Source organism: Flavobacterium riviphilum (genome assembly GCF_055231795.1).
The window spans coordinates 346,030-403,700 of the sequence record NZ_JBUYSY010000001.1; the positions used below are offsets into that span (position 1 = coordinate 346,030).

Here is a 57,671-nt window from a genome sequence, read left to right on the forward strand (position 1 = left end):
AGGTTTTGTAATGCCAAAATCTTGAATTAAGGTCTGTTTAATTGTTTCGATTTTCTTGGTGATTAATTCCTCCGAAAGATGTTTAGCTACTTCATTTAAAGGCACGTGATCGGTCAATAAACCTACTCTCAAATTTTCGCTAACCATCAACATTAAAGCATCACCTTCTAATTCTTTAGCTAAATAATCGGTATGCCCAGGAAACTGAAACTGTTCGGATTGAATATTGTATTTATTGATTGGAGCAGTAACTAATACATCTATTACACCTTCCTTCAAAGCATTTGTGGCAGCTACAAACGATTTTATAGCATATTCTCCAACCTTATCATCTAGTGTACCTAAATTCAAATCTACCCCTTCTTTCCAAACATTATAAACATTAATTTTTCCAGGCACTATTTGATCTAGCTTATCGATACCATGAATCGCTACGGCGGACTCTATTCCTCGTTTTAAATAGGAAACAATTTTAACATTAGCAAAAATAACAGGAGTACAAAATTCTAACATTCGAGTATCTTCAAATGTTTTTAACACTACTTCGCTTCCAATACCATTTAAATCTCCTATTGAAATCCCAACTAGTATATTTTCTGCCGTTTTATTCATGAGCTCCGTTTTTTATTGCTAATTTTGAGATGCAAATTTAGTAAAATAAAATCAGAATGTTTACAGGAATCATAGAAACCCTAGGCAGAGTACAAGAGATTAAAAAAGAACAGGACAATCTACATCTTACCCTCTCCTCTAGCATTACTCATGAATTAAAAATTGATCAAAGTGTAGCACATAATGGGGTTTGTCTCACGGTAGTAGCAATAAATGACCAATGTTATACGGTAACCGCTATTGCCGAAACCATCCAAAAAACCAATGTTTCGCATTGGAAAATAAACGATGAAATCAATTTGGAACGCGCCATGAAGCTAGGGGATCGTTTAGATGGCCATATCGTACAAGGACACGTTGATCAAACCGCTGTTTGCGTAGAAGCCTATGAAACAAATGGTAGCTGGCATTACTCTTTTGAATACGACCCTAGTTACAACAACATTACCATAGAAAAAGGCTCTATTACCGTTAACGGCGTGAGTTTAACGGTGGTAAACTCCGAAAAAAACAAGTTTAGCGTAGCCATTATCCCATACACCTTCGAACACACCAATTTCCACAACTTTGAAGTAGGCAGTGTTGTCAATCTTGAATTTGATGTTATTGGAAAGTATGTAGCCCGACTGTACAATTTTTCAAAATAAGCCCATTTTAAATTTAAAAATAAAAAAACGCCTACTTAGCTTGGCGTTTTTTTGGTTTTATACTGTATTGCGTAATATCCTAAACTAATAGACACTAAAAGCATTGGAAAAATGTAGTCATCTATTGGACCCCCGGGTGGATTTTCTGGGCCTAAACTATTACGTGTTTTTCCAGTAGGCGGCGGCGGATTCTTAGCCATAACTTCCACACTAAAAAGAAAACACAAACACCAAGATAAAAGTAGTTTCAAAAAAATTTTCATAAGGTATAGTAGGTTACACTTATACGGGCAAACAAATTAAATACTATTTTTTAGGATAAAAAAATAAAAAACAGATTTAACAAAATAAAAAAGCCTCTGCAGTTCTTGCAAAGGCTTGTTTTTGTGGTCCCACCTGGGCTCGAACCAGGGACCACCTGATTATGAGTCAGGTGCTCTAACCAACTGAGCTATAGGACCAGTTTAGAGACTGCAATATTACTACTATTTTTGATTCATACCAAATAAATTGGGCTTCGTTTTTGGTTTTTTAAGTTCCTCAACCTTTTTAAAATCGGAATCCACTGATTATTAAGTAGTAATATTACAAATAAAACTATCCAATTTCTTGACACAATTCTATTAAAACACCATTGGTTGTTTTGGGATGCAAAAAAACCACCAACTTGTTATCGGCTCCTTTCTTAGGAACAGAATTCAAGAGCACGAAACCTTCACTTTCTAATCTTTTCATTTCAGCCTCAATATCGGTTACATCAAAAGCAATATGATGTATTCCTTCTCCTTTTTTTTCTATAAATTTAGCTATAGGGCTGTCGGGGTTTGTCGCTTCTAGCAATTCAATTTTATTGGGCCCATTTTTAAAAAAGGAAGTTTTTACCCCTTCTGATTCCACTTCTTCTTCTTTATAAGATGGAGCACCAAATAGTTTTTCAAAAAGCAAATTAGAAGTTTGCAAATCTTTTACGGCTATACCTATATGTTCAATTTTATTCATACTACTTAATTTTAATAGCTAATTTAAGTATTTGCCGTTGATTTCTCAGAAGCAAAAGCGCAAAAAGATTTTAATCACTGTAAATATTATTGTTATTTTGTAGCTTCAAAAAATTCTTTTGCTATGAAACTTTCTTACGGTCGTAATTTATTATTTGTTCTTCTAATTTTTTGTATCGGATGTGCCAAAAAAGGCACCATTACAGGAGGTTTGAAAGACACCATTGCGCCTACTTTAAAATTGAGCTTTCCAGAGAATTTTACTACCAATTTCAAAGGGAATGAAATCAAATTGACATTTGATGAATATGTCAAAATGAAGGACGTTGAAAAACAACTTATCATCTCGCCTCCTATGAAAAACCCTCCATTGATTATCCCACAAACCGTTACAAAACAGGTAACGATAAAAATCAAGGACACCTTACAACCCAACACCACATATAGCTTTAATTTTGGTCAAAGTATCACAGACAACAACGAGGGTAATGCGCTGAACCAATTCAAATACATTTTTTCTACGGGTCCACATATAGATTCTTTGGCTTTAGGAGGCAGAATTAAAGATGCTTACCAAAAAGAAGTAGAAAATTTTGTCTCAGTAATGCTATACGAAGTAAATGAAAAGTTTACCGACTCTATCATTTATAAACAAACACCAAGATACATTACCAATACGCTGGATAGTTTAAAAACGTTTCGTTTAGAAAACCTAAAAGCGGGAAAATACCTTCTAATTGCATTAAAAGACAAAAACAATAACAACAAATTCAATCCAAAAACAGATAAAATTGGCTTTCAAAAACAATTTATTACCATACCCAACGACACGGTCTATGAATTAGAACTTTTCAAAGAAACTCTTTCTTTTAAAGCTGTGAAACCACAACAAATTTCTGGCAACCGCATTGTAGTGGGCTATGAAGGAAAACAAGATTTTTCAAAATCTAAACCTAAAATCATTTTGAAAAACAACAATCAAATTCTTCAAAGCATTGTTACACAATTCCCTAAAAAAGACTCACTTCAAGTATGGTACAAACCTCTAAAAGCCGACTCACTATCATTATATATTGAAAAAGAACAATTCAAAAAAGACTTTATTGTAAAAATTAAAAATCAAAAAAAGGACACATTAAACATAACTCCTATACAAACAGGTGTTTTGAATTTGAGAGATCAATTTACCTTAGAAACCAACACGCCTTTGGTAAAAATTGATACTACAAAAATCAAACTATTCAATAGCACAAATCAGGTCGTTACCTATAAAACAAAATATGACGAATTTCACCAAAAATTGGTTTTTGATTTCGCCAAAAAACCAGCGGAAAAATATGAATTTCAACTATTACCAGGCGCTTTAGTCGATTTCTACGAAAATGCAAACGATTCGTTGAGCTACAAGTTAAACACCAGAGAAGAAACGGAATATGGTAATTTAACAGTGGTATTGAGCAATGCCAAACGTTATCCAATCCTCATTGAACTTACCGACAGTAAAGGCGAAACACTTGCTTCTGAATACACAAAGGAAAACAACAAAATAGTATTCAACTACTTAGAACCCGCAAAATACACTCTTCGGGCGATATACGATGACAACAAAAACCAACGATACGATTCTGGAAATTATCTGGAAAAAAGACAATCAGAAGAGGTAATTTACTTTTCAAATGAAGTAGATGTTAGAGCCAATTGGGAATGGGAACAACTTTTTGATTTAAGCATTCCCTATTCGCCCGAAATTCCAGAAAAACCAAAACCTAAAAAATCAAATTCATTTTAACTCAAACACATCCTTGTCTTCAAGAAAGTTAAAATTTTTGCGTGCCAAAAGCAAGTCGGCTTTACTTAGCTCAGTAATAAAAACCCCTTTGGTTTCAACAGGTTCGAGGATATAATCGCCCAAAAAGTTGACGATTTGGGAATGACCATTATAAATGGCTTTGTTATCGTCTTCACCAAGTCTATTCACCCCTACTACATAACTGAGATTTTCTACAGCCCTTGCTTTTAATAGCATATCCCATGCTTTAATTCGTGGTATAGGCCAATTGGCCACGTAAATTAAAACATCGTAATTATCAACATTTCTTGAAAACACTGGAAAACGCAAATCATAACATATCAAAGGACAAATTTTCCAACCTTTATATTCAACTATCAATTTTCTTTTCCCTGCGGTATACACTTTGTCTTCTCCTGCCAAAGAAAACAAATGGCGTTTATCATAAAATTGCACCTCTCCTGAGGGAAAAACAAATAATAAACGGTTGTAAAAACTTTCTCCCTCTTGAATGACCACACTTCCCGTTATTGCTGCATTTTTAGTTGCTGCAATTTGGCGCATCCAAAATACTGTCTCCCCTTGCATTGTTTCAGCAACGAATTGAGGATTCATGGTAAAACCAGTAGTAAACATTTCCGGAAGAACAATCAAATCAATAGACTCATCAAGTGCATTGATTTTCTTTTCGAATCGCGCTCTATTCTTTGCTGGAATTTCCCATTCTAAGGAAGATTGTACGAGGGCTATTTTCATTTTTTTACTGTTGATTTTCACAAAGATAAATATTGTTTGAACGATATGGATAACGATTTACCCAAATAAAAAACGCATTCAAATCAATGAATGCGTTTTTAACAGTATGACAATAAGTGTAAACTATTTCAAACTTGCTGCTAGATATTCTCTATTCATACGAGCAATATTCTCTAACGAAATTCCTTTAGGACATTCGATTTCACATGCTCCAGTGTTGGTACAATTACCAAATCCTTCTTCATCCATTTGACGTACCATAGCTAAAACACGATTGGTAGCTTCTACTTTACCTTGTGGTAAAAGTGCGTACTGTGAAACTTTAGCCCCAACGAACAACATCGCTGAACCATTTTTACAAGTCGCTACACAAGCACCACATCCAATACAAGCAGCTGCTTCAAAAGCTTTATCTGCATCTGCTTTAGGAATTGGAATAGTGTTCGCATCGATTGTGTTCCCTGAGGTATTTACCGACACAAAACCACCTGCTTGTTGAATTCTATCAAACGAAGTTCTATCTACAATCAAATCCTTAATAACTGGAAAAGCAGCACTTCTCCATGGTTCAATGTAAATGGTATCACCATCATTGAACATACGCATGTGTAATTGACAAGTTGTAATTCCAGTATCCGGTCCGTGAGCACGGCCGTTGATGTACAAAGAACACATCCCACAAATACCTTCACGACAATCGTGGTCAAAAGCTACTGGCTCTTTTCTTTCGTTAACTAATTGCTCGTTCAATTGGTCTAACATTTCCAAAAACGAACTCGCTGTAGAAACATTATCCAATTTATATGTTTCCATACTTCCTTTTGATTTAGCATTTTTTTGACGCCAAATTTTAAGGGTAATATTTATATTTTTTGCTGCACTCATGATTTCTTTTAGTAATTGGTAATTAGTGATTAGTGATTAGTTCTTGATAATTGACTTATAAAAAGCGTTTATCATTTTACTTTCCTCATTAATTAAACTAATTACCTGATTAAACATTTTTATATCTTGTATAAATTCTAATTCTTTAGCGATTAGTAGTTGTGTTTCTAATTCATATAATGATCCCCTAGCAATATCTATAAAATGACTTAAAGATTTATCCGTATTTCTACCATAACCCTCTGCAATATTTGAAGGTATTGAAACAGATGCTCTTTTAATTTGATTTGTCAAAGCATACAATTCTTCTTGAGGAAAAGTTTTAGCTAGTTTATATGTTGAAATTACTATTTCAAAAGCTTTTTGCCAGATCAACAAATCTTTATACGATTAAATAGAACTCATTTTTACTAATTACCAATCACTAATCACTAATTACTATTATTTATAGTTACGAGCTGCTATCTTAATGAACTCGTATTTCAATTCTTCTTTGTGAAGGACTTCATTGTTAATGTCGGAACCTTTGTATTCCCAAGCTCCAACAAACTTAAAGTTTTCATCGTCACGAAGGGTTTCTCCCTCTGCATCTTGATATTCTTCACGGAAGTGACCTCCACAAGATTCTTTACGTTGTAACGCATCGATAGCCATCAGTTGTCCTAATTCGAAAAAGTCGGCTACACGTAGCGCTTTCTCTAATTCAGGATTCAATTCATCAGCATTTCCTGGAACATAAACTTCTTTGTGGAATTGTTCTTTTAAAGCAGCAATTTCTTCAATAGCCTCTTTTAACCCTTTTTCATTTCGACCCATTCCCACTTTGTTCCACATAATTAAACCTAATTTTTTGTGGAAATAATCAACAGATTTTGTTCCGTTATTGTTTAAGAATTTGTCGATAGCGTCTTTTACATTTTTCTCTGCAGCGGCAAACTCAGGTAAATCAGTTGAAATTTTACCGGTACGAATATCATCAGCTAAGTAATTTGAAACAGTATATGGCAATACGAAATAGCCATCAGCCAATCCTTGCATTAAGGCAGAAGCCCCTAAACGGTTGGCTCCGTGATCAGAGAAGTTTGCTTCACCCGCAACGAAACATCCTGGAATTGTAGACTCTAAGTTATAATCAACCCATACACCTCCCATAGTATAGTGTACCGCTGGGTAAATTTTCATCGGTGTTTCGTATGGATTTTCATCGGTAATTTTTTGGTACATAGTAAACAAGTTACCATATTTTTCTTCTAACCATTTCTTACCAAGTGTAGTAATTTCTTCTTGAGTTGGATTTTGGTTCCCTTTGGCAAAAGCTACTTGTTTTCCTTTAGATTGGATTTCAGAAGAGAAATCTAAGTAAACACCTTCGTTTGTATCATTAGCTTCGATCCCGTGTCCAGCATCACAAACTTCTTTCGCAGCTCTAGACGCCACGTCACGAGGTACTAAATTACCAAACGCAGGATATTTTCTTTCTAAGTAGTAATCTCTATCTTCTTCAGCAATTTGTGTTGGTTTTAATTTACCTGCACGGATTGCTTCAGCATCTTCTTTTTTCTTTGGCACCCAGATACGTCCAGAATTTCTCAATGATTCTGACATCAAAGTCAATTTCGATTGGTTCGTTCCATGAACTGGAATACATGTTGGGTGAATTTGCACAAAACATGGATTAGCAAACAAAGCACCTTGTTTGTGGATTTTCCAAGCAGCTGTTACGTTTGATCCCATAGCGTTGGTAGATAAGAAATAAACATTTCCATATCCTCCTGTAGCAATGATAACTGCGTGAGCAGAATGTCTTTCTAACTCACCTGTGATCAAATTACGAGCGATGATTCCACGAGCTTTTCCATCTACTTTTACAATGTCTAACATCTCATGACGGTTGTACATATCTACACGTCCTAAACCAATTTGTCTAGACAAGGCAGAATAAGCACCTAATAACAACTGTTGACCAGTTTGACCCGCTGCATAAAACGTACGTTGTACTTGAGTTCCACCAAATGAACGGTTATCCAACAATCCACCATAATCACGAGCAAAAGGAACCCCTTGTGCCACACATTGATCGATAATGTTTCCGGAAACTTCGGCTAAACGATGTACGTTGGCTTCACGTGCACGGTAATCTCCTCCTTTGATAGTATCGTAAAACAAACGGAAGGTACTATCTCCATCATTTTGATAGTTTTTAGCCGCGTTAATCCCTCCTTGTGCCGCAATAGAGTGCGCACGACGAGGAGAATCTTGATAACAAAACGCTTTTACATTGTAGCCCATTTCAGCAAATGATGCTGCAGCCGATGCACCTGCTAATCCCGTACCAACCACAATGATATCAATCTTTGGTCGATTGTTGGGAGCAACTAATTTTAAGTGATCTTTATAATCTGTCCATTTCTTAGAAATGTGACCTTCAGGTATTTTTGAATCTAATTTCATTGTGATTGATATTAATGATTAAAATGGTGAAATAATGCAATGAATATGAATCCAACTGGAACCACAATTGCAAAAGCATAGCCAATTTTTTGAATTGTTGCAGAAAACTTGTTATTGAATCCTACTGATTGAAAAGAAGAACTGAATCCGTGCCATAAATGAATTGCCAATAAAACAAAAGCAACTACATAAATTCCTGTACGAACCGGACTTTCAAATTTGTGTACTAACTCTTCAAAGTATCTCGTTTCGTTGATAGGACTTACCTCTATGTACTTGTAGGTCATTTCATGAATCCAAAAATCGTAAAAATGTAAGCCTAAAAATGCTAAAACCACTAAACCAGAAATGATCATGTTTCTAGAAGCCCAAGAAGCATTAGCCGCTCCATCGTACTTAGCATAAGGAACTGGTCTAGCTTTGCGGTTTTGATTTTCTAAAACTATCCCCATAACAAAGTGAAAAACCACACCTGCTATCAAAATAGGTTGCATTACAAATTGAATCAAAGGATTGTATCCCATAAAATGAGACATTGCATTAAAAGTGTTTTCACTAAAAACTGATATCAAGTTAATGAAAAAATGCAATGACAAGAAAGTAACTAAAAAAAGTCCTGATAACGCCATTGCAACTTTTTTCGCAATGGAAGACTTTAACAATGTTGATTGTGCCATAATTTTATATAGATTAGTAAAATTTTACACAAAAATACACGAATAAAGCAATTAACACAACCATTTTGTGGCTATTTATAATGGTTTTAAAAAACTTAATAAATGATTATTAATTAATTCCTATCACCATCGTCAAGCCATGAAAAACAAAATCAAAGTACTATTTTTCAACAATTTAAAACACAAAAAACTTACAAAAAGAACGATATAGTTGATCAACGTCAATAAAAAATAAAAGAAATAATTAACACAATTATTTTCGATTTTGTTAAATATTCAAAAAAAAGAACTCAAAAAAAATAATATTCAAAGCTATCCTTTGTAGTTACCACTTAGCCTTTTACCTTTGCATTTCTAAAAAAATTCAACATGAAAATAGGAATTGACGCCCTTTCCTTTGACGTAGCCAAAATACACTTACCCATACAAACCTTAGCAGAAGCCCGAAATATAGAACCCGCAAAATTGCAAAAAGGACTCGGATTGACCAATATGACTCTCGCCGATGCCCACCAAGATACAGTGGTTTTTGGAGCCAATGCTCTAACAAAACTCATCCAAGACCAAAATATAGCTTTAGACGATATTGCTAGAATTTACGTTGGAACTGAAAGCGCAATCGACAGCTCCAAGCCCATCGCTTCCTTTTTGGTAGCCTTGATGGAACAAAAATTTGGAGAAAACTGTTTAACGCATTGCGATGCCGTTGATTTTACTTTTGCTTGTATTGGAGGAGTGGATGCATTACAAAATTGCTTAGATTTCGTAAAATTAAATCCCACCAAAAAAGCCATTGTTGTGACTACCGATTTTGCTAAATACGACCTCAACTCCACCGGAGAATACACCCAGGGTGCAGGCGCTGTAGCCATGCTTATTACCGCCAACCCAAGAATTATTGCTTTTGAGAACCATTGGGGCGTAAGCACGAAAGGTGTTTTTGACTTTTTCAAACCTTACAGAACTATCTCAAAACAAGAAATCACAGGCAACAACAACAACGAAGCTTGGTTTGATAACTTGGAAGACGAAATCGAAATTCACAAAGACCAACCCGTGTTTGACGGACAGTATTCGAACCAATGTTATATGTATCGTACCAAAGACGCCTACTTTGCTTTCAAAAAAGAAAAAAATAGTTCTGAAACGATTTACAATAGCTGGAATAGCATTGTGATGCATTTACCGTATGCCTTTCAAGGACGACGTATGTTGACGGAAATTTATGCTTTAGACGCAACCGAAGCAATTATTACCGGAAACGAAACCCCAGAAGAATACCAAAACAAACTCAAAGAAATCAGCAAAACACCCGCTTATCAAGATTTTGTGAGTCAAAAATTGCAACCTGCAGAAATCGCTTCCTCTTTGATTGGAAACCTATATACGGGTTCCATTTTTATGGGATTACTATCGACTTTAACGCATTTTTCAGAGACCAACACTGAAATCACCAACGAAAAAATGGGCTTTTTAGCCTATGGAAGTGGCTCTAAATCTAAAGTTTTCGAGGGGACCATTCAAGCGGATTGGAAAAAAGCCTTGCAACCTGTAGCACTATTTAAAACGCTAGAAAAAAGCGTCGCTATTGATTTTGAAACCTACGAAAAACTCCACAAAAAGGAACAAAAACAACCTATTAACACCCCACAAAACGAATGGATTTTGGATCGTATCGAAAACGAAAATCCCAACTTACTAGGCGCTCGTTATTACAAATGGGTGGAGTAGAAAGTAAATTATAAAAAACAGATTTCATTGATTTCTAATATAATCAATGAAATCTGTCTTATAAAACACCCATTTACCTTACAACAAACAGATAAACTAAACTTTAACTAAACTTCGCCATATATTTCTGAACAATGGCTTCTGTGTTTTCGTTGCGTATTTTTTGATTGAGATGAATGGGTTCGGAGGCGCGCTCATGGCAATCTTTCACGGCACAAGTTTCGCAGGTTACACCCACCAATTGCCTTGGCACCACATCGCCTTCTAAAAATTTGAACTTTTTCTTTACCGATGGCGTGATTAAAATCCCCACCGAAATACTTCGCAAACAATCTTTCTTAAACGGATCAGGAGTAGCCGAAGAAAACACTAAATATTCATTGCTGCTGTTTTCATAACGCGATACTTGTGCATCAAAAAAATGCGTCTTGCCTTGTTGCAACAATTGCTCAATAGTTTTTATCGAAACCCATCTGCGGCAGTAGTGCTCGTTCATTTCGTTGGCGTGCGGCTCTTGCTGATTCGTAATATGTAGCTCCTTTTTGATTTGGTAGGTATCCGCGCCTATTTTGTGAGACAAACGCAAGAAAAATAAGTTTTTCAAATTAAAATCCTTCGGCAAAATATTCGTCAATCGCTGATAGAAGGATTCTGGCGAGACGTTGAATTGCGTCATCAATTGCACCATTTCTTGTGGTTTTGGATTTTCTTTGGCCAAAAACAAATTCAATTCATCAATCAACTTTTGTCTCGGCAACAGCAAAGCTCCCGCAAAATAAGAGGCATAAAAATTATTCAAAACTTGGTCAAAATTGTCGAATTTAATCCAACTGAACGTATACAAACGCTCTTTGATTTCCATAAAATTATAAGCGATTTCTTTGGCTAATACAAAAGCCTTTTGCCCTTCATCAATTTCGTCCGAAAGCAATAAGGTTTTGCTCGTAGGCACATAAATTGAGCGTAAATCTCCCATTTCTTCTTGCTCAGAAAACACCAATTCTTTGATGGTATAGCCGTATTCCTCTTTTAGAATCGCCTTTAACTCCTCGATAGAAATGTTTGTGGTTACATCTACGTGAAATGCTTTGCAAAACAACAATACCTTTTCTTCTAACTCTTCAAAATAATTGTTGTGTGCTTCTTGATACGAACGCAAAGACGCTAAAAAGAAACTTTCGCGTGTAAGATTATAATGTTGTGCGATTTCGATAATGGTACTAATGAAGGCCGTTACTTTTGCGGGCGCATTGGCGATAATGTCAATCAAATCGGCTTCTTGAATACCAAACAATTCCAGTGGAATTTCTTTCAAAATACCCGAAGTTAAAATTTCTCCAATTGGAGCTAAACTATTATCTAATTTAAGGGATACCAAATGATCATAAGTCACTTCCAGCTTATCTGCCAACAGAATAATTTTATCCGTTTTGGGATATTTTTTTCCTTTTTCGATTTCGTTCAAATACGATTTAGACAAGTCCGTAATCTTCGCCAAACCAAATAAAGACAAATCCTTATTCATTCGAGCCTGCTTGAGTTTAAGCCCAAAAATCAACTTAATATAATCTTTCTCTATGTTCATAAAATCAAAGATAAATTAAAAAACCAAAATACGCAAAAAACATTTTTTTCATTTTTTGCGAACGTTCGCTTGTTTTGTAAAAAACTTTTTGTAGTATTGCAATATCAAAATGAACTAGTTATGAAAACACTAACCGAAACCACCGAAAAAAAATGGCAATTTCTGAATGAAGAAATTGCACAACACGAAAACATTTTAACCGAAGAAGCCATCGATTTTTTGATTGCGCTGCACGAAAATTTCAACGCCAAAAGATTACAACTTTTGGAAGCACGCAAAACACAACAAGTCCAATTTGATAATGGTGTGTTACCCACTTTCCCATTGGAGACCAAAAGCATTAGAGAAAGCAACTGGCAAGCAGCTCCTATCCCAAAAGATTTAATCGACAGACGCGTGGAAATCACTGGACCAGTAGATAGAAAAATGGTGATTAACGCGTTGAACTCAGGTGCGAAAACTTTTATGGCTGATTTTGAAGACAGCACTTCGCCTACTTGGAACAACATCATGGAAGGACAACAAAACCTTAAAGATGCCGTAAACAAAACCATAACACTTGACGACCCGTTACGCAATAAAAAATATGCACTAAAAGAAAAAACTGCCGTTTTGATTGTACGTCCAAGAGGATTGCACTTGAACGAAAAACACATCTTGATAGAAGACGAAGAAGCTTCTGGCTCTTTGATTGACTTTGGGTTGTATGCTTTTCACAATCACGACCAATTGGCCAGAAACGGTTCGGCGCCATATTTTTACTTACCCAAACTAGAACACTATTTGGAAGCCAGATGGTGGAACGAAGTGTTTGAATTTGCACAAGAATACCTTGGAGAGCAACACGGTACGTTTAAAGCAACTGTTTTGATTGAAACGATAACCGCCAGTTTTCAGTTGGACGAAATCATCTACGAATTAAGAGACCATATAGTAGGCTTGAACTGCGGGCGTTGGGACTATATTTTTTCATACATCAAAAAATTCAGAAACAATCCTGACTTTATCGTTCCGAATCGAGACCAAGTAACGATGACAACACCTTTTATGGACGCGTATTCTAAATTGGTGATTCAGCGTTGTCACAAACGCAACATTCACGCAATGGGTGGAATGGCAGCACAAATTCCGATTAAAAATGACCCAGAAGCCAACGAAATCGCCTTCAAAAAAGTGATTGCAGATAAAGAAAGAGAAGCGAGAAACGGACACGACGGGACTTGGGTAGCGCATCCTGATTTGGTTCCGATAGCAATGAAAGTGTTTAATGAAAATATGATGACCAAAAATCATATTCACATCAAGAGAGCAGATTTGCAAATTACGGAAGCCGATTTATTGCAAATTCCAGTAGGCACCATAACTGAGGAGGGTATTCGCAAAAACGTAAATGTGGCCGTACTGTACATCACTTCTTGGCTAAACGGTCAAGGCGCTGCAGCCATTCACCACTTGATGGAGGATGCCGCCACGGCAGAAATCTCAAGGTCGCAATTGTGGCAATGGCTTCAAAATGAAGTGACGTTGGATTCGGGTGAAAAATTAACGACCAAATTGTACCACCGCATTGCTTTGGAAGAATATGAAAAAATCAGAAAGCAAGTGGGTGACCGAGCGCACGAGGAGGAAAACTACATCTTGGCAGAAAAATTACTAGACCAACTGGTAGTGAACAAAAAATTTGTAGAGTTCTTGACGATACCGGGGTATAAGTATTTGTAGTGTTACTAGTGAATAGTGAATAGTGATTAGTCCTAGTGGATAGTTCTTATTCGTTAGCTTTTTGTTTCTAGTGATTAGTCAATAGTACTTAGACCATCTTTCTTAGCCGTTGGGTGTACGTTTCTAGTACTTCGTGATTGGCTATTTCTAACAAGAATTCACTATGCTGGCTTTTAGCCCCGATAGCAGTGGCATCCTCTGGACTCGCGAACGAGCGAGGACAGAGATATAACGGAGAGCGGGAACCATACTTCCTGAAAAAGCCCTTTGATTACCGCTCCTGAAAATACCTTTTTCAATTATTGAAATCAAAACAAACCAAAATAAAAAACCAAAAAACTTAAATCAAAAATTATGAAAACCACCGAGACACGCATTCAAGAATTAGTAACCGATTGGTTAACGAACCCAAGATGGGAAGGCATCGAACGTCCTTATACCGCTGAAGAAGTGGTACAATTGCAAGGTTCCTACCAAATTGAACACAGTATCGCTAGAATGGGCGCTACGAAACTTTGGAACAGATTGAAATCGCAGGATTTTGTTGCCGGATTAGGCGCATTGACCGGTAATCAAGCCATTCAAGAAGTGGAAGCTGGACTAGAAGCGATTTACTTGAGCGGCTGGCAAGTGGCGGCTGATGCGAATGTGGCGGGCGAAATGTATCCTGACCAATCGTTGTATCCTGCCAACAGTGTTCCTTTGGTTGTAAAAAGAATCAACAACGCTTTGTTGCGCGCTGACCAAATTCAAGTGGTGAATAAAACCGCAGATAAAAAAGACTATTTGGTTCCGATTGTAGCCGATGCTGAAGCAGGTTTTGGAGGAAACTTGAACGCTTTTGAATTGATGAAATCGATGATTGAAGCAGGTGCAGCGGGTGTACACTTTGAAGACCAATTGAGCTCTGCTAAAAAATGCGGGCACTTGGGCGGAAAAGTTTTGGTTCCTACGCAAGAAGCCATCAATAAATTAATCGCTGCGCGTTTGGCTGCCGACGTAATGGGAACACCAACCCTGATTGTAGCAAGAACCGACGCAGATGCTGCGAACTTACTAACTAGCGATATCGACCCAAGAGATGCAAAATTCATCACGGGAGAAAAAACAGACGAAGGCTTCTTCTACGTAAACTGTGGCGTGGAGCAAGGTATTGACCGTGGGTTGAGTTATGCGCCTTATGCAGATTTGATTTGGATGGAAACGAGCAATCCTGATTTGGCTTACGCTAAACAATTTGCCGATGCAATTCACGCGAAATACCCAGGAAAAATGTTGGCTTACAACTGTTCGCCTTCGTTCAACTGGGCAGCGAAATTATCAGTTTCTGAGATGGAAACCTTCAGAGAAGACTTAGCAGCTATGGGGTATAAATTCCAATTCATTACGTTGGCTGGATTCCACGCTTTGAACACGAGTATGTTTGAATTGTCTAAAGCTTACAAAGAAAGAGGTATGGCGGGCTACTCTGAATTGCAAGAAAGAGAATTTGCTTTACAACAACACGGTTTTAGAGCCGTAAAACACCAAGGTTTTGTGGGAACGAGCTATTTTGACGCCGTTCAAAATACGGTTACTACCGGAAAAGCGTCTACAACCGCAATGAAAGATTCGACAGAAGTGGCACAATTTTAAAAATATTTTAGAAGATTAATTGTTAAAGATGTTTGCCCAAAAAAGGCACGAAACCAACTTGGAATCGTGCCTTTTGTTTTTTTGACTGTCCGCTATGTATACCAAGAATAGAACTCGGATGGTAGGGATTTTCGCTGATTTGTATATAAAAATCCGTTTAAATCTGCGTCATCTGCGTGCCATTTTTATTATTGTTACAAGTAACGGATTATCAAATTTGTGTTTTTATTTTAGACCGCGTTTTATTTAGGCGCTACAATTTCGAAAGGTGTTGTCGCTTTATCTTTGTCTTTAGCAACGCTCCAAGTATAATTAGCGACTGGCAAATAATACTTGCCGTTTTTAGCAGGGGTTATTTTTAGCTTTTTATCTTTTGCCATCCATTTGTCGGCTACAGCTTTGTCGATGGCCAAATCATAAACCACTTTGTTCAATCCTTTTTGAGCAGTAACAGTAGTTGTATACACGATTTCTTTAGAAATATTTTCTAATTGAATGCTTACATTGCCAGCGGAATTGGTATAAAACCAAAGCTCATTTTTTGGAATAAATTCGTCACCCCAAGCACCACGTTTCGAACCCCATCTCTCGGATTTGGTTGTGCTTTTGATTTCATACACATAAAGAGTTTTGTCTAAAACCTCTTTTTTCAATTCTTGTACTTGTTTCAAACTCACTTTATATACAGAACGACCGTGTGTACCCACAATTAAATCTTTAGCTTTCTTTTGAATCACCAAATCGTGCACTGCTACAGGAGGCATTCCGTTAGAGAAATCTTGCCAAGAAGCTCCGCCATTTATCGAAATGTAAAGGCCATTATCTGTCCCAACATACAATACACTATCCAAAACAGAGTCTTCTATAATTACATTCACAGGACTTGCAGGAAGATTGTTCGCTATACTTTTCCAAGTTTGCCCTGCATCTTCTGACACATACACATAACTTGTAAAATCGTCATTGCGATAGCCATTAAGCGTTACATAAACGCGTTCTTTTTTGTGCGCAGAAGCCACTACTCTACTTACCCAAAGATTTTGTGGTAAAGTAGTAGCAATGACTTTCCAACTCGCGCCTCCGTTATTGGTAAATTGGACTAAACCATCATCGCTACCCGTATACAACATTCCAAACTCGAAAGGACTTTCGCTGATGGTGGTCAACGTTCCAAAAGCTACATTTCCTTTTTTACCTCCTTGAGTCAAATCGGGCGAAATGGCCGTCCAAGTATCGCCTTGGTTCATTGAGCGGTGTAAAAAATTAGACCCTAAATACAAAATATCTTGATTGTGGGAAGACAATAAAATAGGCGATTGCCAATTGTATCGATACGGTTTATCTCCATTTTTGGCTTTTGGCGCAATGAATTTATTTTTAGATTCATCAGCGCGATTGATGCGGTAGTAACTTCCGTATTGGTATCCTGTAAAAACAATATTTGGATTGCGCTTATCGATTTGCACTTGCATCCCATCGCCCCCCATTAATCTAGAATAAGGATACTTTCCTTCTTGCTGCCAACCAATTGAGGCATTGTAGTTATTAGATCCAACCCAAACGCCATTATCCTGCAAACCACCATAAATATTATAGGGTTCTTGTTCATCAACATTTACGGCATAAAACTGTCCCACTGGAATACTGTTGCATAACTGCCACGATTTTCCGTTGTCATAAGTAATATTCAAACCACCGTCATTTCCATTAACCAAATGATTCGGATTGTTAGGATTGATCCAAACTACGTGATGGTCGGAGTGCACATTGTCACCGTCAATAGCTTGAAAAGTTTTTCCTCCGTTATCAGAAAACAACAACGGAACCCCTGTAATATAAATTCGCTCTTGATTTTTTGGGTCTACCGTGATATCGCCAAAATAATAGCCGTAGCTAGAGTAAAAATCATCAATATAATCGGAATTGGTTTTTACCCACGTTTTCCCTCCGTTACTAGATTTGAAAACTTCGGCACCTATTACTTCTGGATCTTCATCGTTGGGATCTTTTTCTTTTTTAGCCGAAGGACGCATTTTTTGATTGTCCATCACCGCATAAATAATATCTGAAGTAAAAGCCGACAATCCAATACGTCCCACAAATTCATCCGAAGGAAAGCCACTTTCTGGGGTAGAAATCAACTGCCAAGTCGATCCAGCATCGGTACTTTTATAAATACCAGAAGCTTTACCGTTTCCATTGAAATTGTGTGCTTTTCTATCTTTCTGCCATGCACTGGCGTACATAACGTCAAAATTGTTTTCGGCCACAGCCATATCAATCACTCCGGTTTCATCATTTACAAACAAAACCTGTTGCCATGATTTTCCACCATCGGTTGTTTTAAAAATACCTCGTTCCTTGTTTTTAGTGTATAAATGTCCCGCCACTCCAACAATAATCTCATTGCTATTTTTTGGGTTAACCAAAATTTTACTGATGTGATGGCTATCTGTCAATCCAATATTTTTCCAGGTTTTTCCTTTATCAAAGGATTGCAACAAACCTATTCCTGCATAAGAAGATCTTGAAGAATTTACCTCACCAGTACCCACAAGAATCATCCCTGACTTCCAGTCCACAAAGACAGAACCACAGTTTAGTGTAGGCGCCGTATCCATCACAGGCTCCATTCGCAATCCATTGGTATTCGAATACCACAGTCCACCTGAAGCATAAGCCACATAAAACTCAATTGGATTCTCAGGATTTACCGCCACGTCAACTACGCGGCCACTCATTACCGTGGGGCCCACATTTTGCAAAGTCAACTCCTGAAACAAAGAAGGCGTTGTGATAATAGTACCGTTTTGTCCCCAGGAAACACTAAAAGTCAAAGCACTAATCAGGAAGGCTATTTTTTTCATAGATACTAATTTCTTTAAAAAACATATAGAATTGTTACTCTTCTGTACTACCGCCAAGGTCGCATATCATCTTCATTTTTTGAATATTTTAAAGACATACCCCTTTTTTAGCATAAATTTTGAACGAAAATTAAACATAAAAATAGAGAATTTAAAATTTTATAGGCAAATTAACAGCCGATACCTCTAAAGTTACTATTTTTGGTTATTACTAATAAATATTTGGTTCCCATGAAATATCATCAAATAAACAGTGGACTATTCGTAAAAAACAGAGAAAAATTCACTGCTCAAATGAAACCGAAAAGCGTGGCGGTTTTTAATTCAAACGACATATATCCGGTTTCTGCCGATAGCACTTTACCTTTTGCACAACATAGAGATATTTTCTATTTATCGGGTGTAGATCAAGAAGAAAGCATTTTATTATTATTCCCTGATGCGCCTTACGAACACTTGAAAGAAATCCTTTTCTTGAGAGAAACCAATGAGCACATTGCGATTTGGGAAGGTGAAAAACTAACCAAAGAACGTGCGTTTCAAGTATCGGGAATCAAAACCGTTTATTGGCTACAAGATTTTGATAAAACCTTGAAAGAAATCATGACCTATGCCGAGGTGATGTACATCAACACCAACGAACACTATCGTTCAGCTGTTGAGACCGAAACTCGTGAAGACCGTTTTATCAAAAAATGGAAAGCACAATATCCTGCGCATACGGTAGCCAAAAGCAACCCCATTTTGCAACGCATTCGCTCCATAAAAGAAACCGAAGAAATCGATTTGATCCAACAAGCGTGCAACATCACCGAAAAAGGATTCCGTCGTTTGCTTTCGTTTGTGAAGCCCAACGTAATGGAATATGAGGTAGAGGCCGAATTGATTCACGAGTTCGTTCGCAACCGTTCTAAAGGGTTTGCCTACACGCCCATTATCGCATCTGGAAATAATGCTAACGTATTACACTACATCGAAAACAACCAACAATGTAAAGCAGGCGATTTATTGTTGCTAGATGTAGCGGCAGAGTACGCTAATTATTCAAGCGATTTAACCCGTACCATACCAGTTTCTGGGCGCTATTCAGAAAGACAAAAAGCCGTGTACAACGCAGTTCTTCGTGTGAAAAACGAAGCTACAAAAATGCTTACTCCGGGTACCCTTTGGAAACAATACCACGTAGAAGTGGGTAAAATTATGACTTCCGAATTATTAGGTTTAGGGCTGATTGACAAAGCCGACGTTCAAAACGAAAATCCTGATTGGCCAGCTTACAAAAAATATTTTATGCACGGAACTTCGCACCATATGGGACTCGACACACACGATTATGGATTGCTCCATGAACCAATGGAAGCCAATATGGTGTTCACCGTAGAACCTGGAATTTATATTCCTGCAGAAGGTTTTGGTATCCGAATTGAAGACGATGTGGTGATTCAAAAATCAGGTGAACCGTTCAATTTGATGCGCAATATTCCGATTGAAGCAGACGAAATCGAAAGCTTAATGAACGCTTAAAAATAAAACACGAATTACACTAATTCTCACGAAAAAGTAGAATTCAAAATAAATACAACTAACGGCATCTCTCATGGATGCCGTTTTTTTATGCCCAAAAATGTAACATTTCAATTTAACCACTTACTAATTTCCTAAACGGTAAAACACAAAATCATGATAGCACACGAAATAGACTACCATATTTATGGTGAAGAAATGCAATATGTAGAAATAGAACTCGACCCACAAGAAATTGTCATTGCCGAGGCAGGAAGTTTTATGATGATGGACAATGGCATCCAAATGGAAACTATTTTTGGCGACGGTTCCCAACAACAATCCGGTTTGTTTGGCAAATTACTAAGCGCAGGAAAAAGAGTTTTAACAGGGGAAAGCCTGTTCATGACGGCTTTTATCAATCAAAATTACAACAAAAGCAAAGTCTCTTTTGCCTCGCCCTATCCCGGAAAAATCATTCCCATTGATTTGAGACAATTTCGCGGAAAATTTATTTGCCAGAAGAACGCGTTCCTTTGCGCTGCCAAAGGCGTAGCCGTTGGTATTGAATTCTCCAAAAAATTAGGTACAGGCCTTTTTGGTGGCGAAGGTTTCATCATGCAAAAACTAGAAGGCGATGGTATGGCTTTTGTACATTCCGGCGGAACCTTAGCCAAAAAAGAATTACAACCTGGCGAAATCCTCAAAGTAGACACCGGCTGTATCGTAGGTTTCACCCAAGATGTCGATTATGATATCGAGTTTATTGGCGGTATCAAAAACTCTCTTTTTGGTGGCGAAGGCTTGTTTTACGCGACTTTACGTGGCCCTGGAACAGTATATATTCAATCGCTTCCGTTCTCTAGATTGGCCGATCGTATCATTGCTTCAGCCCCAAGAGCTGGCGGAAGTAGCCGTGAAGAAGGCAGCCTTTTGGGCGGACTCGGCAATCTTTTAGACGGCGATAACCGCTTCTAATAGCAGAAAAATTTCAAAAACACCCTACCCCAAAACAACAAATTTTGGGGTATTTTTTTAGGAGCAGTAAGCATAGGGATTTTTTGTAAACACCGTCCCGCTATCCGCTACAATCTCTAGTACCGAACCCCGGCACTAGAGGATTTCCACTACTATCGGGGCTAAAAACCAACATTTGTCTTTATTTAGGTTATATTTTCTAAACTATTGAAAAAATACTTGTAGAAAAGATTTTAAACTTAAATCCTTTCCTTAGGTAAAGGAATTAGTGGGGAACATTGTTGCTTATTTACAATTTTCTCCCTCATTAATTTCTTGTCTTCAAAATGCCTTGAAACATTCTGTACTATCTCAGTATAATTATCAGAACCATCATTCTTTTGATGATAATAGACTTTTATCGATCTGCAATTTGTATGTTCAAAAATTGTGTTCAACAAGGTTCTGTCTGAAATTCCACAGGAATGCCCCATAATTAAAACTTGAAATTTATTACCATCAATAAAATCCAATAGTTTTTTATAATTAGAATTTTTTAAATATTGAAAAGATTTAAAGTTTTTTAAATATTCATAATCGTTTAAATTTTCAATTTTCTTATAATCGTCATCCATTTCATCACCAAATCCAAAATTAACTAAATTATGCGAGTCGTTTAATCGCCCATGTATCTGAATATTAGTGAAATCACCAAATTCTCTATAAGCCTTATACTCCTTTGTTTCTTTTATGTATTTATCAATAGTTTTTGTGTAATTAAAATTCAAGCAATAATTCAAAACATTGATACCTTCTTCTAAATCTGAACTATATTTAGTATAAAACTCTTGTAATTCTTTGTAATCATCTTTACTAAATTCCAATGCATATCTATTAAGTGTGCTTTCGATTTTGAATAAATTAACAATATCAGAAATTACGTTTGTGGCTTCTACTTTTTCTAGAAGATAAGTTTCCAAAAGAACTTTAACTTGTTCAAATTCATTATTCAACTGCTGAATTCCATAAGGATAATCATGTCTTATGTAACTACCATCTGCAATACTTTTCAAAATACTATAGTACAAATTTTCAATATCAACCCAATTTTCAATTGATTTGTCACAAATGATTTTAAAGAAAACATTGTTAAATTGAAATATAATCTGATTTTGACTGCTACAAGTCACTTTGTTTTCATCAAAGACATACCCATATTCATTAGAGTATTGTTTTAGATTAACCTTAACATCATTGTAATTTTGTATATCAGTATAATTCTTGTAATACCTATCATAAGCATCATTTGTATAAATAATTTTTTTGTATTCATCCGTTTTACATTTATTCCTGAAATTTTTCCAAAAATCATCTATAAAATGTTTATACGAAGTTGGTAACCCATGAGCCAAATCAAATCCATTTCCAATAATAAAAAGTCTATTCATATTCAAAAAATGCGTTTCTCAAATATAGGGTTTTTGCTTTTTAAACTTTAATTTTGCCCTTCATTTATATCCGTAAACTTTGAAAACCCTACTTTACAAAAACACCTCTATCGCATTCACCGACACGGGAAAAGGAACTGCTATTGTTTTATTGCACGGCTTCCTAGAAAACCAATCGATGTGGAGTGCTTTAGTACCTGTTTTGAGTCAAAAATACCGCGTCATTACCATCGATTTGTTAGGTCACGGCCAAACCGAACCTATGGGTTACCTCCAAACTATGGAAGACAATGCCGATGCAGTACACGAAGTGCTTTCTAGTTTGCGTCTCCGCAAAGCGGCTTTCATCGGGCATTCCATGGGCGGTTACGTAGCTTTAGCCTATGCCGATTTGTATCCAGAAAGCGTCAAAGGATTGGTCTTGCTCAACTCCACCGCCAAAGAAGACAGTCCCGAACGTAAAACCAACCGAGACCGCGCCATTACAGCGGTAAAAAAAGATTACGAAACCTTTATTCGTCTTTCTATCGCCAACTTATTCAGTGAAGACAACCGCGACCGTTTAAACGACCGCATCGAAAAAGTAAAAATCGAAGCTTTACAAACGCCCTTGCAAGGCATCGTCGCCTCGCTTGAAGGGATGAAAATCCGTAAAGACCGAGAAATCTTGCTCCACACTACGGCTTTTCCTAAACTATTAATCCTAGGAAAAAAAGACCCTGTTTTGAACTACGAAGAAACCGTCACTCAAATTCAGGGAACCACTGTTGAGTTGGTAACTTTCCCAGACGGACATATGAGCCACATCGAAAATGAAGCGGAGTTAAGCGAAGTATTAATACAATTTTTGAAGAAGATTTAAACCTTCTCCTTAAACGGAATTGCAGGGTCTAAAATCTCTTGTAACAAGCCAACCAATTGCTCCAAATAAGCAGTCAAAATAGTTGCATTGATAGTGGATTCTTCTATTTTTTCTTCTTTTAAAGTAAAAGGCAAAAATCCAGCTTTACTATTTTTAAAGGAGATAATACCCGCTTGCATTGGTTGTTCTTTGGCTAGGGTTTCATACATAAATGCATACGCCAAAATTTGAATGATTTTGTCGTTTTTAATATCATCCACTAAACCATTCCAGGCTTTTAAAGTAACATTGCTTTTTTCAACTTTACCAGTTTTATAATCTATAATTCGGATGGTACCGTTTCGGACTTCAATTCGGTCTACGTTCCCTGCAATTTTCACTGGAAAAGGCAAACTCGGATGTTCTAAAACGCGCTCAAAAGTCGCTTCCAAGGCCACAATTTTAACCGCATCTCCAGCTTTTATCCCTTGTAATTCTATTTTCAAGAAGTTAAAGACATTGCGCTTGGCCACTTCAAAAGCTAATAAATTTCTCCCTTTGGCAATCTCCCCTTCTTTATAAATTTCTTTAAACTGCTTCAATACTTGAGCATCAATACTTTTGATCGCCGATTCTATATCGTATTCAGAAATAAATTTCCCAATAAAAGGGGTGTAAAATTCCTCCAAGGTTTTGTGAATGATGGTCCCCAATGTATTCAAAGCAATATTTTCTTCAACTTCCTCGGTATCACGAATTCTTAGAATTTTTTTAAAATAAAAATCAATTGGATTTCGAATATAACTGGTCAAAGAAGAAGGAGAAAATCCTTTCTCCGCAATTTCCTTCAAACGCTCCATAACCATTGCTGACTTCTCAATAACAATTGGAGTATAGGCAGCATCAGGTAACACGGGATTAAAAATTTCATGTGTGAGTACATGATTAGGCTGTTTTTCAACTTCGAGTTGTGTAATAAATCGACTAGGCTCTCCACCATCTAAACCTTCATTCTCGGAGTTATAAATTAGAAAGACGTTTTGAGCACGTTGCAATAAATGATAAAAATGGAACGTATAAATGGCATCTTTTTCTTTAAAAGTTGGCAATCCCAATTCTCTTTTCACATCATAAGGAATAAAAGAATTCATGGATTTTCCCGCAGGAAATTTTCCTTCGTTCATTGAGGTAACAATAACGGTATCAAAATCCAATACCCTGCTTTCCAAAACACCCATAATTTGCAAACCATTCAACGGCTCTCCTTCAAAGGAAACCTCAGCCAGATCGATAATTTGCTTATAAATAGCAAAAAGAGTGGGTATTTGATCAATGTGCAAGTGTTGAGCATAATAACTCTTCAACTTGTTAATCACCGTAAAAATAGAAAACACAAAAGCTTTGGTTAATTTTTCCTCCTCAGTGTCGTTACTTAAACTATTGCGTAAATGCAACAACAAGCTAGAAATAATTTCCAATACAGCTGCCGAACCACTATCCCATTTTTGAAACAACAAATCGAATAATACATTCGTTTGTCCCTGAAGTTCAACTATTTTATGATGTGTAATAAAGGTATAATTATTCTCTTTTATTATCCGTACCAATTGCTGTGCATTTGCAATAGGCTCTACTAAGGGATGCGTAAGAATATCAAGTACCTCTTTGTAATAAAAGACATATTGAGCTGCATTTCTTTTTAAAGCGTTAGTATGCATTTTAAACAACTTGGCCACTAATAATTGTGCGGGATTGTTTTTACTCGAATATCCCATGGTAATATTTAAAGCCCCTACCGTAGCTGGAAGTGAGTACAACAAAGGCACTAACAAATTTTCCTCTCCTAAAACTACCGCTACTTTATCGAGATTGGGTGTTTCTTGCTCTGCGATGGTCTTTTCTATAAGACTCCCCACAATTTTGGCTTGACCAATAGTTTTGGGCGTACCAATGACATGAATGTTTTTAGGTTTTGAAAAATCGTCAGCAATCCACTCAAAAGGATGTACTTTGTAATGCTTCCATCCTGCTTTAAATCTTCTCACAAACAATCCTGCATCGTGATAGGGATCATTGAGAAATACTTGATCAATATCCCATAAAATAGTAGCCTTATCATTAGCTACTAAATGTTGAATGATTTTCTCTTCGGCAGCATTTAAGGCATTAAAACCCGCAAATAAAAAAAACTTAGAACCAATACCTTTGGTAAATTCAGGCAAATTACGCACTGCTTCTCTGTAAATCAGTCCTTGATATCCTAACTTCCTATCCAATAAGTATTGATAAAGAGATTGATAATAATGAGGGAGAAGCTTCCAAAAATCAATATAATTTTCGAGTAGCTGGGTTTTATTTTCTACTTCTACTCCCCATTTTTTAATATCTTCAATGTCTTTCAAATAAGACAAAACATGATTTGGATCTAACAAATAGCGATCTATTTCATTAAAATCTTGCAGTAAAGTTTTGGCCCAATTGGCAAACAAATCAAAAGATTGTTGATTTTGTTTTGGAGTAATAGACAGATACACTTCATAAAACTCAAACAACAATTCGATTGCATCAATGGAACGAATGCTCGATACTTCTTGAACAAAATCCTCTATGCTTATTATAATGGGAGAAAAAACAACTCCAGAAATTTGATTCTTTAAGGATTCAATTAAGAAAATCTTAGCGCGTTTGTTGGGCAGAATTACAATGGTATTCGAAAAATTATCCGAATAGTTGGTTATCAAATGAGCGGCAATTTGGTCTAAAAAAGTGGGATTTGTCATTTTATAAAAATAAAAAAAGCCGTTCAATTAAGAACGGCTCTTTCTAAAATTATTTTGAATTTTTTTATGGTTTTTTGATGTTAACTTTCATTCCGTCAACACCACCTACATAAATAATTTCAGTTCTTCTGTTTTTAGCTCTACCTTCTTTTGTTTTGTTAGAAGCTACTGGTTTAGTATCACCAAAACCTTGTGCTACTAAATTCTCAGCTTTAATTCCTCTAGACACTAAAGCTTCTACAACAGTTTTAGCTCTAGCCTCAGATAATTTTTTGTTAGCAGCTGGTTTACCTACATTATCAGTATGACCGTTTACTTCAAACTTAGCTGTTGGGTAGTTTTTCAAAATTTCTTTGATAGCATCTAAACTAGTAGCAGTTTCTGGTTTAGCAGCATCTAAAGTTGATTTTCCAGTAACGAAGAAAATTGATCTAGCTTTTACTCTCAATTCTTCAACTACTTCTTGAGTTACTTCTGGACAACCTTTGTTGCTAGCAGGACCAGCTACGATTGGACAAGCATCTTCTAAATCTGGCACACCATCTTTATCAGCATCTAATTGAGGACAACCTTGGTTATCTCTTGGACCTGCTTCAGTTGGACATTTGTCATCTTTATCAGCTAAACCGTCACCGTCAGTATCAGGACAACCTTTAGTTGAAGCTGGACCAGCTACATCTGGACAAGCATCATCTTTGTCAGCAATTCCATCACCGTCAGTATCAGGACATCCGTTGAAAGCAGCTAAACCTGCAGTTTCAGGACATGCATCACTTCCGTCAACGATTCCGTCACCGTCAGTATCAGGACATCCGTTGAATTGTTTTAAACCAGCAACTTCTGGACATGCATCATCTTTATCGTAGATACCGTCTCCGTCTGTATCTTTACCTCCAAACTTGAATACGATACCAGCAGTGTGTTGTACCAATGATGGTTTTTCTGGTAAACGAGCAGCATCAACTCTCTCGTCATTAGGCAATGCCATTCTGTAACCAGAAGATAAAGCTAAACCAACATTTTCAGTAAACCAAAAAGTTAATCCAACTCCTAAATTCACATGACCGAAGCTATCTTTTCCTAAGAAAGTATATCCTCCACCAGCTTGTAAACTTGGATCTAACCATTTAGTTCCGATCAAGTCCATGAAGCTGTATTTCACAGTACCGTCAATTCCATAGAACATTAAATCTCCAGGGTTGATAACACTCATACCTCTGCTATCAGCGTTTGCAGCGTTTGGTACAAAATTTACAAATTTGTCAATTTTGTTCACTGATCCAGCTAAACCGAAAGAGAATCCTCCAGCAATGTGTCTAGATACATTTAAGTAAGATACAGAAGGAAGAATGTTCCAGTTGTCCTTAATAGCAAACGGCTGAGAAAAGTGCTGTTGAAACCAATTCACATGACCTGGACCTGCACTTGATCTCGAGTCTACAGCATTTACCCCAATGGTAATTGCCCAAGGGTTGTTACTGTCTTGCGCATAAGAGGATACCCCCATCGCCATCACCACAGCAACTAAAAGTTTGTTAAGATGTTTCATAATGATTCTATTAAAATTTAGTTAATTATAAACAAAAATAACAACTTATTTTTTAGTTACAAAATTAAACCCTAAAAAAAACCTACAAAAAACAATTAAATTCTTTAAAAGCTAAATCACTTTTAACTCTTTTCCCACCTTAACAAATGCCTCTAAAGCTTTGTCTAAATGCAATTTAGAATGAGCCGCAGAGAGCTGAACACGGATTCTTGCTTTATCTTTGGGCACTACAGGAAAGAAAAACCCTATTACATATATTCCTTCCCTCAATAACTCATCAGCCATTGTTTGAGCTAGTTTTGCATCATACAACATCACTGGCACAATAGCAGAATCGCCATCAATAATATCGAAACCTGCTTGCTGCATTCCTTTTTTGAAATAATTCGTATTCCACTCCAATTGATCTCGTAATACAGTATCTTTTTCCAACAACTCAAACACCTTAATTGATGCTCCTACTATTGCTGGTGCTAATGAATTAGAAAACAAATAGGGCCTTGAGCGTTGTCGTAGTATTTCAATAATTTCTTTTTTAGCGGTAGTATAGCCTCCCATAGCTCCACCTAAAGCCTTCCCAAGTGTACCTGTAATGATATCCACACGCCCCATCACTCCTTTGGCTTCTAATGTTCCTTTTCCTGTGGCTCCAATAAATCCGGCAGCATGACATTCATCTACCATTACTAGGGCATCATATCGATCGGCAAGGTCACATATTTGATCTAATGGAGCTACTAAACCATCCATAGAAAAAACACCATCCGTTACAATTAATTTGAACCGATGACCCACTTCTGAAGCTTTTATTAATTGCTGTTCCAGATCATTCATATTGTTGTTCTCATAACGATAACGCGCCGCTTTACACAAACGAACACCATCTATGATTGAAGCATGATTTAAACTATCGGATATAATACAATCCTGCTCACCCAATAAAGGCTCAAAAACTCCTCCATTGGCATCAAAAGCTGCTGCATATAGAATAGTATCTTCGGTTCCATAAAAATTGGCAATTTTTTGCTCTAAGGTTTTGTGTATATCTTGAGTTCCACAGATGAAACGAACCGATGACATTCCGAAACCATGCGAATCTAAGGCATCTTTCGCTGCCTGAATCACTTCGGGATGCGAAGAAAGCCCCAAATAATTATTAGCACAAAAATTCAATACTTTTTTACCATTCACTATAATTTCTGCGCCTTGGGGAGAGGTGATGATGCGTTCCTTTTTAAACAAACCGTTTTCTTCTATGGTTTGCAATTCGTTTTGCAAGTGTTGTTGTATTTTACCGTACATAGTTGTGTTTTGTTTTTTGAATTATTATTACAAATTTACTACATCGATTGACAATCCAATATAAACCAATGCTTTTTTAACGACTTTGTACCCCATATTTTCAATTGCCTCTTGATAAGATAGTAACTGTCTATTGTATTTATCCGAAGGCAATCCCGTTTTGTAATCCAACAAATAGATCTCATTCTCATTTTTTAAGACCATTCGATCCGGTTTTAAAGTTGGACGCTCTTTTTGAAGTATAGCTTGTTCATTAAAAATTGTATTTCCATTTTCAAAAAACACAACCAACTCAGGATGAGAAACAATCGCCTTCAATGTTTGTTCGATCTGCGCTCTTTGGCCAAGATGTATCCATCCGTTTGTCAAAGCCCTAATGATAGCGTTGTCAATATCACTGGCTTGTTTTACATGCGCTAATATTTCATGCACAACATTTCCGTAGGCAATAGCCTCTTGTTGTTGTGTTCCCCACATCAAGGCTTCTTTCTGAGCAATTTTTATATCTTTTGCTAGCATCACATTTTTTACCAAAGCGATGGGTGTAGTTGATGTAAGGTGTTTTTTTGCATCAGATTGTTTTTGAGCAACACCAAATTCGTACACCATTTTTTCTTGATGATATAGATTTTTATGCATCAAAAAATTGATAAAAAACACACACATATTATTCTTAGGCAATGCATTTTGACTGGAAAGATTCATGCAAGAAATTACATATAGTTGCTCTTCGGCTCTAGTCAAGGCAACATACAACACATTAATTGCATCAAGTAATTCCTCTTGTTGTTTTTGATGATACACCTCTGCAGCTCTTTCTCCATAACTAGCCACAGCACTGCTATTATCAATTAACACTTTGGACAAACCAAGTTCTTCGGTATCAGATTGGAGCCATATTTTGTCTTTGGGGTTTCTACTATAATCTTCTTCCGCAAAAGGCATAATTACCACAGGAAATTCCAAGCCTTTGGACTTATGAATAGTCATAATTCGAACCGCATTGCTTCCTTCTGGCGAGGGAATACTGTAATTAGCACCATTTTTATCCCAAAACTCTAAAAAATCAGCAATCCCTGCTTGATTTCTAATATCGCGCTCCAAAACAATATCTAAAAAATACTGTACATATGCCCCACTAACGAAATTATTTTGACTGGTAATTAGTTTAGCTACAAGAATTTCAACGGCCTCATACAAGGATTTCCTGCGGATATCTGAAAAAGAAAATTGCAAATCAAAGCTAGACAACAACCACAATTCAAATTCTTTTTCATCATTTTTACTCATCCCTTGCGCGATACAATCCGCCACTGACAATCCATCTTGAAAATTTTGGGCAATAAAATGCAAGAAATAAGCTTTAGCTTCTAAATCTTTATTGTTATTCAAATACTTCAACAAATGGATGAGCACCCGAACCTCTGTTGCATTTTGAATCATTAGAGTTTCCGAAGACAACAACGGTATGTTTTGTTCGGTTAAAAAATTAGCCACATCTATACCGTGTTTTTTCTTTCTAGTAAGGATAACGATATCCTTGTATTCAAACCCTTGTAACAGTACTTGGTTTATGGTTTGTACCGTAGCCTTTAAATATTCTTGCGTTTTATCAACGGCTTCTTCTTCGTAGGTTGAGGATGTGGAAGGAATAAATGAAATGTTCACGTACCCCCCTTTTTTATCGTTTTCTTGTTGGTAACTGTGATTTTCATATAAATCTTTATAGTCCTCATTGGTAAATTCGCTTGACAGTAACTTAAAAAAATCATTATTAAAGGCAATGATTTGAGAATAACTCCGATAGTTTTTATCCAAATGAATCAATTGCTTGTCGGGATTACTAAAGGGATTTGATAGCTTACTTAACGCAATGAATTGTTCGGCCTTTCCTCCTCTCCAACGGTAAATGGACTGCTTTGGATCACCAACAATCATCAAAGTACCTTTAACACCATATTCATCTTGCCCGGCCAATGCATTATCAATTAACGGAATTAAGTTTTTCCATTGCATTTCGGAGGTGTCTTGAAATTCATCAATAAAAAAATGACGATAACGTTCTCCTAATCGTTCATAAATAAATGGAGCCGGCTGATTTTGAATTTCATTATGAATAATTGCATTAAACTCAGCAATTGAAAGAACGTTTTTCTCTTGCTGTATCTTAGCCAACTCATTACTAACCGTATTTAAAAGCGACAAAGGGGTAAGGTTTTTCAAGAATGCCTTATGAAAATTGATCTTTTCAAAAGCCTGATAAATTAAGGCCAAACGCTTGAGAAAATCAGGTATTAATGATTCAATTATCTCTCTGTCTTTTGCAGATTTATTAATTTGAATGTCTTCAAATTCATGAAATGTTTTATTGTTAGGATTGAATTTCTTAGCTACTATATTGGCAACATGATTCGGAAACGTTCCTCTAGAAAAAGATTTTATATCGATGCCTTGATTATCTATAAGTTCCAAGATTGCTTCGGCATTTGCAATAGTTTCTTGTTCCAAATCTTGATTGATTTGAATTAACTTTTTTTTGATGGACAAAAACTCTCCAATGGATGTATTCTGAAAATTTTGGATCTCAGCACGATGATTTTCATTGAGAATCAATCGACCCGTTTCGAAAATTTCCCTAGAAATATCCCAAGATTTATCATCATCTGTTTTTTCCATGGTAAAATCAATCAGCAATTTGGTGAGGACCTGGTCTTCACCAGCTTGAGCAATAATAGCATCTACGGCTTCGGTCAACAAAGTATCCGTTTCCAAAGACACTTCGAACGTGATGGGCAGATTTAAATCATGAGCAAAAGCGCGAATTACACGATGAGTAAATTTATCAATGGTTGAAATATCAAAAGCAGCATAGTTATGAATGATGTGCTTTATAATTTGCTGGGCTTTGGTTTTTATTTGAATCAAAGACAACTGGGTATCTCTAGCCAAATCTTCCATCAAATCGAGAGCTTTGGCATTGGGTTCGTCTTTGGCAAATTCAGAAAGACTCCCTACTATCCTGCTTTTCATTTCATGCACCGCTTTATTGGTAAACGTAATGGCCAAGATATGACGATACGCATCATTCTTGGAGGAAGAGAGTATAATTTTCAGGTATTCCTTGACCAAATTGTATGTTTTCCCTGAACCAGCAGAGGCGTCGTATATGGAAAAAGAGGAGCTTTGCATTGTTTCTTGATTGTTAATGATTTTTTTTTCGAACACTTTTCGGTCCGAAGGCTTTTAATTAGTTTATTGCTTGAAAACAAAAAAATCGAGGACCGCAACACTACTAATCCTTGACGGAAGCAACATCCCGTTAATTTTCTTAAAAATAAAAAGATACAGCAGACAGTAGGAATGAACTCCTGACGATCAAAGCTCATTTTTAACCAAATAGGATTGTTCCTTTGAAAATTTGTTCGTATAAAATTTAAAAGTAGTATTTTTGCAGCATGGAAACAAATAGACAGAAAAAAATAGGCGGAGTAATCCAAAGAGATTTGGTGGACATCTTGCAAGGTGAAGTGCGAAAAAATGGTGTATCCAATTTAGTAATCTCAGTATCCAAAGTTACGGTTACTACAGATTTATCAGTCGCTACAGTACATTTGAGTATCTTCCCTCAAGAGAAAGCGCAAGAAACATTAGAAGCAATTAAATCTAACTCGACTTTAATCAAACATGACTTATCGCAACGCGTTCGATTGCAGTTGCGCCGAGTTCCAAACTTGGTTTTCTTTATTGATGATTCTTTGGATTACATCGAAAAAATTGACAATGCCTTAAAAAACAAAGAAAATCCAATCGAGAATAGAGATTTACTAGAAAAACGCAGACAATTTTAATTTGAATTTTCCGCTTTACATAGCGCATAGATACCTTATAAGCAATAGCAAAAACAATGCTATTAATATCATCAATCGCATTGCTAGTTTAGGAATTATTGTGGGTACTATGGCACTTTTTGTGGTGCTCTCCGTTTTTAGCGGTCTAAAAGAATTCAGTTTGTCTTTTGTTAATGAAACAGATCCAGATCTTAAGGCAACATCTACACTTGGAAAATCTTTTTTTATTGCTCCTCAACAAGAAGCACAAATAAAAGCTATAAAGGGACTGGCTTCTTATTCAAAAGTGATTGAGGAGCGAGTATTATTTACTTTTGGCGACAAACAAGCTGTTACTTATTTAAAAGGGGTAGACCCTCATTATACTAAGGTTTGCCCTATAGATAAAAAACTATTCAATGGACAATGGTTCCAACCTAATACGTATCAAGTGGTGGTGGGTTATGGCATGGCTCATCAATTTTCGATGGGTTTATTTGATTACAATACAGCATTAGAAGTATTAGTCCCGAAACCAGGAAAAGGAACGATCAACTCGCTTGAAGTAGCCTTTAATCAAACCAATTTGATTCCGATTGGTATTTATACGATTAATGAGGATTTGGATTCAAAATACGTTTTTGCCGATCTAAACTTAGCGCAAGAACTTCTGGAATATCAACCCAATCAAATTTCGGGAATAGAGTTTAAACTTCGCCCAAATGCTGATGAAGACGCCATTATTGAACAACTACAAACGATTTTCAACAACAAGATAACGTTAAAAAACAGAGCGCAACTAAACGCGTCGCTGTACAAAATGCTAAACACTGAGAATATCGCAGTGTATCTTATTTTCACCTTAGTTATTATTGTAGCACTTTTTAACTTAATCGGGGCTTTAATCATGATGATTTTGGACAAAAAAAGCAACTTGAAAACACTCTTTAATCTTGGTACAGAAATCAAAGATTTACGCAAAATATTTTTATTACAAGGAACCCTATTAAGCGTGTATGGAGGTTTTTTGGGATTAATTTTAGGTATTGTAATTGTATTGCTACAACAACAATTTGAATGGATAATGATTACACCATCCTTGGCCTACCCTGTGGTTTTTAATGTTGAAAATATCGCCATAGTAATGATTACCATCATCACACTAGGGTTTTTCGCTTCGCTAATTGCTAGCAGTCGCGTGAGTAAAAAGTTGCTAAAATAAAAGCTAGCAAATTCAAGAATTCATACCATATAAACTCTTGAATTCGCAGCATGAATTAACGTTTTTTTTACACCACTTCATAGCCCGAATAGGCGTCTACAATTTGATCCAAAACAGCAAATAGTTCTTCAGGTTTATCAAGAGTAACCAATTGTTGTTTGAAAGTTTTAAAAGAATGTATTCCTTTGAAATAATTGGTATAATGAGGTCTTGTTTCTACTATACCCAAACGTTCGCCCTTCCAATCCATAGCCCAAGTCAAATGGTTACGAACCGCTTCTACTCTATCAGCCACTGTGGGTTTGGCCAGATGTTCTCCCGTCTTAAAGAAATGTTTGATTTCGTTAAAAATCCAAGGATAACCAATTGCGGCACGACCAATCATAATTCCGTCTACACCGTATTTGTTTTTATACTCTAAAGCTTTTTCTGGTGAATCGATATCGCCGTTTCCAAAAATAGGCATCGTAATTCTTGGATTGTTTTTCACACGAGCAATGTGAGACCAATCGGAATGACCTTTGTACATCTGGGCGCGCGTTCTAGCGTGTATACTCAATGCAGCCACACCTATATCTTGCAACCGTTCGGCCACCTCATCGATGTTGATAGAATTATCGTCCCACCCCAAACGCGTTTTTACGGTTACGGGCAAATGAGTGCTATCAATCACCGCTTTGGTTAAACGAATCATCAAATCTACGTCTTTCAACACACCTGCTCCGGCTCCTTTACAAACGACTTTCTTTACGGGACAACCAAAATTAATATCAATTAAATCTGGATTTACGGTAGAAACTATTTTTGAGGACAACGCCATTGCTTCTTCATCACCTCCAAAGATTTGTATTCCAATAGGGCGTTCGTAATCAAAAATATCCAACTTCATTCGACTCTTGATGGCATCGCGAATCAACCCTTCAGAAGAAATAAACTCGGAATACATCAAGTCGGCACCGTGCATCTTGCACAATCTGCGAAAAGGCGGATCACTCACATCTTCCATAGGTGCAAGAAGTAAAGGAAATTCTGGAAGTTCTATGTTGCCAATTTTAATCATATTCTGGAAATTTGGTGCAAAATTACGGTTTTTAGACGAATAGAAGAAAGAGTAACGGAGAAAGACTTCTTAATAAACGTGTTACTTTAGGAATTCGACACTTTGAAACTCCTGAATTTAAACTATATTTGCAGATTAATTGTCGTTTAGCAGGGTTTGCGTGAGTGATAGTAGCGGCATCCTTTTATGTAGCGATAGCGGAATAAAAGATATAGCGGATAGCACGACGGCTTTTTCTGCCGGCACGCCCTACTTCGACTGCGCTCAGTACTCGACTACGCTAAGCATGACATAAAATTTGATATTTATTGAAAATGAAACATATAAGAAATTTTTGCATTATTGCACACATTGACCACGGAAAAAGTACACTTGCTGACCGTTTGTTAAGCGCTACACAAACCGTTTCGGCTCGCGAAGAAAAAGCCCAATTGTTGGACAATATGGACTTGGAGCGCGAACGTGGGATTACCATTAAGAGTCACGCCATTCAAATGGAGTACAAATACAAAGGTGAGGATTACATCTTGAATTTGATTGACACTCCGGGTCACGTGGATTTTTCGTATGAAGTTTCGCGTTCAATCGCTGCTTGCGAGGGCGCACTTTTGATTGTAGATGCGGCACAAAGTATACAAGCACAAACGATTTCTAACTTATACTTGGCTTTAGAAAACGACTTAGAAATCATCCCTGTTTTGAACAAAGTCGATTTACCAAGTGCCAATCCTGAAGAAGTAAGCGATGATATTATTGACTTACTAGGTTGTGATTTAGAAGATATAATCCACGCTTCTGGGAAAACAGGTTTTGGTGTCGAAAATATTTTGGCTGCTATTATCGAAAAAATTCCTGCTCCAAAAGGTAACAAAGAAGAACCATTACAAGCTTTGATTTTTGACTCACATTACAATCCGTTCCGTGGAATTGAAGTTATCTTCCGTGTGGTAAATGGAGAAATCAAAAAAGGACAAAAGATAAAATTTATGGCTACTGGCAATGAGTATTTTGCCGATGAAGTAGGTACATTAAAATTAAATCAGGTTCCAAAAAGCGTAATCTCCACAGGGGATGTTGGGTATTTGATTTCTGGAATTAAAGAAGCCAAAGAAGTAAAAGTTGGTGATACCATTACCGATGCCAAAACGCCTACTACCAACATGATTACCGGTTTTGAGGACGTAAAACCGATGGTTTTCGCGGGAATTTACCCTGTTGACACTGAAGATTTTGAAGAGTTAAGAGCTTCTATGGAAAAGCTACAGCTAAACGATGCTTCTCTGGTATTTACGGCTGAAAGTTCGGCAGCTTTAGGATTTGGTTTCCGTTGCGGTTTCTTAGGAATGCTACACATGGAAATTATTCAGGAACGTTTAGAACGTGAGTTCAATATGACGGTAATTACCACAGTTCCGAACGTTTCGTATTTGGCGTACACCAAAAAAGATCCTGAAACAGCAATTATAGTAAACAATCCATCAGATTTACCAGAGCCTTCTAAATTGGATCGTGTAGAGGAGCCGTACATCAAAGCTACCATCATTACCAAGTCTGATTTTGTGGGCAACGTAATGAGTTTGTGTATTGAAAAACGCGGTATTATCACGAATCAAACGTATTTGACTCCTGAGCGTGTGGAGTTGAATTTTGACATGCCTTTGGCAGAAATTGTATTCGATTTTTACGACCGTTTGAAAACAGTTTCTAAAGGTTATGCATCGTTTGACTACTCGCCTATTGGAATGCGTGCTTCTAAATTAGTTAAATTGGATGTGTTATTGAACGCGAACCAAGTGGATGCGCTGTCTGCATTGATTCACGAAAGCAATGCTTACAATATCGGTAAAAAAATGACCGAAAAATTGCGTGAGTTAATCCCGAGACAGCAATTCGACATTCCGATTCAGGCGGCAATTGGAGCCAAAATTATTGCCCGTGAAACGATAAAAGCCTTACGTAAAGACGTTACCGCCAAATGTTACGGAGGAGATATTTCTCGTAAACGTAAACTTTTGGAAAAACAGAAAAAAGGTAAAAAACGTATGCGCCAAGTAGGAAACGTAGAAATTCCGCAGGAAGCGTTTATGGCGGTTTTGAAATTGAACGACTAGTTTTTTTTAGATAAAAGAATATAGAAAACAGAATAAAGAGAAAACCTGACAATGTAAAAGTTGTCAGGTTTTTTTGTTTCTAATTCCTCGCCAAGGCGGGGTTAGGAGCTTTTCTTATTTATCCTTTAACCAATCAAACAATCTCTGTGCATCGGATCCTTTGAATAATTGGGTGCCTTCATTCATCGTGGCGGCCGAACCACAAGCTACTCCCCAGCGAATGACTTCTTTCAAGGGTTTGTTTTGAGACAGCGCCCAAACCATTCCTCCCACCATACTGTCACCCGCCCCTACGGTACTCTTTTTGGCGACATTGGGTGCAGGCACAAACTCATAATGGTCTTTGGTAACCAAAACAGCCCCTTGCGGACCAAGAGATACTACTACTATTTCTGCACTTCCTTTAGCTATAATTGTCTTGGCGGCTTCGTTTACTTCTTCCATTTCTAGTCGCTCCACACCAATTAATTTGGCTAGTTCTCCAACGTTTGGTTTTATTAAATAAGCGCCAACTTCAAGGACTTTTTCCAAAGCTTCTCCCGAAGTATCAACAATTAATTTTGAATTATTAGCTTTGGCAATATGGGCTACTTTTTGATAAAAATCGGCATTCAAGCCTTCATTCAAACTACCGCTAGCCACCAAAAATTTAGGTTTAAACTCGGCAATTTTAGCCAAAAATCGCTCACATTCTTCTTGTGTTAACGAACCTCCTGTGAATCCAAATCGGTATTGAGAATTCGTATTTGTATCTACCGCCACAAAACTTTCTCGTGTCCAACTTGCCACGGGAACGGCTTCACTGGCAATATTTTCTTTGGCAACTAATTCCTCTAACAATTGCCCCATTGCTCCTCCTGATGTAAATAAGGCCATAGAATCTCCTCCCAAACGAGCAATCGCTTTAGAAACATTGATTCCGCCACCTCCTGCATCGTACCTTGGTACTTCGCAACGAATTTTTTGTTCGGCTACTAATCCTTTAAAACTAGTACTTTTATCTACTGCTGGATTGACCGTTAGGGTCACTATATCGTATGGTTTCATAATAAGATTTTTTGGTTTTATAAAGATGCATGTTTTCGATGAAAATCGGATTCAACTTGACAATTATTTCTTTGTACCTTTGCCTTTTTTAAAACGAAAGACACATGATAGAAGATAAAAACCCGCAACGCACCAGCATTGCTCAATTAGGAGAATTTGGGTTAATCGACCATTTGACCAAAAATTTTACTATATCACAACCTTCAACGTTAAAAGGAATTGGAGACGACGCAGCTGTTTTGGATTTTAACACCAAAAAAACAGTGGTTTCAACCGATTTATTAATTGAAGGGGTCCATTTTGATTTGGCGTATATGCCTTTGAAACATTTGGGCTACAAAGCAGTTGTGGTCAACCTATCGGACATTTGTGCCATGAATGCAAAACCCACACAAATTACAGTTTCGATTGCCGTTTCTAATCGATTCCCATTAGAGGCTTTAGAAGAATTGTATGAAGGTATTACTAGAGCTGCCAAAGCCTACAATGTTGATGTTATCGGTGGCGATACCACCTCTTCTCAAAAAGGAATGATTATTAGCATTACCGCACTAGGAGAAGTAGAGGAAAAAGAAATAGTCTATCGAAATGGAGCCAAAGCAACCGATTTATTAGTAGTCACAGGAGACATTGGAGCCGCTTACATGGGGCTTCAAGTTTTAGAAAGAGAAAAACAAGTCTTTCAAGTTAATCCTAATTCGCAACCTGATTTGGATGCCTACACTTACTTGATAGAACGTCAATTAAAACCAGAAGCACGCACAGATATTCGCGGTTTATTTGAAGCTTTAGACATTCAACCTACCGCAATGATTGACATTTCGGATGGACTTTCTTCTGAAATCATGCACTTATGTAAGCAATCTAATGTGGGTTGTAATTTGTACGAAGAAAAACTTCCCTTAGACCCACAATTTATTTCAGTATGCGAGGAATTCAATATTGACAGTACTACTGTGGCTATTAATGGTGGTGAAGATTATGAATTGCTTTTTACAATTGCCTTAACTGATTTTGACAAAATTAAAGGGAATCCTAACTTTACCGTTATCGGACACATGACCGAAGCCAATGAAGGCATTCATTTGATTACCCGTGCCAATACTAAAATACCCCTTAAGGCCAGAGGCTGGAATGCTTTACAGGAATAAAAATTAAAAAAAGAAGCCGATTTATGAATAAATCGGCTTCTTTTTTAGGTCGGTATCAGAGATTAATTTTTGTCAAAAAATAAATAATTGACACTTAATTTAATCAAATATTCAAAAACTAGTTAACTTTTAGGGTAGTAAAATAAAAAAGGTGAGATCGCTCTCACCCTTTTTGCCCCAAATCTACCATAAACTTAACCTACTAATATTATGGTGATATAAAATTAATCGAATGCTATTTCAACCCAAATAATAGTCGATGAAATGCAAATAAATCCGATGAACTACATCTTTGAGCTAAATTAATACGCTCTAGCGTCTTTTCCTTCATAAAAATTCATGAATGCTCTATTCACCACACGATTTCCTCCTGGCGTTGGATAATCTCCAGTAAAATACCAATCTCCTAGATTTTTAGGACAAGCAATATGCAGATTTTCTACTGTTTGGAATATAACTTTCACTTCGGCTTTAATATCAGCTGAAGATACCATTTGTGCTATTTTATCTGATATTTCTTGCGGTGTAAACGGCTCATAAATTGCTGTTACATAATTCACTACATCGCTATCCGCAAAGTTTTCTTGAGCTTTACATTTAGCATACACTTCATCAACAATTGCATACATGTTGCGCTCTTTTAATAACTCCAAAGCAGCTTTAAAAGCGATCAATCCTTCCAGTTTAGCCATGTCTATTCCATAACAATCTGGATATCGAATTTGAGGTGCCGAAGAAACAATGACAATTCGTTTAGGATTTAGTCGATCCATCATCTTGATGATACTTTTTTTCAAAGTAGTACCTCGAACAATACTATCATCTATAATAATCAAATTATCGTTGGGTTGTACCACACCGTAGGTCACATCGTAAACGTGTGCTACAAGATCATCTCTGCTGCTATCTTCGGTGATAAAAGTTCTTAACTTGGCATCTTTAATCGCAATTTTTTCGGTGCGAATTTTCACAGACAACAACTCTTTTAAACTCTCCGTGGTAAGTGTATTTCTGTTTTGTAAAATGAAGTTGTTTTTTCTTTGATTTAAAAAATCTTGCGCAGCCTCGACCATTCCAAAAAAAGAAGTCTCTGCTGTATTGGGTATATACGAAAAAACAGAATTATCAGTATCATTATCAATAGCCTCCAAAACAGAAGGTAAAACTAGTTTCCCCAACATTTTGCGTTCCTGATAAATTTCGGCATCGCTTCCTCTTGAAAAATAGATTCGTTCAAATGAACACGCTTTTTTTACCAAGGGCTGTAGAATTTCTTCTAGAGAAACTTTTCCGTTTTTCTTTATAATCAAGGCGGCTCCTGGATCAATTTCATGCACCTCTTCGAAAGGAACATTAAACACAGTTTGAATTACGGGGCGTTCAGAAGCTACTACAACTATTTCTTCATCTTTGTAATAGTACGCTGGACGAATTCCTGCAGGATCTCTAAACACAAACGCATCACCATGCCCTAACAACCCTGCCATAGCATAACCTCCGTCTAAGTTTTTGGCAGCTCTGCTTAATATTTTGGCTACGTCTAATTTTTCAGCAATTACAGGCGAGGCTTCGCGCTTGCTTAAACCTTCGTTTTTACAATCTTGATACAAATCGGTTACGGCATCATCGAGGAAATGACCAATTTTTTCCATCACCGTTACAGTATCGGCCATTTCTTTTGGGTGTTGTCCCAACTCTACTAAATTCTCAAACAGTTCTTTAACATTGGTCATATTAAAGTTTCCTGCTAAAATCAAGTTACGATGCATCCAATTGTTTTGACGTAAAAAAGGGTGCACACTTTCTATACTATTCTTTCCAAATGTCCCATAACGAACGTGCCCAAGGAACAATTCGCCTAAATAAGGGATATTCGCTTTCTGAGCCTGTACATCTTCAAGGTATTCTGGATGAAGCTCTAACTCTTGATTGATTCTCGTATTGATTTGCGAAAACACATCCTGAATAGGTTGCGCATGATTGGAGCGAATGCGACTAATATAACGCTGCCCAGGTTCAAGATCTAGCTTGATACTAGCAAAACCAGCACCATCTTGTCCACGGTTATGCTGTTTTTCCATTAACAAATACATTTTCTGAATTCCGTAAAAAGCAGAACCATACTTTTCTTTGTAGTATTCAAGCGGTTTTAAAAGTCGTACCAAAGCAATTCCACATTCGTGTTGTAAAGCGTCGCTCATTGTAAAATATTGTTGTGTTGTAAATTATGTTTTGAATAAAAAAAGCCCAGTTTCCTGAGCTTAGGTCATTATAGAGTGATATCAAATTGTGTCAAGGCTTTGAATTGTTGCAGTCTCTGGTTTACTTCGCTTTCTTGCAAATCTACCATACGCTCAGTTCCAAATTTTTCTACGCAAAATGAAGCCAAATTGGATCCATAAATGATTCCATTTTTCATGTTGTCGAATGAAATATTTTCACTTTGAGCAATATATCCAGAAAAACCTCCAGCAAAAGTATCTCCAGCCCCTGTTGGATCAAAAACTTCCTCTAACGGTAATGCAGGAGCAAAGAAAACTTCACTATTGTGGAACAACAAGGCCCCGTGTTCTCCTTTTTTAATAACTACATACTTAGGTCCTAGCGTATGAATTTTAGCAGCTGCTTTCACCAAAGAATACTCCCCCGAGAGTTGTCTTGCTTCTTCATCATTAATCGTAATAACGTCTACACGTTTGATTACCGCTAACAATTCAGGCAAAGCACAATCCATCCAGAAATTCATAGTATCTAAAACAACCAACTTAGGCGTCGATTCCATCTGATCCAAAACACTACTTTGTACTAATGGATGCAAATTACCTAACATCACCACATCGGCATTTTTGAAATTTTGAGGCACTTTGGGTTGAAAATCAGCCAAAACATTAAGTTCTGTTACCAAAGTATCACGAGAATTCAAATCGTTGTGATACAAGCCACTCCAAAAGAAAGTCTTCCCTCCTTTTACAATTTCGATACCTGAAATATCAATATTTTTGGAGGTTAACAAATCCAAATGTTCCTGAGGAAAATCATCACCTACAACAGAAACTATTGCTGATTGAACATTGAAAAAAGAAGCAGATAACCCAATATAAGTTGCAGCACCACCCACTATTTTATCTGTTTTCCCAAAAGGAGTCTCAATTGCGTCGAAAGCTACTGTTCCAACAATCAATAATTTATTCATTATTTGAGTTTGAAATTAAGGCGCAAAGATAGTTTTTAAAGTACAAAAATGCAACGATTGCCTTTAGAGACATCAAGCCTTGCAAATAGTCTTATTATCAGGTCTTTACAACATTTTCTGTTCTTGATTTTCATAAAACAAATCGACAGATAACACCTTTTGTTGAGAAGCAAAAACAGCTAACTCATCACATCTTTCATTCTGCGGATGATTGTTATGCCCTTTAATCCATTTAAAATCGACTTGATGTTTTCGATATACAGTTAAGAAACGCTTCCATAAATCGGCGTTTTTTCGACCGGTAAAGCCTTTTTTCTCCCAGCCCAAAACCCATTTTTTTTCAACCGAATCCACGACATATTTTGAATCAGATATCACCAAAACCTTCATATTGGCATTTTTGAGTTTTTCTAATCCCACAATTACAGCCAGGAGCTCCATTCTATTGTTTGTAGTTAATCGAAATCCTTCATAAAATTCTTTTTTATAAGGCGACCCAACCAATTCCATAACCACCCCATAGCCTCCTGGCCCAGGGTTTCCTTTGGCTGCGCCATCGGTGTAAATATGAACTTGATGAGACATTTTGTTGTGAAATTAAAGGTGATAATTGAATCTTACTTACAATCTTGTAACACTTTTGAAAGCACTTCTGGAAAATAACGCTGTTCTAGTTCATGAATTTTAGAAGCAACTGAGGCAGGAGTATCCTCAGCTGTTAGGCGCACTTTAGCTTGAAAAATGGTAGCGCCTTCATCATAATTCTCGTTTACATAATGAATCGTAATTCCACTCTCTGTCTCTTTATTGGCCACCACCGCTTCATGTACATGCATACCATACATTCCCTTACCGCCATAGCTTGGCAACAAAGCAGGATGAATATTGACAATTGCATTAGGAAAAGCATCAATTAAATATTGAGGAACTTTTAAAAGAAAACCAGCCAAAACAATTAAATCGGGTTGGTTTTGTTGTAAAACAGATAAAATATCTCCTTCTATTAATTCGTGTTTAGAAAATACATGCACTGGAACTTCTAAATTATGAGCCCTTTCAATCACTTTGGCCTGAGGATTGTTAGTAAAAATACTCACCACTTTAGCTTGTGAAGAATTTTTAAAATAGTTTACAATATTCTCTGCGTTTGTCCCAGAACCCGAGGCAAAAATTACAATGTTTTTCATGTTTTTGAAGGCATTTAAAGTGCAAAAAACGGGATAAAAAATGAAAAAAAATAAATTTTATTCGGCTTTATCAAAATTATTTTTGAGACCATGCACTCACTTTTATCAACATAATTGTAGTTTTAATTTAAAGTTTTTTTATTTTTGCCAACAAATTAAATTCTAAAATTAAAAAATTATGTCAGACATTGCATCAAGAGTAAAAGCGATTATCGTAGACAAATTAGGTGTTGACGAAAACGAAGTTGTAACAGAAGCAAGCTTCACAAACGATTTAGGAGCTGACTCATTAGACACTGTTGAGCTTATTATGGAGTTCGAAAAAGAATTTGATATTCAAATTCCAGACGATCAAGCAGAAAATATTGCTACAGTTGGTCAAGCTATCTCTTATATCGAGGAAGCAAAAAAATAATAAACTACACCCGTTTTCTTTTAGTTAACGGGTGTTATTATTTTAAAACCTTTAAATGTACAAGGGGAAACCCGTTCAAATATTACTTTTTTATACCCATGTTTCTATTGATTTTTAACATTAATAGGAAAGCGTGGGTTTTATTTATTTAAACCTTACAAAATATACACGTTATGGAATTAAGGCGAGTTGTTGTAACAGGACTTGGTGCGCTAACTCCTATCGGAAACACTATAGAAGAGTATTGGAATGGCTTAATTAATGGTGTTAGTGGAGCGGCTCCGATTACTTATTTTGATACTTCAAAATTTAAAACTCATTTTGCATGTGAGGTTAAAAATTTTAATGTTGATAATTTTATCGACAGAAAAGAAGCCCGTAAAATGGATCGATATGCACAGTACGCTATGGTCTCTACCGAAGAAGCCATTAAAGACGCTGGATTTGATATCGAAAAACTAGACAAAGACCGCGTTGGCGTTATATGGGGTTCTGGAATTGGTGGATTGGAAACCTTTCAAATTGAGATGCTAAATTTTGCTGCAGGCGATGGTACTCCAAAATTCAACCCTTTCTTTATTCCAAAAATGATTTCAGATATTGCTTGTGGGCATATCTCCATCAAATACGGTTTTAGAGGACCAAATTTTGCAACCGTTTCAGCTTGTGCTTCATCGACCAACGCTATTATCGACGCTTTTAATTACATCCGTTTAGGACATGCTGATGCTATGGTAACTGGTGGTTCTGAAGCCGCGGTAACTATCGCTGGAATGGGTGGATTTAACGCACTTCACGCTTTGTCAACAAGAAATGACGATCCGAAAACTGCATCAAGACCTATGGATGCTGGTCGTGATGGATTTGTACTTGGAGAAGGCGCCGGAGCATTAATTCTTGAAGAATACGAACACGCTAAAGCACGTGGCGCAAAAATTTATTGCGAAATTGGCGGAGGTGGAATGTCTGCCGATGCACATCATATTACAGCACCACACCCAGAAGGTTTGGGAGCCAAAAATGTAATGTTGAATTGCTTACGCGATGCTGGATTACAACCTACCGACGTTGATGGTGTAAACATGCACGGTACATCAACTCCATTAGGAGACGTTGCAGAATCTAAAGCCATACAACACGTATTTGGTGAGCACGCCTATAGCATGAATTTGAATTCTACCAAATCTATGACTGGTCACTTATTAGGTGCTGCTGGAGCTGTAGAAACCATTGCTTCGATACTTTCCTTGAAACACGGAATTGTACCGCCAACTATCAACCACACAACCGCTGATGAAAACATCGACCCAAAATTAAATTTCACTTTCAATGTAGCACAAAAAAGAGACATGAAAGTCGTTATGAGCAACACTTTTGGATTTGGTGGTCACAACGCTTGTGTATTAGTAAAAAAATTAGACCTTTAATTATATATGAAATCCTCAATTGCTTTAAGTCAAGAACATAAAGTGATTGAGAATTCTATATGTGACCGCTAACCCATTCGTTTTACACATATGAATATAATTAGAAAAATATTTTCAAAATCCCGTTCTAGTGAAGACGGGATTTTTTTTAACGCTATAGAAAAAATTCTAGGATTTGCCCCTTTAGATTTGGAACCCTATCAAAAGGCATTTACCCATCGCTCTTCCAATCGATTGGACAAAAACGGCAATCCCATGAATTATGAACGTTTAGAGTTCTTAGGCGACGCGATGCTTAGTTCGGTTATTGCAGGATACTTATTCAGCAAAGTACCTAATGGAGACGAAGGTTACCTAACCAAAATGCGATCCAAAATTGTTAGCCGAGAACATCTGAATGAATTAGGCAAAGATCTAAACTTAATTCAATTCGTTGAAAGCAAAGTACCCGTTCAACACTTTGGCGAAAACATTCATGGCAACATCTTTGAATCACTTATAGGCGCTATTTACCTAGATCGAGGATACAGTTATTGCGAAAAATTCATCAATAGCAGAGTCATCATTCCTTATGTAGACATCAGCCGATTAGAAGGCAAAGTGATCAGCTACAAAAGCCTTGTTATTGAATGGTGTCAAAAAGAGAAAAAGGTTTTCAACTTTGATGTTTTTGAAGACAATGCCTTAGACGGACAACGTTTCTTTGGTGTACGCTTGAGTATTGACGACAAAATTGTGGCAAAAGCTCGTGCAACCTCAAAAAAGAAAGCTGAAGAAAAAGCCGCCCAACGAGCATATTTTGCATATCAAGACAAAATAAATAAAAAATAAATATTTATTTAAAAAACTAAATCGTTTTAGTTAATGTTTTAACAAAATCATAGCATTATTCCTTAATCATTCTTAACAAGAAACCTTATCTTTGTAGCTAATTTGTTTATTAAATGGCTATTCATAAACTAAGATTAGACGAATTAGAGGAATTGGATTATTCAATTATTGCCATTCATACCTCATTAGAGGATTATCGATTGGCTTTTTTTATCAATCAAATGCTTCGAATCCATCTTAGCAAATGCCCTAAAAACATTTTCATCAGTACAAAAGAAGGCGAAACTTTTTTTTCAAAGTATACTTATTTTGATTTTAAAAAAGATTGCACTTGGCATCTTGTCCAAAATAAAAACGAGATGATTCCAAGTAATATTAATCAAAAACCGGATTTATTCCTTGACGAGAATATATTCATATCTGCCCAAGTATATTTATTACCCGAGATAAAAAAAGCAGACTATTTCTTAAAGATTGATGACTGTAGCGATGAATATACTATTGCCAAAACAGTTGCACAATTGAACGCAATAGAAAACATAAATAGCGCTTATAATGTTGATATTGACAAACTAAAAACGAAAAACAATTTAATTTTTTAATAAAATGCTAACAAACAAAAAAACGAAAATTGTAGCCACACTAGGTCCTGCATGTAGCACAAGAGAAATCATCAAAGATATGATTGAGGCAGGAGTTAATGTATTTAGAGTTAACTTTTCGCATGCCGATTATAATGATGTAAAAAACAAAATCAACATCATTCGAGGATTAAACGAAGAGTTTGGATACACCACTGCTATTTTGGGAGACCTTCAAGGTCCTAAACTTAGAGTTGGAGTAATGGAAGACGGCGTTTTTGTAAACGATGGAGACTTAATTACCTTTACTACTGCAGAAGACATCATAGGAACCTCGAAACGAGTTTTTATGAAGTATCAAAATTTTCCAAATGACGTAAATCCAGGGGAGCGTATCCTTTTAGATGATGGAAAATTAATTTTTGAGATTGTTGAAACCGACAAAAAAAGCGAAGTTGTAGCTAAAGTAATTCAAGGAGGGGAATTAAAATCTAAAAAAGGGGTTAACTTACCCAATACTAAAATCTCACTTCCAGCTTTAACAGAAAAAGATATCGCTGATGCTAAATTTGCTATCGAACAACAATTGGATTGGATTGCTTTATCTTTTGTAAAAACCCCAAGAGATTTACAAGATTTACAAGAATTAATCGCAGAACATTCTGAATTCAAAATTCCAATTGTTGCCAAAATCGAAATGCCTGAAGCATTAGAGAATATGGATAAAATTGTTGCGTATTGCGATGCTTTAATGGTGGCTCGTGGAGATCTAGGAGTTGAACTTCCAGCGCATGAAGTACCATTAGTTCAAAAAGAATTAATCAGAAGAGCAAAAACTGCAAGAATCCCTGTAATCGTAGCTACACAAATGATGGAAACTATGATTACGAGTCTAACTCCAACTCGTGCCGAAGTAAATGACGTAGCCAACTCTGTTATGGATGGCGCCGATGCGGTAATGCTTTCCGGAGAAACTGCCACTGGTAATTATCCTGTACAAGTAATCCAAAAAATGACACAAATTTTAGAAGCTGTTGAAGATTCACCACTGATTAATGTGCCTCAAAATACACCTCAAATCAAAACGAATCGTTACATCACTAAAACAATTTGTCACCACGCTGCTATGATGGCTAATTCTATCAAAGCAAAAGCCATTTGTACTTTGACTAATAGCGGCTATACAGCATTTCAAATTTCTGCTTGGAGACCAAACGCTCATATTTTAGTATTTACGCGTAACAAAAGAATTTTGACTCAACTTAACTTGTTATGGGGTGTTAAATCCTTTTTGTATGCACAAGATGTTAGTACAGATGACACCGTTACAGACGTAAACGAAATTGCAAAAGAAAAAGGTTATGTAAGAAAAGGAGATTTCCTTATCAACTTAGCAGCTATGCCAATTAAAGAAAAAGGAATGGTTAACACCTTACGTGTTTCAGAAATTGACTAATCGCAATAGCAATCTTTTGATTGTATAACATATAGCACCCCTAAAAAGCACCTTACTTTATGGGGTGCTTTTTTTTGGGGTATTTGTATTTAATATTTTAAATTTTAAGTAAGTATTCCTATCTTTAACGTTCTATAAAACAAATCAAATACGAAAAACTTATGGCTTTTAAAAGTTCAAACAATCCGTTTTTAACTAATAAATCATTTGAAAATCAAAGCAACACGGCTAACTATCACAACTCCGATGTTATAGACAGATTTGACCAAATGACCCTACAAGGCACTTTAAACAAGAGTTTGGTGTTATTTTTATTATTATTTGCCGCTGCATCAATCACTTGGTGGATGGCATTTAATGGTATGAATCCTATGATTTTAGCATTAGGAGGCGCAGTTGTAGGTCTAGTATTGGTAGTTATCGCTGCATTCAAACCGCAATTGTCGGCTTATTTAGCTCCAGGATATGCCGTTTTTGAAGGCTTATTTATCGGTGGAGTCTCAGCCATTTTTGAGGCCAAATACCCAGGAATTGTATTACAAGCTGTGAGCGCAACTTTTGTAACATTTTTAGTGTGTTTAGGTTTGTATCGCTTTAAAGTAGTAAAAGTAACCGAACAGTTCAAATCTATCGTAGTAGCAGCCACCTTGGCCATTGCTACATACTATCTAATTTCATGGATAATTTCACTATTTACAAACTTCACCCCTGTTCATCATGACAATTCATTAATGAGTATTGGTATAAGTGTTTTTGTGATTGTAATTGCCGCATTAAACATATTCCTAGACTTTGATAGAATTGATCAAGGAATTCAACAAAAAATGCCCAAACACATGGAATGGTATGGAGCTATGGGACTAATGATTACATTGGTTTGGTTGTATATCGAATTTCTTAGACTCCTTTCTAAGTTATCTAGTAGAGATTAAAAAAAAGAGGCTTTAAAAAAGCCTCTTTTTTTTATGCCTTTTCCAAGGCTATAAAATGGGTGAGTTTTCCATTTTTATCAAATATAGGCTCAGCCTGAATTGTACAATCATATATTTTCCCGTTTTTTTTATGGTTAACTACCTTAGTTCTAAAAGGTAGATTTTGACTAATACGATCTCTAATGAACTCTTTTGTGATTTGATCGGTTTGGGGTCCTTGAAACATTTTAGGGGTATTCCCTAATACTTCATTCTCTTTATAACCATTCATCTTTGAAAGATTATGTGAAGCAAAAAGAATTTTTAACTCTGAGTCGGTAACTATAACCACCTCGTCCAATAGATGAACTTTTATTTTTTCCTCATTTATAGGCAATGTAGTCATAGAAAGCAAAGCTTGTAATCGAGTCCAATCTTCGAAAGATTTTTTATAATTATTCAAAAAATCACCATAAAAAGAAATGGATAATAATGAAGTAGATGGCAAGGCTAAAGAATTATAATATTTAGCTTTAGCATTTTCATAATCGCTGATAGTCGACATCTTATTTGTTTTTATACTACAAATTTACATGCTTAACCCGACAAATCACTCAAAATCACAACATTTAACTGTTGTTCAACAAGTTAGTTATCAAAAATTGAACTGCAATTGTACGGCTATAGTTTTCTTTTGTTCAGTATTTAACGTGCTAACAGCTATTCCAAGTAAACGAACAGATTCTTTCAATTGCTCTTGATACAGCAAATCTTGGACAATCTCAAGAATAATGCTTTTATCTGATACAAAATAAGGAAGTGTTTTACTTCTGGTTTGCTGGGTAAAATCGCTATATTTTATCTTTAATGTAATCGTTTTTCCAGCAATAGCATGTTTCCGTAAGCGTTTTTCGAGTTGAGTAGCAATATGGGCTAATTGCTCCATCATATAAATCTCCGAAGTCAAATTCACATCAAAAGTATGTTCAGCAGCAACAGATTTAGTAACACGTTGTGCTTGCACAGGACTGTTATGAATTCCCCTTACCACATTATAATAAAAGGCGCCCGATTTACCAAAATGTTGTTCTAAAAACTCGAGAGTTTTAGCCTTTAAATCATTTCCTGTAAAAATCCCTAATTGATACATTTTATCGGTAGTGACTTTTCCAACACCATAAAATTTGTGTATGGGTAAAGATTCCAAAAAAGGAATAATCTCTTCTCCACTAATTGTTTTTTGTCCATTGGGTTTGTTATAATCACTAGCTACTTTTGCCAAAAATTTATTAACGGAGATTCCAGCCGAAGCGGTTAAACCTAGTTCATTAAAGATACGTTCTCGAATTTCTTGAGCAATCAAAGTCGCACTAGGAATTCCTTTTTTATTTCGTGTCACATCCAAGTAGGCCTCGTCTAAGGATAGCGGCTCTACAAGATCGGTATACTCATAAAAGATTTTGTGAATTTTACGTGAAATTTCTCGGTAACGTTCAAAACGAGGTTTTACAAATAGCAATTCAGGGCAATATTTTTTGGCCAATACGCCACTAAGAGCACTACGTACACCATATTTTCGAGCTTCATAACTTGCCGCAGACACAACTCCACGCACTTCATTCCCTCCAACTGCAATTGGCTTCCCTTTTAAATCAGGATTATCCAATTGCTCAACCGAGGCATAAAACGCATCCATATCTATATGAATTATCTTGCGCACTTCAAGTTGGGCATCCATAGCTATACAATCAATTTTTGTACAATAAAAAAAACCTAGCACAAAAATACTAGGTTTTTATAGATTTAAGATGGTATTTTGAAAAGTCAATGACTATTTTCTCACTAAGGTTTCGATTGTTACTTTCATTCCGCCGTGGCGTTGATTTGATGCAATTGCCATAAAGGCTTTTTTAGATAAATCAATTTCTCGGGATCTAACAAAAGGCCCACGGTCATTAACCGTAACCACAATCGACTTACCATTGGCTTCATTAGTAACCCTAATTTTGGTACCAAAAGGTAGTTTTTTGTGAGCAGCCGTCAATTTATTCATGTCAAATTTTTCGCCACTAGCAGTTCTACGACCATGAAATTTATCTGCATAATAGGAAGCGTGACCATTTTTTTTGTAAAGAATAAATTTTACATCAGGATCAAATAAAGAATCTTTTATCGTGTTTTGACCAAAAAGTGAATAGGTCCCTTTTTTGATAGAATCTTTTGAAACAGTATTTTTCTCTTTGCCCATAAATGGTCCTTGAGAATATAGCCACCCCATGACAGCAAAAAACAAAAGAACAGCATATAATTTTTTCATAGTTTGGATATTAAATTATTTTTATCGGTCGTATGTCATTGCTTTACTTGATTTTTGCCGTAATACAACGGGATAAACAACACTAGTAGAAAGTATTCTCTTCAACTAAAATTAATGAATTAAAGGCAACCCTCAGCGCTTCAGCTTATTTCATAACAACTTGATTTCGTTACTAAAAACAACATGATTTTTTATTTGAATAAAAAAACAGGTTATTAAAACCACAAAGACCATGGAATTCTACTTAAGATTAGTAACAAGCCTAATCCGTAGAACACCACAAACGTTTTAAATTGAGCTGTAGCGTCTGTAATTTTTTTATGTTTTGACCAACCAATCGTAATTAATGCAATTGCAATACAATTGATTAAAGGGTGCTCCATTGAAGTCAATCGCAACATTTTATCTGACATTTGTCCTAAAGCCGAAGACCCCACTGGAGAAACAAAATACAAAACAAGACCAATAAGCAACTGAATATGAGTAACTATTAAAGCAAACAAACCAATTTTGCGATCTTTGGAAGTAAACTCTTTTTTGGAAGACCAACCAATTACGGCATTAATAACAGCCACTAATAAAAACAACAATACTAAATACGCCCAACCAGAGTGAAATTTTTGAATAAAATGGTACATAAATTATGGTTTTAGAAGTTCAAATATAAGAAAAAAATGGCGAAAAAAAAACGAGATCAAATCCTATTCAAAGAAACACCTAATGTAAATTACAAAAAAAACCCCAAAAAGCAATTAACTTTTTGGGGCATAAACTTAATTCTTTAATTCTATAAGGATTGTAATACCTTATCAATAATTTGAACGGAACCGTTTGTACCTTGTATATTTAATACTTTAGCATTTCCATTTACTGCAGGATTTGACTTATCTACAATTTTTAAAGTAGATCTAGTTAAAACCAACGTATTAGGAGCAAACAAAGTATTAACAGTAATATCAGCTGTTGTTGAAAATGCTGTTGTTGAAGCTGCTACTCTATTTGATTTCTCCAAATGGTAATTTAAAATTTTTGTAATATCCGCATCAGTTTTACCCACTAAATATCCACCTGTGGCTAAAGCAGCGGTAAAGGCATCGTTGTTAGGAGCATATACACTTACAGGAGCCGCACCAGTCGCTGCATTTAACGTGGCTAAGACAGTAGCTTGAGGAGCAGTTTTAACTGTATTTAACAAAGAAGACAAGCTTGGATTTGCTGCAATTTGATTCACAATTGTTGGCAATGTCAAAACAGCATCAATCACATGGAGAACACCATTACTAGCATCAATATCTGCTTTTACAACTTTCGCACCTCCGTTCGATGCACCTCCATTAATCTGTACGTCTGCTGCAGATTTGTTGATAAAAATACTCAAGTTAGCACCCGAAGTAGATGAAGCTGAAGTCTTTAAAAAACCAAATGTTTTGAAGTAACCACCAGCAATCAAATCATCTGCACGTGTTCCAATACCTATTACGTGATTTTGTAATAACAATTTTAAATCAGCAATTTTTATAGCATCAGCAGGAACTAAAGGATTTAATGCATTGATGGCAGCACTAGAATAACCCGCAGCAGTAAACGCAGCATTAGTAGGAGCAAAAACTGTATATGAACCTGGATTACTTAATGTTGCATCAAGACTTGTTTTTTTTAAGGCATCAACTAGAATACTAAAATTAGCAGGATCTGCTTTAGCGATTTCTACAATTGAGGAAAGCTTTACCACTTCTTTGGTGTCATCTGTACAAGAAAATGTAGAAAACATCAATACAAATATTGAAGCGAAATATAGGATTTGTTTTTTTAGTTTCATGATATTATTGTTTTATATTTTTTAAATTATGTGTCGTCATTTAAATATTATTTCGATTATTTACCAAAAGTATATCTTAAAGTAAACTGAGCCTGCCAAACATCAAATACAGAAGCATTTTTTTGGAAAGTATCTTTGGCTAAAAATCTTTTTCCTTGATTATCTGTTTGCAATGCCATATTATAAAAAGGCGTGTAATTATTAGATGTACTTGGAGCCTGAGCTACTGTTAATATATTTGATGCGGTCGCACGTTGAGAAATACCCCAATTTCTGTTTAATAAATTTGTGAAATTTAAAATATCTGCTCTAAATTGAAAACTATTTTTCTTGCCTCCGATGTTTAAATAAAAATCTTGAGTTACAGAAAGGTCAATTTTATGTAACATTGGAAGCACGTTAGAATTTCTTGATACGTATTGACCTCTGTGTTTTGATAAATAAGGATCTTGATTAATGTATTTTTCAAAAGCTTCTTGTTGTTGTGCTTCAGTATATAAAACAATTGATGAGCCACCAAGGTTTTGAGAAATTGGTAAAAAACGCATATCTGTAGCTTTCAATGGCACATACAACAAATCATTTCCATTCACTCTATCTCCATTCAAATCTCCTCCATAAGTATAAGAAAATGGATTCGCTTGCTCCCCTATATACCCAATATTTATAGATGTCGACCCTCCATACTTTGTACCATAATCAATTTTATACCCAACAATTCCTACATAACGATGAGGCGTATTATTGTTAGACAAACTCAATTGCAAATCATTATTTCCATTTACAGACCTAGCTCCTGTCCATGAACCAGAAGCCACGGAACCAGCTGAAAGTAAATCATAAGCAGCAGAATGCGTATAAGCTATAGATCCCCACAATCCGTTTTTATATGGATATTCTAATTTGATAGTAGTAGAATAAAAATACCCTTGATTAGTATTAGTCAATACAATGGCGTTGGAAACATTATTATTAATTCTTACACCATTATCATTTCCAGCATATAGAGGTCTATTATCAGGTCCAGCAATTGTTCCAACTGGTTTTGCAAAGTTAGCATTGTAATAACCCACTTCATTTATATTTTTACTAAAAATTCCTTCAATAGTTCCCACAAAACCAAAAGGTAACTTTTGATCAATTGCAATAGTTGTTTTCCAAACTTGTGGGAATTTATAATCTTTAGCTGTAAATGCTAAATCAAAAGTAGAAGGTAATGTTGGAGTAGTTGGAGTAAAATATTGTGATGGATTTGCTGTAAATCCGTAACCACCTGTTCCAACGGCAGCATCACTTGCATCAACAAATCCAGTTAAAACTCCATTGTTACCAATTGCATTAGACAAGAATACAAAAGGTGGTCTTCCAGTAAAAATTCCCGACCCCCCTCTTAATTGAGTTGTAGCATCACCAGTTACATCCAAATTAAATCCAATCCTTGGTTCAAATAAATATTGCGTTTTAGGCATTTCACCAGTGTTGAATTTTTCACCATTTGCAAATGTCATAGCCGTTACAGCTGGATTTTCTAAAGCAGTATCACTGAAAGAAACCGCTGTTGCTCTTAATCCATAAACAAATTTAAATTGCTCATTAACTTTTACTTCATCTTGTACATACAAATCAATCTTGTTAGACTTTAAAACTTGCAAAGGATCAACACCTCCTGGTAGTGCTGAATATCTGAATTGTGTTCTAACTGGTAAATTTACTTTAGACGGAGCTCCTCCAAGAGCCAAAGATTCATTAGCAGCATTGTAGAACTCTTCTAAAGAATTGAATATAAACACTCCATTTGAACCTGGAAAAAATAAGTTTTCAGATTTGAAATGTTCAAAATTTGCCCCAAATAACAAAGTATGATTTCCAATTGTTTTGGTTACATTATCCGTAAAATGAAGCGTAGAGTAATTTAATTTGTTTCCTTGCGTAAAAGGGTCCAAACCAACAGACATATAAGTTAAGTTACCTACAGTATAACCACCTGACGGAATTGCTACTCCATTTTTAATGTCTATCGTTGGAAACAATCCTCCACCTTGAAGTGAACGATCTTCTATTTGTTTATCATAACCAGCAATAAAATTGTTACTCCATGTTTTTGATAATTTAGAATCTAATTGTAATACTATTGATCTAGTGTTGTCTTCAATTACATAGCCACTATTTTTGAAAGCCATTGCATTTACATTAGACGATCTATTACCAAAACCTAAAGAGTTAGAATTCGACACCAATTGATCTGCCGATGAATCACTATGCACATAACGTAGCGATAATTTGTGATCATCGTTGATATTCCAATCTACCCTTCCTAAAAACTTTTTAGACTCTTTTTTAGAATCATATTTTTCCCAAGGGCCAGTTGAGTAATTAAATTTATCTTGCATAAAATTAGAAAGCGTTTGCATCTGATCGTAAGTAGGTGCAGATACTTGAGCGCTTCCGTTTGGAGAGTTGGTAGAAGTCCAATTTGTTGCAGGACTTGTATTATCAATAGTCTCAAAGTTACCAAAAAAGAACAACTTATCTTTTATGATTGGAGCACCCACTCTTGCTCCCCAAATCGTTTCATCAAATGTAGCAGGCACAATTCTTACTTCACCAGCTTTTGTTCCTACAAAACTACTCTTATTACTTCTGAAAGAATTATAAACCGATCCTTCAACTTCATTAGTTCCGCTTCTTGTTACAGCATTAATCCCTGAACCCGTAAAACCTGTTTGTCTTACATCAAATGGAGCAATGTTTACTTGTAATTGTTCGATAGCATCTAGCGAAATTGCAGTAGACCCAGTTCTTCCTCCTGCTTGAGCATCACTTCCTAAACCAAAACCATTATTAAAAACAGAACCATCTATAGTAAAATTATTTAATCTAGAATCTTGACCACCAAAAGTTCCACCACTACCTGCATTTGGATTATATTTGGTAATTGCATTTATTGAACGGGCTCCAATCACTGGTACAGCATTCAATTGTCTATTATTGAATTGCTGAGAAGCTCCAGTTTTTCCTTTAGAAAAAGCACTATTATTAGATGTTGTCACTACTACTTCCTTTAATGTATTAACTTCATCTGTAAGTATTACGTTTACGGTTACTGTATTTCCAAGTGGAGCATTAATATCTGTTATTTCAGAAGTTTTAAAACCCAAATATGACACTTTCACCGTGTACGGACCCCCAGGTCTAACAGAAGGAATAGAATACCCTCCGGCTCCATCGGTCTCACCATAATATTTAGTTCCAGTTGGAGTATGTATCGCTTGTACAGTAACTCCTGGCAATCTTTCTCCTTTATCACTTTTAACAACTCCTGTTAATGCAGAACTTGTAACTTGCGAATACCCAACAAGGGAAAGGAAAAAAACTAAAATAAATGTAATTTTTCTCATTTTTTGTTTGTTAATTTAAGTTTCTGCAAAATTCTAACTTTTAACACTAGTTTATGTTAAATTTGTGTTAATATCATTTGTCTATGTACTCATTTAGAAACATTTAAGGCATTTCACGTTATTTTGTTAAAAAAAACACTAAACCTTGATTTGCCCCGATAATCTTTGTCAATATGATATTTTTATGCCATTATCACATGATATAAATTAAATGTTTAGGAGGACTCCATTTGAAATCAACATTAATTCTACAATTAACGTAGGTAAAATTAGCACAAAGTTTGGCTGAATATTTTATTAATGCGAAATATTTTCTTACTTTATTTTTTTAACACAATAAAAAAAACCGCCTCGTTTGAGGCGGTTGCAAAACAATCTGATTTACTTTTTTAAAAGTTGTATCGTAAACTAAAATTCCATGTTCTTCCAAAACCAAAGAATACTTGATTAGCATCTGCTACACCTTGATAAGTTTTTCCTAATTCTTCATAGGTTTTCCCTCCTGAATTTGGAGCTATATCTGTTGCAAAAATATTGGTTCTAGATTCTGCGATATAGGTTTTGTCTAAAACATTATTCACATTCAATCTGAAATTTAAAGATTGTGATTTATGTTTCCCTAATAAAAGTTTGTAAGAAACACCAGCATCTAATAATCCATAAGAAGGTAGTTCTAAAGAACCTTTATGTTCTGCATTTTTGAAGTTATCTGGAGAAATAGAAGCATACAAACGATCTGAGAATCTATAGTTGGCATCTACACTAACTCTTTCTACAACTTCATAGGTTGCCCCTACAGCTGCGGTCAATTGAGCCGCATCACCCACTTTAACACCGTCTAAATATAAAGTTGTTGTGCTTCCACCACCTAATGGATTATTGGCATTGTCAAATCTACTGCTTTCAATGTTACCATCATACTCCCAATTCCCTATAGAGAACATCCCGTTTACTTTTAACTTCTCAGTCACTCTAGCATTGGC

Annotated in this window: 46 protein-coding genes and 1 tRNA gene (2 of these 47 only partly in view); 18 read left to right on the forward strand and 29 right to left on the reverse strand. The window is 36.1% G+C overall.

Annotation, left to right across the window (positions count from 1 at the left end; translation table 11 throughout):
* Positions 1-612 carry the 5' portion of a 4-hydroxythreonine-4-phosphate dehydrogenase PdxA gene (gene pdxA / locus ACZIX2_RS01580; protein WP_463338320.1) on the reverse strand. 432 nt of this gene lie to the left of the window's left edge, so 612 of the gene's 1,044 nt are visible here — the first part of the coding sequence; its start codon is at positions 610-612; its stop codon lies off the left edge, out of view.
* Positions 613-668: 56 nt separating this feature from the next.
* Between pdxA and ACZIX2_RS01585 the strand changes: the two genes are divergently transcribed.
* Entirely contained in the window at positions 669-1,259 is a 591-nt protein-coding gene (locus tag ACZIX2_RS01585; protein ID WP_463338321.1) for a riboflavin synthase, read from the forward strand.
* A 35-nt stretch (positions 1,260-1,294) separates the two neighbouring features.
* Here ACZIX2_RS01585 and ACZIX2_RS01590 read toward each other — a convergent pair whose 3' ends face one another.
* The 3 genes from ACZIX2_RS01590 to mce form a co-directional block, all read right to left on the reverse strand.
* Positions 1,295-1,522 carry a hypothetical protein gene (locus ACZIX2_RS01590; protein ID WP_463338322.1) on the reverse strand — a complete coding sequence of 76 codons (228 nt, stop codon included), beginning with the start codon at positions 1,520-1,522 and terminating at the stop codon, positions 1,295-1,297.
* A 124-nt stretch (positions 1,523-1,646) separates the two neighbouring features.
* Positions 1,647-1,720, reverse strand: a tRNA-Ile gene (locus ACZIX2_RS01595).
* 136 nt (positions 1,721-1,856) lie between these two features.
* On the reverse strand, positions 1,857-2,258 hold the full coding sequence (mce, locus tag ACZIX2_RS01600) for a methylmalonyl-CoA epimerase (protein WP_463338323.1): 402 nt from the start codon (positions 2,256-2,258) through the stop codon (positions 1,857-1,859).
* A gap of 123 nt (positions 2,259-2,381) precedes the next feature.
* Between mce and ACZIX2_RS01605 the strand changes: the two genes are divergently transcribed.
* Entirely contained in the window at positions 2,382-4,046 is a 1,665-nt protein-coding gene (locus ACZIX2_RS01605) for an Ig-like domain-containing domain (RefSeq protein WP_463338324.1), read from the forward strand.
* Here ACZIX2_RS01605 and ACZIX2_RS01610 read toward each other — a convergent pair.
* From ACZIX2_RS01610 to ACZIX2_RS01630, 5 genes are all read right to left on the reverse strand, one after another.
* The gene (locus tag ACZIX2_RS01610; protein WP_463338325.1) at positions 4,038-4,802 is read right to left on the reverse strand and encodes an amidohydrolase; all 765 of its coding nucleotides are present in this window, start codon (positions 4,800-4,802) and stop codon (positions 4,038-4,040) included. The genes ACZIX2_RS01605 and ACZIX2_RS01610 overlap by 9 nt on opposite strands.
* Before the next feature lie 123 nt (positions 4,803-4,925).
* Positions 4,926-5,687, reverse strand: a complete 762-nt coding sequence (locus tag ACZIX2_RS01615; RefSeq protein WP_463338326.1) for a succinate dehydrogenase/fumarate reductase iron-sulfur subunit — start codon at positions 5,685-5,687, stop codon at positions 4,926-4,928.
* 36 nt (positions 5,688-5,723) lie between these two features.
* Positions 5,724-6,065, reverse strand: coding sequence for a four helix bundle protein (locus ACZIX2_RS01620; protein WP_463338327.1), 342 nt, complete (start codon positions 6,063-6,065; stop codon positions 5,724-5,726).
* Positions 6,066-6,128: 63 nt separating this feature from the next.
* The gene (locus tag ACZIX2_RS01625; RefSeq protein ID WP_463338328.1) at positions 6,129-8,138 is read right to left on the reverse strand and encodes a fumarate reductase/succinate dehydrogenase flavoprotein subunit; all 2,010 of its coding nucleotides are present in this window, start codon (positions 8,136-8,138) and stop codon (positions 6,129-6,131) included.
* 11 nt (positions 8,139-8,149) lie between these two features.
* Entirely contained in the window at positions 8,150-8,815 is a 666-nt protein-coding gene (locus ACZIX2_RS01630) for a succinate dehydrogenase cytochrome b subunit (RefSeq protein ID WP_463338329.1), read from the reverse strand.
* 369 nt (positions 8,816-9,184) lie between these two features.
* Here ACZIX2_RS01630 and ACZIX2_RS01635 point away from each other — a divergent pair, with 369 nt between their 5' ends.
* Complete coding sequence (locus ACZIX2_RS01635; RefSeq protein WP_463338330.1) at positions 9,185-10,546, forward strand: hydroxymethylglutaryl-CoA synthase family protein; 1,362 nt, start codon at positions 9,185-9,187, stop codon at positions 10,544-10,546.
* Positions 10,547-10,649: 103 nt separating this feature from the next.
* Here the strand turns inward: ACZIX2_RS01635 and ACZIX2_RS01640 are convergent, their stop codons facing one another.
* Positions 10,650-12,131 (reverse strand): helix-turn-helix domain-containing protein, encoded by a 1,482-nt coding sequence (locus tag ACZIX2_RS01640; RefSeq protein ID WP_463338331.1) that lies wholly within the window; start codon positions 12,129-12,131, stop codon positions 10,650-10,652.
* 120 nt (positions 12,132-12,251) lie between these two features.
* Between ACZIX2_RS01640 and aceB the strand changes: the two genes are divergently transcribed.
* Both aceB and aceA read left to right on the forward strand, forming a co-directional pair.
* On the forward strand, positions 12,252-13,853 hold the full coding sequence (gene aceB, locus ACZIX2_RS01645) for a malate synthase A (RefSeq protein ID WP_463338332.1): 1,602 nt from the start codon (positions 12,252-12,254) through the stop codon (positions 13,851-13,853).
* Positions 13,854-14,207: 354 nt separating this feature from the next.
* Positions 14,208-15,488 carry an isocitrate lyase gene (gene aceA, locus ACZIX2_RS01650; protein ID WP_463338333.1) on the forward strand — a complete coding sequence of 427 codons (1,281 nt, stop codon included), beginning with the start codon at positions 14,208-14,210 and terminating at the stop codon, positions 15,486-15,488.
* A gap of 242 nt (positions 15,489-15,730) precedes the next feature.
* Here the strand turns inward: aceA and ACZIX2_RS01655 are convergent, their stop codons facing one another.
* Positions 15,731-18,355 carry a VPS10 domain-containing protein gene (locus tag ACZIX2_RS01655; protein WP_463338334.1) on the reverse strand — a complete coding sequence of 875 codons (2,625 nt, stop codon included), beginning with the start codon at positions 18,353-18,355 and terminating at the stop codon, positions 15,731-15,733.
* A gap of 231 nt (positions 18,356-18,586) precedes the next feature.
* On the opposite strand from ACZIX2_RS01655, the gene ACZIX2_RS01660 reads away from it, so the two are divergent.
* Together ACZIX2_RS01660 and ACZIX2_RS01665 are read left to right on the forward strand one after the other, a co-directional pair.
* Positions 18,587-19,879 carry an aminopeptidase P family protein gene (locus ACZIX2_RS01660; protein ID WP_463338335.1) on the forward strand — a complete coding sequence of 431 codons (1,293 nt, stop codon included), beginning with the start codon at positions 18,587-18,589 and terminating at the stop codon, positions 19,877-19,879.
* 156 nt (positions 19,880-20,035) lie between these two features.
* Positions 20,036-20,836 (forward strand): TIGR00266 family protein, encoded by an 801-nt coding sequence (locus ACZIX2_RS01665; protein WP_438061209.1) that lies wholly within the window; start codon positions 20,036-20,038, stop codon positions 20,834-20,836.
* 239 nt (positions 20,837-21,075) lie between these two features.
* On the opposite strand, the gene ACZIX2_RS01670 is transcribed toward ACZIX2_RS01665, so the two are convergent.
* Positions 21,076-22,263, reverse strand: a complete 1,188-nt coding sequence (locus ACZIX2_RS01670; RefSeq protein WP_463338336.1) for an AbiH family protein — start codon at positions 22,261-22,263, stop codon at positions 21,076-21,078.
* A gap of 79 nt (positions 22,264-22,342) precedes the next feature.
* On the opposite strand from ACZIX2_RS01670, the gene ACZIX2_RS01675 reads away from it, so the two are divergent.
* Positions 22,343-23,125, forward strand: a complete 783-nt coding sequence (locus tag ACZIX2_RS01675) for an alpha/beta fold hydrolase (RefSeq protein WP_463338337.1) — start codon at positions 22,343-22,345, stop codon at positions 23,123-23,125.
* Here ACZIX2_RS01675 and ACZIX2_RS01680 read toward each other — a convergent pair.
* The 4 genes from ACZIX2_RS01680 to ACZIX2_RS01695 form a co-directional block, all read right to left on the reverse strand.
* Complete coding sequence (locus ACZIX2_RS01680; RefSeq protein ID WP_463338338.1) at positions 23,122-25,884, reverse strand: PD-(D/E)XK nuclease family protein; 2,763 nt, start codon at positions 25,882-25,884, stop codon at positions 23,122-23,124. The genes ACZIX2_RS01675 and ACZIX2_RS01680 overlap by 4 nt on opposite strands.
* A 64-nt stretch (positions 25,885-25,948) precedes the next feature.
* Positions 25,949-27,433, reverse strand: coding sequence for an OmpA family protein (locus ACZIX2_RS01685; RefSeq protein WP_463338339.1), 1,485 nt, complete (start codon positions 27,431-27,433; stop codon positions 25,949-25,951).
* 111 nt (positions 27,434-27,544) lie between these two features.
* The gene (gene kbl / locus ACZIX2_RS01690; RefSeq protein ID WP_463338340.1) at positions 27,545-28,735 is read right to left on the reverse strand and encodes a glycine C-acetyltransferase; all 1,191 of its coding nucleotides are present in this window, start codon (positions 28,733-28,735) and stop codon (positions 27,545-27,547) included.
* Between the two features lie 27 nt (positions 28,736-28,762).
* On the reverse strand, positions 28,763-31,924 hold the full coding sequence (locus ACZIX2_RS01695) for a UvrD-helicase domain-containing protein (RefSeq protein ID WP_463338341.1): 3,162 nt from the start codon (positions 31,922-31,924) through the stop codon (positions 28,763-28,765).
* Between the two features lie 266 nt (positions 31,925-32,190).
* Between ACZIX2_RS01695 and rbfA the strand changes: the two genes are divergently transcribed.
* Both rbfA and ACZIX2_RS01705 read left to right on the forward strand, forming a co-directional pair.
* A complete protein-coding gene (gene rbfA, locus ACZIX2_RS01700) occupies positions 32,191-32,583 on the forward strand; it encodes a 30S ribosome-binding factor RbfA (RefSeq protein WP_463338342.1) in 393 nt (130 codons plus the stop codon).
* A 1-nt stretch (position 32,584) separates the two neighbouring features.
* Positions 32,585-33,784, forward strand: coding sequence for an ABC transporter permease (locus tag ACZIX2_RS01705; RefSeq protein WP_463338343.1), 1,200 nt, complete (start codon positions 32,585-32,587; stop codon positions 33,782-33,784).
* A gap of 67 nt (positions 33,785-33,851) precedes the next feature.
* On the opposite strand, the gene dusB is transcribed toward ACZIX2_RS01705, so the two are convergent.
* Positions 33,852-34,844, reverse strand: a complete 993-nt coding sequence (gene dusB, locus ACZIX2_RS01710; protein WP_463338344.1) for a tRNA dihydrouridine synthase DusB — start codon at positions 34,842-34,844, stop codon at positions 33,852-33,854.
* 314 nt (positions 34,845-35,158) lie between these two features.
* On the opposite strand from dusB, the gene lepA reads away from it, so the two are divergent.
* A complete protein-coding gene (lepA, locus tag ACZIX2_RS01715; protein ID WP_463338345.1) occupies positions 35,159-36,955 on the forward strand; it encodes a translation elongation factor 4 in 1,797 nt (598 codons plus the stop codon).
* Between the two features lie 114 nt (positions 36,956-37,069).
* Here lepA and ACZIX2_RS01720 read toward each other — a convergent pair whose 3' ends face one another.
* Positions 37,070-38,002, reverse strand: a complete 933-nt coding sequence (locus tag ACZIX2_RS01720; RefSeq protein WP_463338346.1) for a 1-phosphofructokinase family hexose kinase — start codon at positions 38,000-38,002, stop codon at positions 37,070-37,072.
* 104 nt (positions 38,003-38,106) lie between these two features.
* Here ACZIX2_RS01720 and thiL point away from each other — a divergent pair, with 104 nt between their 5' ends.
* On the forward strand, positions 38,107-39,153 hold the full coding sequence (gene thiL, locus ACZIX2_RS01725) for a thiamine-phosphate kinase (RefSeq protein ID WP_463338347.1): 1,047 nt from the start codon (positions 38,107-38,109) through the stop codon (positions 39,151-39,153).
* Positions 39,154-39,455: 302 nt separating this feature from the next.
* Here the strand turns inward: thiL and ACZIX2_RS01730 are convergent, their stop codons facing one another.
* The 4 genes from ACZIX2_RS01730 to purN form a co-directional block, all read right to left on the reverse strand.
* Entirely contained in the window at positions 39,456-41,354 is a 1,899-nt protein-coding gene (locus ACZIX2_RS01730) for an amidophosphoribosyltransferase (protein WP_463338348.1), read from the reverse strand.
* 68 nt (positions 41,355-41,422) lie between these two features.
* Positions 41,423-42,346 (reverse strand): PfkB family carbohydrate kinase, encoded by a 924-nt coding sequence (locus ACZIX2_RS01735; protein ID WP_463338349.1) that lies wholly within the window; start codon positions 42,344-42,346, stop codon positions 41,423-41,425.
* 105 nt (positions 42,347-42,451) lie between these two features.
* A complete protein-coding gene (gene rnhA, locus ACZIX2_RS01740; RefSeq protein WP_463338350.1) occupies positions 42,452-42,931 on the reverse strand; it encodes a ribonuclease HI in 480 nt (159 codons plus the stop codon).
* A gap of 32 nt (positions 42,932-42,963) precedes the next feature.
* Entirely contained in the window at positions 42,964-43,533 is a 570-nt protein-coding gene (gene purN, locus ACZIX2_RS01745; protein WP_463338351.1) for a phosphoribosylglycinamide formyltransferase, read from the reverse strand.
* A gap of 178 nt (positions 43,534-43,711) precedes the next feature.
* Here purN and ACZIX2_RS01750 point away from each other — a divergent pair, with 178 nt between their 5' ends.
* The 6 genes from ACZIX2_RS01750 (at position 43,712) to ACZIX2_RS01775 (ending at position 49,175) form a co-directional block, all read left to right on the forward strand.
* A complete protein-coding gene (locus tag ACZIX2_RS01750) occupies positions 43,712-43,948 on the forward strand; it encodes an acyl carrier protein (RefSeq protein ID WP_007137004.1) in 237 nt (78 codons plus the stop codon).
* A 173-nt stretch (positions 43,949-44,121) separates the two neighbouring features.
* Positions 44,122-45,375 (forward strand): beta-ketoacyl-ACP synthase II, encoded by a 1,254-nt coding sequence (gene fabF / locus ACZIX2_RS01755; RefSeq protein WP_463338352.1) that lies wholly within the window; start codon positions 44,122-44,124, stop codon positions 45,373-45,375.
* Positions 45,376-45,465: 90 nt separating this feature from the next.
* Positions 45,466-46,206, forward strand: coding sequence for a ribonuclease III (gene rnc / locus ACZIX2_RS01760; RefSeq protein WP_463338353.1), 741 nt, complete (start codon positions 45,466-45,468; stop codon positions 46,204-46,206).
* 113 nt (positions 46,207-46,319) lie between these two features.
* On the forward strand, positions 46,320-46,808 hold the full coding sequence (locus ACZIX2_RS01765; RefSeq protein ID WP_463338354.1) for an IPExxxVDY family protein: 489 nt from the start codon (positions 46,320-46,322) through the stop codon (positions 46,806-46,808).
* 4 nt (positions 46,809-46,812) lie between these two features.
* Positions 46,813-48,243, forward strand: a complete 1,431-nt coding sequence (gene pyk, locus ACZIX2_RS01770) for a pyruvate kinase (RefSeq protein ID WP_463338355.1) — start codon at positions 46,813-46,815, stop codon at positions 48,241-48,243.
* A 161-nt stretch (positions 48,244-48,404) separates the two neighbouring features.
* On the forward strand, positions 48,405-49,175 hold the full coding sequence (locus tag ACZIX2_RS01775) for a Bax inhibitor-1/YccA family protein (RefSeq protein ID WP_463338356.1): 771 nt from the start codon (positions 48,405-48,407) through the stop codon (positions 49,173-49,175).
* 31 nt (positions 49,176-49,206) lie between these two features.
* Here the strand turns inward: ACZIX2_RS01775 and ACZIX2_RS01780 are convergent, their stop codons facing one another.
* The 7 genes from ACZIX2_RS01780 to ACZIX2_RS01810 all read right to left on the reverse strand — a co-directional run.
* Positions 49,207-49,719, reverse strand: a complete 513-nt coding sequence (locus ACZIX2_RS01780; RefSeq protein WP_463338357.1) for a PAS domain-containing protein — start codon at positions 49,717-49,719, stop codon at positions 49,207-49,209.
* A 90-nt stretch (positions 49,720-49,809) separates the two neighbouring features.
* A complete protein-coding gene (gene dinB / locus ACZIX2_RS01785) occupies positions 49,810-50,892 on the reverse strand; it encodes a DNA polymerase IV (protein ID WP_463338358.1) in 1,083 nt (360 codons plus the stop codon).
* A gap of 93 nt (positions 50,893-50,985) precedes the next feature.
* Positions 50,986-51,471: a septal ring lytic transglycosylase RlpA family protein gene (locus ACZIX2_RS01790; protein WP_463338359.1), complete on the reverse strand. Its 486-nt coding sequence runs from the start codon at positions 51,469-51,471 to the stop codon at positions 50,986-50,988.
* Between the two features lie 215 nt (positions 51,472-51,686).
* Positions 51,687-52,109: a hypothetical protein gene (locus ACZIX2_RS01795; RefSeq protein ID WP_463338360.1), complete on the reverse strand. Its 423-nt coding sequence runs from the start codon at positions 52,107-52,109 to the stop codon at positions 51,687-51,689.
* 149 nt (positions 52,110-52,258) lie between these two features.
* A complete protein-coding gene (locus tag ACZIX2_RS01800) occupies positions 52,259-53,290 on the reverse strand; it encodes a fasciclin domain-containing protein (RefSeq protein ID WP_463338361.1) in 1,032 nt (343 codons plus the stop codon).
* A 56-nt stretch (positions 53,291-53,346) separates the two neighbouring features.
* Complete coding sequence (locus tag ACZIX2_RS01805; RefSeq protein ID WP_463338362.1) at positions 53,347-56,688, reverse strand: TonB-dependent receptor; 3,342 nt, start codon at positions 56,686-56,688, stop codon at positions 53,347-53,349.
* Positions 56,689-57,077: 389 nt separating this feature from the next.
* Positions 57,078-57,671, reverse strand: the end of a protein-coding gene (locus ACZIX2_RS01810; RefSeq protein WP_463338363.1) for a TonB-dependent receptor. It continues 2,196 nt past the right edge of the window; 594 of the gene's 2,790 nt are visible here — the last part of the coding sequence; the start codon falls outside the window, past its right edge; it ends in the stop codon at positions 57,078-57,080.

Bases quoted from the DNA above. Each gene is read 5' to 3' on its own strand.
- ACZIX2_RS01750 (WP_007137004.1), top strand. From the start codon at position 43,712: ATGTCAGACATTGCATCAAGAGTAAAAGCGATTATCGTAGACAAATTA.
- ACZIX2_RS01590 (WP_463338322.1), bottom strand. From the start codon at position 1,522: ATGAAAATTTTTTTGAAACTACTTTTATCTTGGTGTTTGTGTTTTCTT.
- fabF (WP_463338352.1), top strand. From the start codon at position 44,122: ATGGAATTAAGGCGAGTTGTTGTAACAGGACTTGGTGCGCTAACTCCT.
- ACZIX2_RS01775 (WP_463338356.1), top strand. From the start codon at position 48,405: ATGGCTTTTAAAAGTTCAAACAATCCGTTTTTAACTAATAAATCATTT.
- ACZIX2_RS01625 (WP_463338328.1), bottom strand. From the start codon at position 8,138: ATGAAATTAGATTCAAAAATACCTGAAGGTCACATTTCTAAGAAATGG.
- ACZIX2_RS01805 (WP_463338362.1), bottom strand. From the start codon at position 56,688: ATGAGAAAAATTACATTTATTTTAGTTTTTTTCCTTTCCCTTGTTGGG.
- ACZIX2_RS01585 (WP_463338321.1), top strand. From the start codon at position 669: ATGTTTACAGGAATCATAGAAACCCTAGGCAGAGTACAAGAGATTAAA.
- ACZIX2_RS01730 (WP_463338348.1), bottom strand. From the start codon at position 41,354: ATGAGCGACGCTTTACAACACGAATGTGGAATTGCTTTGGTACGACTT.
- pyk (WP_463338355.1), top strand. From the start codon at position 46,813: ATGCTAACAAACAAAAAAACGAAAATTGTAGCCACACTAGGTCCTGCA.
- mce (WP_463338323.1), bottom strand. From the start codon at position 2,258: ATGAATAAAATTGAACATATAGGTATAGCCGTAAAAGATTTGCAAACT.
- purN (WP_463338351.1), bottom strand. From the start codon at position 43,533: ATGAAAAACATTGTAATTTTTGCCTCGGGTTCTGGGACAAACGCAGAG.
- ACZIX2_RS01630 (WP_463338329.1), bottom strand. From the start codon at position 8,815: ATGGCACAATCAACATTGTTAAAGTCTTCCATTGCGAAAAAAGTTGCA.
- ACZIX2_RS01610 (WP_463338325.1), bottom strand. From the start codon at position 4,802: ATGAAAATAGCCCTCGTACAATCTTCCTTAGAATGGGAAATTCCAGCA.
- ACZIX2_RS01680 (WP_463338338.1), bottom strand. From the start codon at position 25,884: ATGACAAATCCCACTTTTTTAGACCAAATTGCCGCTCATTTGATAACC.
- ACZIX2_RS01665 (WP_438061209.1), top strand. From the start codon at position 20,036: ATGATAGCACACGAAATAGACTACCATATTTATGGTGAAGAAATGCAA.
- rbfA (WP_463338342.1), top strand. From the start codon at position 32,191: ATGGAAACAAATAGACAGAAAAAAATAGGCGGAGTAATCCAAAGAGAT.
- ACZIX2_RS01790 (WP_463338359.1), bottom strand. From the start codon at position 51,471: ATGAAAAAATTATATGCTGTTCTTTTGTTTTTTGCTGTCATGGGGTGG.
- ACZIX2_RS01615 (WP_463338326.1), bottom strand. From the start codon at position 5,687: ATGAGTGCAGCAAAAAATATAAATATTACCCTTAAAATTTGGCGTCAA.
- kbl (WP_463338340.1), bottom strand. From the start codon at position 28,735: ATGTACGGTAAAATACAACAACACTTGCAAAACGAATTGCAAACCATA.
- ACZIX2_RS01685 (WP_463338339.1), bottom strand. From the start codon at position 27,433: ATGAAACATCTTAACAAACTTTTAGTTGCTGTGGTGATGGCGATGGGG.
- rnc (WP_463338353.1), top strand. From the start codon at position 45,466: ATGAATATAATTAGAAAAATATTTTCAAAATCCCGTTCTAGTGAAGAC.
- dinB (WP_463338358.1), bottom strand. From the start codon at position 50,892: ATGGATGCCCAACTTGAAGTGCGCAAGATAATTCATATAGATATGGAT.
- ACZIX2_RS01735 (WP_463338349.1), bottom strand. From the start codon at position 42,346: ATGAATAAATTATTGATTGTTGGAACAGTAGCTTTCGACGCAATTGAG.
- thiL (WP_463338347.1), top strand. From the start codon at position 38,107: ATGATAGAAGATAAAAACCCGCAACGCACCAGCATTGCTCAATTAGGA.
- ACZIX2_RS01640 (WP_463338331.1), bottom strand. From the start codon at position 12,131: ATGAACATAGAGAAAGATTATATTAAGTTGATTTTTGGGCTTAAACTC.
- ACZIX2_RS01720 (WP_463338346.1), bottom strand. From the start codon at position 38,002: ATGAAACCATACGATATAGTGACCCTAACGGTCAATCCAGCAGTAGAT.
- ACZIX2_RS01660 (WP_463338335.1), top strand. From the start codon at position 18,587: ATGAAATATCATCAAATAAACAGTGGACTATTCGTAAAAAACAGAGAA.
- ACZIX2_RS01695 (WP_463338341.1), bottom strand. From the start codon at position 31,924: ATGCAAAGCTCCTCTTTTTCCATATACGACGCCTCTGCTGGTTCAGGG.
- ACZIX2_RS01655 (WP_463338334.1), bottom strand. From the start codon at position 18,355: ATGAAAAAAATAGCCTTCCTGATTAGTGCTTTGACTTTTAGTGTTTCC.
- lepA (WP_463338345.1), top strand. From the start codon at position 35,159: ATGAAACATATAAGAAATTTTTGCATTATTGCACACATTGACCACGGA.
- ACZIX2_RS01800 (WP_463338361.1), bottom strand. From the start codon at position 53,290: ATGAAACTAAAAAAACAAATCCTATATTTCGCTTCAATATTTGTATTG.
- ACZIX2_RS01765 (WP_463338354.1), top strand. From the start codon at position 46,320: ATGGCTATTCATAAACTAAGATTAGACGAATTAGAGGAATTGGATTAT.
- ACZIX2_RS01780 (WP_463338357.1), bottom strand. From the start codon at position 49,719: ATGTCGACTATCAGCGATTATGAAAATGCTAAAGCTAAATATTATAAT.
- ACZIX2_RS01670 (WP_463338336.1), bottom strand. From the start codon at position 22,263: ATGAATAGACTTTTTATTATTGGAAATGGATTTGATTTGGCTCATGGG.
- ACZIX2_RS01795 (WP_463338360.1), bottom strand. From the start codon at position 52,109: ATGTACCATTTTATTCAAAAATTTCACTCTGGTTGGGCGTATTTAGTA.
- dusB (WP_463338344.1), bottom strand. From the start codon at position 34,844: ATGATTAAAATTGGCAACATAGAACTTCCAGAATTTCCTTTACTTCTT.
- aceA (WP_463338333.1), top strand. From the start codon at position 14,208: ATGAAAACCACCGAGACACGCATTCAAGAATTAGTAACCGATTGGTTA.
- aceB (WP_463338332.1), top strand. From the start codon at position 12,252: ATGAAAACACTAACCGAAACCACCGAAAAAAAATGGCAATTTCTGAAT.
- rnhA (WP_463338350.1), bottom strand. From the start codon at position 42,931: ATGTCTCATCAAGTTCATATTTACACCGATGGCGCAGCCAAAGGAAAC.
- ACZIX2_RS01605 (WP_463338324.1), top strand. From the start codon at position 2,382: ATGAAACTTTCTTACGGTCGTAATTTATTATTTGTTCTTCTAATTTTT.
- ACZIX2_RS01635 (WP_463338330.1), top strand. From the start codon at position 9,185: ATGAAAATAGGAATTGACGCCCTTTCCTTTGACGTAGCCAAAATACAC.